This is a genomic window from Holophagales bacterium, from assembly GCA_016699405.1.
Classification (GTDB): Bacteria; Acidobacteriota; Thermoanaerobaculia; order Multivoradales; family JAGPDF01; genus JAAYLR01.
The window spans coordinates 2,606,428-2,661,608 of sequence record CP064972.1 but is presented as its reverse complement, the minus strand read 5'-3'; the positions used below and the strand labels follow the sequence as shown (position 1 = coordinate 2,661,608).

General features: G+C 70.9%; 55 protein-coding genes (2 of these 55 only partly in view). 26 read left to right on the top strand and 29 right to left on the bottom strand.

Annotation, left to right across the window (positions count from 1 at the left end):
• The 6 genes from IPJ17_11080 to IPJ17_11055 all read right to left on the bottom strand — a co-directional run.
• A protein-coding gene (locus tag IPJ17_11080; GenBank protein ID QQR72073.1) for a sigma 54-interacting transcriptional regulator crosses the window boundary here: on the bottom strand, positions 1-2,279 show its 5' portion. It extends 850 nt beyond the left edge of the window; the window shows 2,279 of its 3,129 coding nt (coding positions 1-2,279); it begins with the start codon at positions 2,277-2,279; its stop codon lies off the left edge, out of view.
• Positions 2,276-3,589, bottom strand: a complete 1,314-nt coding sequence (aroA, locus tag IPJ17_11075; protein ID QQR72072.1) for a 3-phosphoshikimate 1-carboxyvinyltransferase — start codon at positions 3,587-3,589, stop codon at positions 2,276-2,278. The genes IPJ17_11080 and aroA overlap by 4 nt, the downstream gene beginning before the upstream one ends.
• On the bottom strand, positions 3,579-4,340 hold the full coding sequence (locus tag IPJ17_11070; protein QQR72071.1) for an MBL fold metallo-hydrolase: 762 nt from the start codon (positions 4,338-4,340) through the stop codon (positions 3,579-3,581). Before IPJ17_11070 ends, aroA begins: the two co-directional genes overlap by 11 nt.
• A 109-nt stretch (positions 4,341-4,449) precedes the next feature.
• Complete coding sequence (locus IPJ17_11065) at positions 4,450-5,130, bottom strand: UDP-2,3-diacylglucosamine diphosphatase (protein QQR72070.1); 681 nt, start codon at positions 5,128-5,130, stop codon at positions 4,450-4,452.
• A 26-nt stretch (positions 5,131-5,156) separates the two neighbouring features.
• Complete coding sequence (locus tag IPJ17_11060) at positions 5,157-6,248, bottom strand: Mrp/NBP35 family ATP-binding protein (protein QQR72069.1); 1,092 nt, start codon at positions 6,246-6,248, stop codon at positions 5,157-5,159.
• A gap of 10 nt (positions 6,249-6,258) precedes the next feature.
• The gene (locus IPJ17_11055) at positions 6,259-7,041 is read right to left on the bottom strand and encodes a 1-acyl-sn-glycerol-3-phosphate acyltransferase (GenBank protein QQR72068.1); all 783 of its coding nucleotides are present in this window, start codon (positions 7,039-7,041) and stop codon (positions 6,259-6,261) included.
• Positions 7,042-7,099: 58 nt separating this feature from the next.
• Between IPJ17_11055 and IPJ17_11050 the strand changes: the two genes are divergently transcribed.
• The 11 genes from IPJ17_11050 to IPJ17_11000 all read left to right on the top strand — a co-directional run bounded on the left by IPJ17_11050 (position 7,100) and on the right by IPJ17_11000 (position 16,481).
• Entirely contained in the window at positions 7,100-7,501 is a 402-nt protein-coding gene (locus IPJ17_11050) for a hypothetical protein (GenBank protein QQR72067.1), read from the top strand.
• Positions 7,498-8,253: an ABC transporter permease gene (locus IPJ17_11045; GenBank protein ID QQR72066.1), complete on the top strand. Its 756-nt coding sequence runs from the start codon at positions 7,498-7,500 to the stop codon at positions 8,251-8,253. Before IPJ17_11050 ends, IPJ17_11045 begins: the two co-directional genes overlap by 4 nt.
• Positions 8,254-8,260: 7 nt before the next feature.
• The gene (locus IPJ17_11040; GenBank protein QQR72065.1) at positions 8,261-9,016 is read left to right on the top strand and encodes an ABC transporter ATP-binding protein; all 756 of its coding nucleotides are present in this window, start codon (positions 8,261-8,263) and stop codon (positions 9,014-9,016) included.
• Positions 9,006-10,205 (top strand): MCE family protein, encoded by a 1,200-nt coding sequence (locus IPJ17_11035; protein ID QQR72064.1) that lies wholly within the window; start codon positions 9,006-9,008, stop codon positions 10,203-10,205. Before IPJ17_11040 ends, IPJ17_11035 begins: the two co-directional genes overlap by 11 nt.
• 35 nt (positions 10,206-10,240) lie before the next feature.
• Positions 10,241-11,191, top strand: coding sequence for a GDP-mannose 4,6-dehydratase (locus IPJ17_11030; protein QQR72063.1), 951 nt, complete (start codon positions 10,241-10,243; stop codon positions 11,189-11,191).
• 28 nt (positions 11,192-11,219) lie between these two features.
• Entirely contained in the window at positions 11,220-12,488 is a 1,269-nt protein-coding gene (locus IPJ17_11025; protein QQR72062.1) for an HD domain-containing protein, read from the top strand.
• A 135-nt stretch (positions 12,489-12,623) separates the two neighbouring features.
• Positions 12,624-13,973, top strand: coding sequence for a UDP-glucose/GDP-mannose dehydrogenase family protein (locus tag IPJ17_11020; GenBank protein QQR72061.1), 1,350 nt, complete (start codon positions 12,624-12,626; stop codon positions 13,971-13,973).
• A complete protein-coding gene (locus IPJ17_11015) occupies positions 13,970-14,917 on the top strand; it encodes an SDR family oxidoreductase (protein QQR72060.1) in 948 nt (315 codons plus the stop codon). Before IPJ17_11020 ends, IPJ17_11015 begins: the two co-directional genes overlap by 4 nt.
• Positions 14,904-15,170 carry a hypothetical protein gene (locus IPJ17_11010; protein ID QQR72059.1) on the top strand — a complete coding sequence of 89 codons (267 nt, stop codon included), beginning with the start codon at positions 14,904-14,906 and terminating at the stop codon, positions 15,168-15,170. The genes IPJ17_11015 and IPJ17_11010 overlap by 14 nt, the downstream gene beginning before the upstream one ends.
• Entirely contained in the window at positions 15,167-15,421 is a 255-nt protein-coding gene (locus IPJ17_11005) for a Fe(2+)-trafficking protein (GenBank protein QQR72058.1), read from the top strand. Before IPJ17_11010 ends, IPJ17_11005 begins: the two co-directional genes overlap by 4 nt.
• A 16-nt stretch (positions 15,422-15,437) precedes the next feature.
• Positions 15,438-16,481 carry a VTT domain-containing protein gene (locus IPJ17_11000; GenBank protein ID QQR72057.1) on the top strand — a complete coding sequence of 348 codons (1,044 nt, stop codon included), beginning with the start codon at positions 15,438-15,440 and terminating at the stop codon, positions 16,479-16,481.
• A gap of 40 nt (positions 16,482-16,521) precedes the next feature.
• Here the strand turns inward: IPJ17_11000 and IPJ17_10995 are convergent, their stop codons facing one another.
• Positions 16,522-17,595 carry an AAA family ATPase gene (locus tag IPJ17_10995; protein ID QQR72056.1) on the bottom strand — a complete coding sequence of 358 codons (1,074 nt, stop codon included), beginning with the start codon at positions 17,593-17,595 and terminating at the stop codon, positions 16,522-16,524.
• A 45-nt stretch (positions 17,596-17,640) separates the two neighbouring features.
• On the opposite strand from IPJ17_10995, the gene IPJ17_10990 reads away from it, so the two are divergent.
• Positions 17,641-18,645, top strand: a complete 1,005-nt coding sequence (locus tag IPJ17_10990) for a hypothetical protein (GenBank protein QQR72055.1) — start codon at positions 17,641-17,643, stop codon at positions 18,643-18,645.
• 93 nt (positions 18,646-18,738) lie between these two features.
• On the opposite strand, the gene IPJ17_10985 is transcribed toward IPJ17_10990, so the two are convergent.
• The 3 genes from IPJ17_10985 to folE are packed head-to-tail and all read right to left on the bottom strand — an operon-like array spanning position 18,739 to position 21,037.
• Entirely contained in the window at positions 18,739-19,812 is a 1,074-nt protein-coding gene (locus IPJ17_10985) for a 3-oxoacyl-ACP synthase (protein QQR72054.1), read from the bottom strand.
• Entirely contained in the window at positions 19,809-20,405 is a 597-nt protein-coding gene (locus IPJ17_10980; GenBank protein ID QQR72053.1) for a GWxTD domain-containing protein, read from the bottom strand. Before IPJ17_10980 ends, IPJ17_10985 begins: the two co-directional genes overlap by 4 nt.
• Positions 20,405-21,037, bottom strand: coding sequence for a GTP cyclohydrolase I FolE (gene folE / locus IPJ17_10975; protein ID QQR72052.1), 633 nt, complete (start codon positions 21,035-21,037; stop codon positions 20,405-20,407). The genes IPJ17_10980 and folE overlap by 1 nt, the downstream gene beginning before the upstream one ends.
• A 112-nt stretch (positions 21,038-21,149) precedes the next feature.
• On the opposite strand from folE, the gene IPJ17_10970 reads away from it, so the two are divergent.
• The 3 genes from IPJ17_10970 (at position 21,150) to IPJ17_10960 (ending at position 23,754) form a co-directional block, all read left to right on the top strand.
• Entirely contained in the window at positions 21,150-22,328 is a 1,179-nt protein-coding gene (locus tag IPJ17_10970; protein QQR72051.1) for a class I SAM-dependent methyltransferase, read from the top strand.
• A 141-nt stretch (positions 22,329-22,469) separates the two neighbouring features.
• Positions 22,470-22,601: an Rdx family protein gene (locus IPJ17_10965; protein ID QQR72050.1), complete on the top strand. Its 132-nt coding sequence runs from the start codon at positions 22,470-22,472 to the stop codon at positions 22,599-22,601.
• 4 nt (positions 22,602-22,605) lie between these two features.
• Complete coding sequence (locus IPJ17_10960) at positions 22,606-23,754, top strand: glycosyltransferase (GenBank protein ID QQR72049.1); 1,149 nt, start codon at positions 22,606-22,608, stop codon at positions 23,752-23,754.
• Here the strand turns inward: IPJ17_10960 and IPJ17_10955 are convergent.
• The 5 genes from IPJ17_10955 to IPJ17_10935 all read right to left on the bottom strand — a co-directional run bounded on the left by IPJ17_10955 (position 23,727) and on the right by IPJ17_10935 (position 28,649).
• Positions 23,727-24,224, bottom strand: coding sequence for a 6-carboxytetrahydropterin synthase (locus IPJ17_10955; GenBank protein QQR72048.1), 498 nt, complete (start codon positions 24,222-24,224; stop codon positions 23,727-23,729). The genes IPJ17_10960 and IPJ17_10955 overlap by 28 nt on opposite strands.
• An 85-nt stretch (positions 24,225-24,309) precedes the next feature.
• Positions 24,310-26,358 (bottom strand): TRAM domain-containing protein, encoded by a 2,049-nt coding sequence (locus IPJ17_10950; protein ID QQR72047.1) that lies wholly within the window; start codon positions 26,356-26,358, stop codon positions 24,310-24,312.
• 19 nt (positions 26,359-26,377) lie between these two features.
• Entirely contained in the window at positions 26,378-27,214 is an 837-nt protein-coding gene (locus IPJ17_10945) for an MBL fold metallo-hydrolase (protein QQR72046.1), read from the bottom strand.
• Positions 27,215-27,257: 43 nt separating this feature from the next.
• On the bottom strand, positions 27,258-28,325 hold the full coding sequence (locus tag IPJ17_10940; GenBank protein ID QQR72045.1) for a hypothetical protein: 1,068 nt from the start codon (positions 28,323-28,325) through the stop codon (positions 27,258-27,260).
• Positions 28,326-28,412: 87 nt separating this feature from the next.
• Complete coding sequence (locus IPJ17_10935; protein QQR72044.1) at positions 28,413-28,649, bottom strand: hypothetical protein; 237 nt, start codon at positions 28,647-28,649, stop codon at positions 28,413-28,415.
• Between IPJ17_10935 and IPJ17_10930 the strand changes: the two genes are divergently transcribed.
• The 3 genes from IPJ17_10930 to IPJ17_10920 all read left to right on the top strand — a co-directional run bounded on the left by IPJ17_10930 (position 28,639) and on the right by IPJ17_10920 (position 32,499).
• A complete protein-coding gene (locus tag IPJ17_10930; protein ID QQR72043.1) occupies positions 28,639-29,661 on the top strand; it encodes a VWA domain-containing protein in 1,023 nt (340 codons plus the stop codon). The genes IPJ17_10935 and IPJ17_10930 overlap by 11 nt on opposite strands.
• A 75-nt stretch (positions 29,662-29,736) precedes the next feature.
• Entirely contained in the window at positions 29,737-30,360 is a 624-nt protein-coding gene (locus tag IPJ17_10925) for an OmpA family protein (GenBank protein QQR72042.1), read from the top strand.
• A 165-nt stretch (positions 30,361-30,525) separates the two neighbouring features.
• Entirely contained in the window at positions 30,526-32,499 is a 1,974-nt protein-coding gene (locus tag IPJ17_10920) for an acyltransferase (GenBank protein ID QQR72041.1), read from the top strand.
• 21 nt (positions 32,500-32,520) lie between these two features.
• Here the strand turns inward: IPJ17_10920 and IPJ17_10915 are convergent, their stop codons facing one another.
• Both IPJ17_10915 and IPJ17_10910 read right to left on the bottom strand, forming a co-directional pair.
• Complete coding sequence (locus IPJ17_10915; protein ID QQR72040.1) at positions 32,521-33,093, bottom strand: TlpA family protein disulfide reductase; 573 nt, start codon at positions 33,091-33,093, stop codon at positions 32,521-32,523.
• A 417-nt stretch (positions 33,094-33,510) separates the two neighbouring features.
• A complete protein-coding gene (locus IPJ17_10910) occupies positions 33,511-36,294 on the bottom strand; it encodes a vitamin B12-dependent ribonucleotide reductase (protein ID QQR72039.1) in 2,784 nt (927 codons plus the stop codon).
• A 242-nt stretch (positions 36,295-36,536) separates the two neighbouring features.
• Here IPJ17_10910 and IPJ17_10905 point away from each other — a divergent pair, with 242 nt between their 5' ends.
• From IPJ17_10905 to IPJ17_10885, 5 genes are all read left to right on the top strand, one after another.
• Positions 36,537-38,135, top strand: a complete 1,599-nt coding sequence (locus IPJ17_10905; protein ID QQR72038.1) for a methylmalonyl-CoA mutase — start codon at positions 36,537-36,539, stop codon at positions 38,133-38,135.
• A gap of 103 nt (positions 38,136-38,238) precedes the next feature.
• Complete coding sequence (locus IPJ17_10900) at positions 38,239-39,015, top strand: hypothetical protein (protein QQR72037.1); 777 nt, start codon at positions 38,239-38,241, stop codon at positions 39,013-39,015.
• Positions 39,016-39,097: 82 nt separating this feature from the next.
• Complete coding sequence (locus IPJ17_10895; protein QQR72036.1) at positions 39,098-39,580, top strand: hypothetical protein; 483 nt, start codon at positions 39,098-39,100, stop codon at positions 39,578-39,580.
• Complete coding sequence (locus IPJ17_10890; GenBank protein QQR72035.1) at positions 39,577-40,248, top strand: tetratricopeptide repeat protein; 672 nt, start codon at positions 39,577-39,579, stop codon at positions 40,246-40,248. Before IPJ17_10895 ends, IPJ17_10890 begins: the two co-directional genes overlap by 4 nt.
• Positions 40,249-42,132: a sulfatase-like hydrolase/transferase gene (locus tag IPJ17_10885; GenBank protein ID QQR72034.1), complete on the top strand. Its 1,884-nt coding sequence runs from the start codon at positions 40,249-40,251 to the stop codon at positions 42,130-42,132.
• Between the two features lie 288 nt (positions 42,133-42,420).
• Here the strand turns inward: IPJ17_10885 and IPJ17_10880 are convergent, their stop codons facing one another.
• The 10 genes from IPJ17_10880 to IPJ17_10835 form a co-directional block, all read right to left on the bottom strand.
• A complete protein-coding gene (locus tag IPJ17_10880) occupies positions 42,421-43,350 on the bottom strand; it encodes a transposase (protein QQR72033.1) in 930 nt (309 codons plus the stop codon).
• Positions 43,351-43,423: 73 nt separating this feature from the next.
• On the bottom strand, positions 43,424-44,248 hold the full coding sequence (locus IPJ17_10875; protein QQR72032.1) for a metal ABC transporter permease: 825 nt from the start codon (positions 44,246-44,248) through the stop codon (positions 43,424-43,426).
• Positions 44,245-45,165, bottom strand: a complete 921-nt coding sequence (locus IPJ17_10870) for a zinc ABC transporter substrate-binding protein (GenBank protein QQR72031.1) — start codon at positions 45,163-45,165, stop codon at positions 44,245-44,247. The genes IPJ17_10875 and IPJ17_10870 overlap by 4 nt, the downstream gene beginning before the upstream one ends.
• A gap of 8 nt (positions 45,166-45,173) precedes the next feature.
• Positions 45,174-46,481, bottom strand: a complete 1,308-nt coding sequence (locus tag IPJ17_10865; GenBank protein ID QQR72030.1) for a hypothetical protein — start codon at positions 46,479-46,481, stop codon at positions 45,174-45,176.
• A 78-nt stretch (positions 46,482-46,559) separates the two neighbouring features.
• Positions 46,560-46,940 (bottom strand): hypothetical protein, encoded by a 381-nt coding sequence (locus IPJ17_10860; GenBank protein ID QQR72029.1) that lies wholly within the window; start codon positions 46,938-46,940, stop codon positions 46,560-46,562.
• A 42-nt stretch (positions 46,941-46,982) separates the two neighbouring features.
• Entirely contained in the window at positions 46,983-48,386 is a 1,404-nt protein-coding gene (locus tag IPJ17_10855; GenBank protein QQR72028.1) for a DUF4340 domain-containing protein, read from the bottom strand.
• Positions 48,387-48,390: 4 nt separating this feature from the next.
• Positions 48,391-49,914, bottom strand: a complete 1,524-nt coding sequence (locus IPJ17_10850) for a GldG family protein (protein QQR76038.1) — start codon at positions 49,912-49,914, stop codon at positions 48,391-48,393.
• 3 nt (positions 49,915-49,917) lie between these two features.
• Positions 49,918-50,658, bottom strand: a complete 741-nt coding sequence (locus IPJ17_10845; protein ID QQR76037.1) for an ABC transporter permease — start codon at positions 50,656-50,658, stop codon at positions 49,918-49,920.
• Positions 50,655-51,680 carry an ATP-binding cassette domain-containing protein gene (locus IPJ17_10840; GenBank protein ID QQR76036.1) on the bottom strand — a complete coding sequence of 342 codons (1,026 nt, stop codon included), beginning with the start codon at positions 51,678-51,680 and terminating at the stop codon, positions 50,655-50,657. The genes IPJ17_10845 and IPJ17_10840 overlap by 4 nt, the downstream gene beginning before the upstream one ends.
• Before the next feature lie 144 nt (positions 51,681-51,824).
• Positions 51,825-52,733, bottom strand: coding sequence for a metalloenzyme (locus tag IPJ17_10835; GenBank protein QQR76035.1), 909 nt, complete (start codon positions 52,731-52,733; stop codon positions 51,825-51,827).
• A 32-nt stretch (positions 52,734-52,765) separates the two neighbouring features.
• On the opposite strand from IPJ17_10835, the gene IPJ17_10830 reads away from it, so the two are divergent.
• Positions 52,766-53,071 (top strand): hypothetical protein, encoded by a 306-nt coding sequence (locus tag IPJ17_10830; protein ID QQR76034.1) that lies wholly within the window; start codon positions 52,766-52,768, stop codon positions 53,069-53,071.
• A 135-nt stretch (positions 53,072-53,206) separates the two neighbouring features.
• On the opposite strand, the gene IPJ17_10825 is transcribed toward IPJ17_10830, so the two are convergent.
• The gene (locus IPJ17_10825) at positions 53,207-53,578 is read right to left on the bottom strand and encodes a metallopeptidase family protein (protein QQR76033.1); all 372 of its coding nucleotides are present in this window, start codon (positions 53,576-53,578) and stop codon (positions 53,207-53,209) included.
• Positions 53,579-53,615: 37 nt separating this feature from the next.
• Here IPJ17_10825 and IPJ17_10820 point away from each other — a divergent pair, with 37 nt between their 5' ends.
• Entirely contained in the window at positions 53,616-54,005 is a 390-nt protein-coding gene (locus IPJ17_10820) for an RNA-binding S4 domain-containing protein (GenBank protein QQR76032.1), read from the top strand.
• A 154-nt stretch (positions 54,006-54,159) separates the two neighbouring features.
• Positions 54,160-54,366 carry a hypothetical protein gene (locus IPJ17_10815; protein QQR76031.1) on the top strand — a complete coding sequence of 69 codons (207 nt, stop codon included), beginning with the start codon at positions 54,160-54,162 and terminating at the stop codon, positions 54,364-54,366.
• A 228-nt stretch (positions 54,367-54,594) separates the two neighbouring features.
• On the opposite strand, the gene IPJ17_10810 is transcribed toward IPJ17_10815, so the two are convergent.
• Positions 54,595-55,181 carry the 3' portion of an SDR family NAD(P)-dependent oxidoreductase gene (locus IPJ17_10810; protein ID QQR76030.1) on the bottom strand. It continues 109 nt past the right edge of the window, so the window shows 587 of its 696 coding nt (coding positions 110-696); its start codon lies beyond the right edge, outside the window — the gene reads right to left on this strand; its stop codon occupies positions 54,595-54,597.

Genomic DNA, 55,181 nt, shown 5'->3' with positions numbered 1-55,181 from the left:
GGCATCTCGCCCGCGGCGAGTCGCTGCAAGCGCTCGCGGGCGGAGAGCAGCGCCGGGCTTTCGCCGAGCAGCGGCGAGGCGCCGGCGGTCTTCGCGACCGGCGGCGCGAAGTCGCGCAATGCCAGGGCGAAGAGCGCCCGTTGCGCCGCGCCGAGGCGTTGCGTGGTCAGCCGCAGGACGCCGTCGCCGCAGGGTGCGGCCAACTCCTCGCCACCGCACTCCCCGCCGAGCAGCGTGACCCTCTCCCCGCGACCTTCCCATTCGAGGCAGCAGCTCACCTCGCCGGCGTCGGCGAAGAGCTGCGGGATCGCCTCGGTCTCCCCGGCCGGACGGCTGGCGAAACGTTCGACCGCCCGCCAGACGGCGACGTCCTCGCGACCGATGCGCTCGGCGAGGCGGTTGGCCCCGACCCGGTGGAGCACGGCCCGCGCCTGGCGTTGCCAGGCCGGGGGCGCACAGTCGGGAGCCAGCCGCTCGCAGTCGAGGACGAGGCGGGCGGCGCGATAGGGATCGAGTTGCTGCAACGCCGTCCAGGCGACCGGCGGCGGTTCGCCGCCGTCGAGCAGCTCGCGCCAGAGCCGTTCGAACGGACCCCCGCGCGCCTCCGCCCAGGCGCGATCGGCGCAGCCGGCGAGCGCCCAGAGCGCCGGACGCTCCTCGGGCTCGAGCGTCTCGCGGATCGCCTCGGCGGTCGTCTCGGCGAGCAGCGCCGCGGCCTCCTCGGCGCGGCCGAGCCAGCCGAGCGCTCGCGCCCCGAGGACGTGGAGCTCGGCGAGACGCCAGCTCTGCCCGGCGGCGCGGAGACGCTCGACGGCGCGCTGCATCCGCACGAACGAGGCTTCGACGCGGCCGCGCACCTGATCGAGCCGCATCGCGAGCTCCTGATCGTGCGCCCAGCCGCGCAGATGACCTTGCCGTACGTTGTCGGCTTCCGACGCCTGGACGATCTGCTCGACGCCGAGCAACCGCCCGCGTCGCAAGCGCACCTCGGCGAGGTTGAAGAGGGCGAGCGTCGTTACCACCGGCCCCTCGCAGCGCCCGAGAAGGCGCGCCGCGTGGGCCAGTGCGCGCTCGGCGCCGGCGAGGTCCCCGAGCTCCCCGCGCGCGTTGCCGAGCCCGACCCAGAGCCGCCCGGCCTCGAACGGCAGCGCCAGGCGCCGTCCGACGCGCAGCGCCTGCATGTAGGACGCCGCCGCGCGGTCGGGGGCTCCCGTGGACTGCTCGAGCTCAGCGGCGACGCGGTGCCACCGCCACGCCGGGTCCGGGGCTTCGAGCGCCGGGCGGGCCGCCTCGAGGTGCTCGGCCATCGCCGCGGGCTCCCCGCGATCGAGCGCGGCCTCGGCCTCGGCGAGCGCCAGGCGCGGTGCGAGCCGCCCCCGCAAGCCCGCGCGGCCGAGCCGCAGCCAGTGATCGACCTCGCCCGGCTCCCCGAGATTGGAGTGGACGACGGTGGCGAGGTCGAGCCCCTCGGCCAGAACCTCGCCGCGCGGCTCGGCGGCGACGAGACGCCGCAGCGACGCACCGCTCGCCGCGAAGCCACCCAGATGGCGATGGCAGGCGGCGCGCAGGAGCTCGGCCTCGCTCGAGGCGTCGGCGGCGGCGAGCTCGTGCAACGCCTGTTCGAACTGTCCGCGACGGTAAAGCTCGCGCGCTTTCGTCAGCACCGGGGCGGACGCCTCCCGCGCCACCGCGGGGAGCCAGAGCGACGCACCCGCCGGCCCGCCGAGCAGCGCGCATGCCGCGTCGTAGGACTCCGTCTCCCCCAGCAGTCGCCGCCGGGCCTCGGGAGGGCCGGCGATCCAGAGGCTCTCGCGACCCCGGTCGTCCCGGCGTCGCGACACCAACGCGCGACGCACCTCGCCCCACGCCACGTCGAGGAGGAAGTCGGCCTCGCTGGCCAGCCGCACGAGCTCGACGTCGAGGACGAGCGGCGTGAGTGCCACCGTCCAGCGCTCGGCGCACGCCCGGGCGACGCGGCGAGCCGGGCCCCGTCCGGCGACCTCTCGCCCGAAGAGCCGCCCCAGCAGGTCGAGCAGGAGCGGAGCGACGGCGTCACGGGCGCGTCCGGCCACCGCGGCGAGTCCGGAGAGCGCGCCTTTCGGGGCGACGTGCCCGTCCCCCCAACCGCCGGCGAGCCGCCAGCCCGCCGCTTCGAGGTGAGCCAGCAGGGCGGTGCCGCCGAACAGCGCGGCGAGGCGTTGTCGATCGGAGAGCCCAGGGTCGCCGAGTGGGCGCCCGCAGGCGGGACCGAGCCCGGCGTGACCGAGCTCGACGATCACGGCGCGCCGAGCCTCACGCCGAGCAGCGCGCCGAGGTCCGACCAGAACCGGGGATACGACTTCTCCACCACCCGCGGCTCGCCGACCGAGAGGCCGGGGCGCCGCAGTCCGACGAGCGCGCAGCTCATGGCGATCCGGTGGTCGTTCCAGCTCGAGGTGCGCACCGGCTGGTGCGGCGGCACGGCGTCGGCCCAGAGCCCAGGGATCACCAGGCCGTCGGCGCGCTCTTCGACGAGTGCGCCGAGCCGCGTGAGCTCGCTCGCCATGGCGCGCAGACGGTCGCTCTCCTTGACGCGCAGGTGAGCGGCGTCGCGCAGTCGCGTCGTGCCGCGGGCGAACGGCGCCAGGGCGGCGAGCGTCGGGACCTGGTCGGGGATGTCGCCGCAGGGCTCGTCGAGGGCGACGAGCTCGCCGCTGCCCTGGACTTCGACGCCGCTCTCGTCCCACGCGACTCGGGCCCCCATCCGGGCGAGCAGGTCGAGCAGACGACGGTCCCCCTGGCGCGAATCGCGGCGCAAGCCGGCGAGATGGACGACCCCGCCGGTCAGCGCGGCGGCGGCTGCGGGGTAGGCGGCCGCCGAGAAGTCGCCCTCCACCTCGAGGCGGCCGCCGGCAAGGCGAACCGGCTCGACCCGGAACGAGGACGCGCTCAGCCGGGTGACCCGCGCCCCCTGACGAGCAAGCAGATCGAGCGTCAGCTCGACGTAAGGCTGCGAGGTCAGGGCGCGAACCTCGATCTCTACCGGGGACTCGGCGCGACAGGCGGCCATCAACAGCGCCGAGAGGAACTGACTCGAGCTGCCGGCGTCGAGCCCGGTCCGGCCGCCGCGGAGCGACGGCCCGTCGACCACCAGCGGAGCGAACCCCTCGCTGCCGAGACAGGTGATCCGCGCTCCGAGTTGCCGCAGCGAGGCGAGCAGCGGCGCGAGCGGCCGCTCGCGCAGGCGTGCGCTGCCGTCGACGGTGAAGCGACCGGGCAGGGTGGTGAGCGCGGCGACGAGGAAGCGCAGCAGCGTCCCCGACTCGCCGCAATCGAGGCTCGCCTCGGCGCGTGGCTCGGACGGCGGGCAGAGAACGATCTCCTCGCCCGGCGCGACACCGGCGGCCTCGCGCACCGCGAAGCCGAGTTGCACGAGGACGTCGCGGAAGCGGCGGATGTCGTCGGAGAGCAGCGGGCGCACCAGCGTCACCGGCTGCCAGGCCACCAGGGCGAGGTTGCACAAGCGGTTGCTGACGCTCTTCGACGGCGGCACGACGAGGGCACCCCGGACCGCGCGACCGTCGGGGATGGCGATCGACTCAGGCCACATCGAGCACCAGCCCGTCGTAGCCGAGCTCGACACCGGCCGGCAGGTCGACCTCGGGGCGGCCCACGTCGACGTCGTGCGCCAGGTGGGTCAACACGGTGCGCCGGGCGCCGACCCGCGCGGCCGCGTCGAGCGCCTCGGCAACGGAGAAATGGGTCGGATGGCGGCGGTAGCGCAAGGCACCGAGCACCAGCACCTCGACGCCGGCCAGGAGGTCGAAGCTCTCGTCGGGGATGCGCGACACGTCGGTGACGTAGGCGAATCGTCCGACGCGGTAGCCGAACACCGGCATGGCGCCGTGCCAGACCGGGATCGGCACGACCTCGGCCCCGAGCAGCGGGAACGGCCCGTCGACCGGCCGCAGCTCAAGCTGCGGCTTGCCCCCGCCGGCCTGCCCGTCCTCCCAGACATAGGCGAAGGCGGCGCGCACGCGGGTGAGCGTTGCGGCCGAGCCGAGACAGGGGATCGGCGACTTCTGGCGGAAGTTGAAGATGCGCACGTCGTCGAGACCGAAGAGATGGTCGGCGTGAGCGTGGGTGAAAAGCACGGCGTCGACCCGCGACACCCGGAAGCGCAGCGCCTGCTCGCGCAGGTCCGGCGGTGTGTCGACCAGCGCGTGACCGGCGGGCAGCTCGAGCCAGAGGCTCGGCCTCGTCCGGCGGTTGCGCGGGTCGGGCGAGGTGCAGACGGCACACTCGCACCCGATGACGGGCACGCCGGTCGAGGTCCCGCTGCCGAGCATGGTGATACGCATCGAGAGGATCCGCGGCGAGTCTACTGCGGGGCACGCCTCAAGCCGGAGCTCCGTCGTCGGAAAGATCCCGGCGCCCTCGCCTCACGACGGCCCGCCCCCCGTCCACGGCCTACCTCGAGCCGAGCCACTCGAGGCGGCGGGTGCGGAACCAGGCCTCGAGCAGCCAGACCTCGCCGCCCGGCACGCTCCAGCGGCGCTCCTCGTGGAAGTGACCGACGAGCAGCGCATCGTGTCCTTCGGCGAGCCGCCGCGTCGCGTAGGTGCGGACGACCTCCTCCGGGATGCGCATCTTGTGCTTGAAGTTGGTCTGCGCCAGCGCCCGCTCGGTGCCGTGGACGATCCGCCGCGCCACCGGCCCGGGGATCGCCCGAGCCGCCAGGCGGCTCGGCCCGCTCTTCGACAGCCGACGCCAGAAGCGGTACTTCCAGTCCTTGTCGTCGAGACCGTCGCCGTGGACCGCGAGGTAGCGCCGGCCCCCTTCGACGAAGGCGTACTCGCCGGCGACGACGTCGAAGGCTCGCGAGTAGCGGCTGCCGGCGAGGAAGAAGTCCCGGTTGCCCTCGACGTACACCACCTCGAGCCCGCGTTGCCGCAAGCGCTCGAGCGCCTCGACGACCGCCACCACGTCGGCGGTCTCGAACTTGCGATGACCGATCCATACCTGGAAGAGGTCCCCAAGCAGCACCAGTCGCTCGGCACGGCCCGGCAGACCGGCGAGCTCGGCCACCAAGGGTGTCGCCGGCCCACCCGGGCCGCCGAGATGGGCGTCGGCGAGAAGCGCGGTGGCCATGGGCGACGCTCGCGTCCGTCCGCCGGTCAGGAGATGTCGATGCGGGGCCGAGCGGCGAGGGTGCGCTCGACCTCGGCGACCACCGCGTCGGCGACCCGGCGGAAGGCCGCGGCGTGGGCACCGCTCGGCTGCGCCACGGCGATCGGCATGCCGGCGTCGCCCCCTTCGACGATCGCCGCGTCGAGCGGAATCGCCCCGAGGAACGGGCAGCCGAGCAGCTCGGCCGTCCGTTCGCCGCCGCCGCGCTTGAAGATGTCGGTCTCCTGGCCGCAGTGGGGGCAGACGAAGGTCGACATGTTCTCGATGATCCCGGCCACCGGCACGTTGACCTTGCGGAACATCGCCAGCCCCTTGCGCGCGTCGATCAGCGCCACGTCCTGCGGCGTCGTCACCACCACCGCGGCGGCGAGAGGCACCTTCTGGGTCATCGTGAGCTGCGCGTCGCCGGTGCCGGGCGGCATGTCGACGACCAGATAGTCGAGCGCCCCCCACTCGACGTCGCCGAGCATCTGCTCGATCGCCTTCATCACCATCGGGCCGCGCCAGATGACCGGCGTGTCGGTCTCGAGAATGAAGCCGAGCGACATCACCTTCACGCCGTAGCGCTCGAACGGGATGATCCGCTCCCCCATCACCACCGGCTTGTCGGTGATGCCGAACATGATCGGCACTGACGGCCCGTAGATGTCGGCGTCGAGGATGCCGACGCGGTGTCCGGCCGCGGCGAGCGTCACCGCCAAGTTGGCGGCGACGGTCGACTTGCCGACGCCGCCCTTGCCGCTCGCCACCGCGACGACGGCACGCACCTCCGGGATCAGGCCGGGATCGGCGGAGATCGCCCGCTGCGCCGCCTCGTCACGCGACGGGGGAACCTGGACCCGCAGGTCGACCGCAACCTCGCGAATGCCCGGGATGCCCATCGCCACCCGCTCCACCTCGGCCTTGATCTGCTCGGCCGCCGCCGGGTTCTGGGTGGCGAGCTGGAGCTCGACGACGGCGCGGCCGGCGTCGACCCGCGCCGCGCGAACGAAACCGAAGGAGACGATGTCCCGGGTCATCCCGGGGAAACGGACGCTCTTCAGAGCGTCCCAGAGGCGCGGTTCGAGTTCAGAGCTCATGGCGGCGATTCTATCCGCCGGCCGCCGCCGCGTCCGCCGGAGCCACGGAGCGCCGCGACTCCTCCGCCGCGACCTCGACCCGGGCGAGCGCGGCAACTTGCTGCCGCACCTCCGCTGCCAGCTCGCCGCCGAGCCGCACCTCGCGCACGCTGCGCCCCGCCGTTTCGACCGGCGCGCCGAAGCGCACCGTCACCGCCCCGGGGCGCACCAGGAAGCTGCCGCGACGCTGCACCGACCGCGTCCCGTCGAGCCCGGCCGGCAGGATCGGCAGTCGGCTCTTGAGCGCCAGCAGGAAGCCGCCGCGTTGGAAGGCGAGCAGACGGCCGTCGAACGAGCGCATCTGTTCTGGAAAGAGGATGACCGAGGTCCCGGCAGCCAGTCGCGCCGTCGCCGCGGCGAACGCCTCCGGCGCCTGCGACGGATTGCGGCGATCGACCGGAATGAACCCGCCGGCGCGCATCGCCCAGCCGAAGATCGGGATGCGGAAGAGCGTCTGCTTGGCCATGAAGCGCGCCTGGCCCGGCCAGACGGCGAGCAGCGCCGGGATGTCGTAGAGGCTCTGGTGGTTCGCCATCAGGACGAACCGCCCGTCCGGGTCGATCGACTGCTCCCAGCTCGCCCGCACGCGGACGAAGCTCGCGGCGAGCAGGCAGCGCGCCCACGCCCGTGCCACCCGGAAGGTCCAGTCGCCGCGCGGCGGAATCGCGCTCGCCACGAGGGCGAGCGCACCGAAGAGGAGGGACCCGGCCACCAGCATCAGGTTGCCGGTGATCGTGGCGACGGCGATGCCCACGGCCCGTCCGGTGCGGCGGATTGGCGAGGGGGCGACGGGGCCTCTAGAATGCTCGACGGTGTCCACTCTCGATCGCGTGACGCGGCGTTTTCGCTGGCTCGGTCTGCTGCGGGCCAGCCTGGTCCTGGGAGCGCTCTACGATGCCGGATTCGCCGGGCTGATGCTCGTCGCGCCGCAGGCCGCCGCGGCGTCGCTCGCCCTGCCGTTGCCCGAACCGGCATTCTACCTGCCCCTGCTCGCCGTGCTGCTGCTGATGCTTGCCGCGCTCTACCTGGTCGCGGCCGACGACCCGGAGCGGGGGGCACGGATCGTCGCGGTGGCGATCGTCGGACGCCTCGGCGGCGCGCTGGTTCTCGGCCTGGCGGCCTGGCACGGGACGCCCGCGCTCGCCCCGCTCGCCGCCGCCGACTTCGCCTTCGCGGTCGCCCACGCCGCCTTCTGGCTGCCCTGGCGCGAATGAGCCGGCTCTTCCGCGCCCTCTCCGAGGCCGGTGCGCTGACCCTGCTGTCGGTCCGCGCCCTGCGGGTCCTGCTGACGCGCCCGTTCGAGCTGCGGCTCGGCCTGCTGCAGATGGAGCGCATCGGGCTCGGCTCCTTCGGCGTCGCCGGCATCACCACGCTCTTCACCGGGATGGTGCTGGCGCTGCAGACCGCCTTCAGCCTGCCGGGGCTCGGCGTGAAGTACTACATCGGCACGGTGGTCGGCAAATCGCTCACCCGCGAGCTCGGTCCGGTGCTCACGGCGCTGATCGTCGGCGGCCGGGTGGGAGCCGGCATCGCCGCCGAGATCGGGTCGATGAAGGTCACCGAGCAGATCGACGCGCTGCGCTCGATGGCCGCCGACCCGGTGCGCAAGCTGGTGGCGCCCCGCCTCGCCGCCTGCCTGCTGATGATCCCGGTGCTGACGCTCTACGGCGACCTGCTCGGCATCTTCGGCGGCATGCTGGTGGCGGTCACGCAGCTCGATCTCGAAGCGGCCTTCTACCTCACCGACGTGATGGACTCGCTGCGCATCGCCGACGTGGCGAGCGGCCTCGGCAAGTCGTTCGTCTTCGCCTACTTCATCGCCATCGTCGCCTGTCATCGCGGGCTGACCGTGCAGGGCGGCGCCGACGGCGTGGGGCGGGCCACCACCGAAACGGTCGTCACCACCTCGATCCTGGTGCTGATCTCCGACTTCTTCCTCACCAAGCTGTTCTACGTGCTCGGCTGACCGGACAATGGGCGAGCCGCTCTTCTCGGTGCGCGGGCTGACCAAGCGGTACGGCGGCCGCGCCGTCCTCGACGGGCTCGACTTCGACGTGGCGCGCGGCGAGTGCTTCGCCGTCCTCGGCCGCTCGGGAAGCGGCAAGAGCGTGACCCTGCGCCAGCTCGTCGGGCTCGAGCGGCCCGACGCCGGCTCGATCCGCTTCGACGGTCGCGAGCTCACCGAGCTCGCCGAGCGCGAGCTCTACCCGGTGCGCCGTCGCGTCGCCATGCTCTTCCAGAGCGGGGCGCTCTTCGACTCGATGACCGTGGGCGAGAACATCGCCTTCCCGCTGCGCGAGGTCGGCGGGCTCCCCGAGGAGGCGATCGCCGAGCGCGTCCAGGACCGGCTCACCCAGGTCGGCCTGCCGGGGATCGAGAGCAGGATGCCCGCCGATCTTTCCGGCGGCATGCGCAAACGCGTCGCGCTGGCGCGCGCCATCGCGCTCGAGCCCGAGGCGGTCCTCTTTGACGAGCCGACCACCGGTCTCGACCCGATGACCTCGGCAACGATCGGCGAGCTGATCCGCCGCGCCACCCGTCACCTGGGAGCCACGGCGGTGGTGGTCACCCACGATCTCGCGCTGGCGCGCCGGGTCGCCGACCGGCTGGCGTTCCTCGACGGCGGCCGTTTCCGCTTCCTCGGCGACTGGGCCGCGCTCGACGACTGCCGCGACGCCTTGGTGCGCCGCTTCTTCGACGCCGAACCGGAGGATGACGATGAACCCTGAACGACGCCGGGAGCTCCGCGTCGGACTCTTCGTGGCGCTCGCCCTGGTCCTGCTTTCCGCCCTGGTGATCGTCCTCGGTCGCGAGCAGAACCTGTTCACGCCGAAGGCGCGCTACATCGTCCACTTCCGCGACGTCAGCGGCTTGCGGGCCGGCTCGAGCGTCCACCTCAACGGCGTCCAGGTCGGCCGGATCGAGACGATCGTGCTGCCGACCGACACCGGCGAACGGCTGCTCGAGGTGCGCATCGCCATCGACCGGCGCTACTCCCAACGCGTCCGTCTCGACTCGCTCGCACGGATCAAGACGCTCGGCCTCCTGGGCGACAAGTTCCTCGAGATCACCTCGGGCTCGCCCGCTTCGGCCGAGGTGCCGATTCGCGGCGAGATCCGCGCCGCCGAGTCGACCAACGTCGACCGGCTGGTGGCCTCCGGCGAGGACGTGATGGACAACGTCGTCACCATTTCCCACTCGCTCGACGCGATCCTCGCCCGCGCCGAGCGCGGCGAGGGGATCCTCGGCCAGCTCCTGCGCACCCCGGCCTCCGGCGTCGACGTCGGCGACGAGGCGGTGGCGACGCTCCGTTCGGTCCGTCAAGCAGCCGACGAGATCGCTTCGGGGAAGGGCGCCCTGCACCGTCTGACGAGCGACCGGCAGCTCGCCGACCGTCTGGCCTCGGCCGTCGAGCGGCTCGATCGGGTGCTGGCCAAGGCCGAAGGGGGCGACGGCCTGGTGCCCGCCCTGCTCGACGACCGCCAGATGCGCGAGCGGCTGGAGACGACCCTGGCCCGCCTCTCCCAGGCCGCCGACGACCTGGCGGCGACGACCGCCGCGCTGCGACAGGGCGACGCCCTGCTGCCGCGGATGGTGCACGACGAGGCCTGGGGGCGCGAGGTGACCGAGGAGCTGCGGCTGCTCGTGCGCACCTTGCGCGAAGTGGCCGAGAAGCTCGATCGCGGCGACGGCACCGCCGCCCGGCTCCTCAACGACCCGAGCGTCGCCGAGGCGCTCGACGACATTCTGGTCGGCGTCAACGAGTCGCGCCTGCTACGTTGGCTGGTGAGAAACCGCCAGAAGGCCGGCATCGCCCAGCGCTTCGCCGCGGAGAAGGCGGCGGCGGACCGCCCGGCCCCCGAGTCGACGCCCGCTCCGCCGCCCGCGACCCCCGCGCCGGACGGCGGCCTGCGATAGGCTCGCTCGCCGGAGAGGACGGAGGCGGTCTCGCGATGCACACCCTCATCACCGGCGGCGCCGGCTTCATCGGCTCGCACCTGACACGGCGACTGCTCGGCCAGGGCGAGCGCGTCACGGTCCTCGACGACTTCAACGACTTCTACGACCCGGCACGCAAACGCCGCAACGTCGCACCGCTGCTCGGACGGGAGGATTACCGCCTGGTCGAGGGGGACATCCGCGACGCGGCGCTGGTCGATCGGATCTTCGCCGCGGGCCGGTTCGACGCCGTCGTCCACCTCGCCGCCCGGGCCGGGGTCCGACCGAGCCTGCGCGAGCCGATCCTCTACGAAGAGGTCAACTGCATCGGCACCTTGCGCCTGCTCGAAGCGGCCCGCCAGCACGGCCCGGCGACCTTCGTCTTCGCGTCGTCCTCGTCGGTCTACGGCATCAACGAAAAGGTGCCCTTCGCCGAGGAGGATCCGGTCGAGCGGCCGATCTCGCCCTACGCGACGACCAAGCGCGCCGGCGAGCTGCTCTGCTTCAACTACCACCACCTCTACGGCCTGAAGACCGCCTGCCTGCGCTTCTTCACCGTCTACGGTCCGGCGCAGCGCCCGGAGATGGCGATCGCCAAGTTCACCGATCTGCTGGCGCGCGGTGCGGCGGTGCCGCTCTACGGCAACGGCAGCACGCGGCGCGACTACACCTACATCGACGACATCGTCGACGGGATCGTCGCGTCGCGCGACCTGGCGCCGGGCTTCGAGATCTTCAACCTCGGCGGCTCGGAGACGACGCGCCTCATCGACCTCGTCCACTGGATCGCCGGCGAGCTCGAGGTCGAGCCGCGCGTCGAGCTGCTCGCCGAACAGCCCGGCGACGTGCCGATCACCTTTGCCGACGTCTCGAAGGCCAAGCGGCTGCTCGGCTACTCTCCCCGCGTGCCGATCCGCGAGGGGCTGCGCCGCTACGTCGCCTGGTACCGCGAGAGCGGCTCCTGACCTCGGCGAGGAGAGGACGGTCCACCGCTTGGCCAGATCGCTCCGCCGCTTCTCGCTCTTCTCGCAGCCGCTCGACCGGGCGGTCTACCTCGCCTATTTCCTGGGCGCCGTCGTCCCGCTCATGGCGCTCGCTTGGGTCGGCCAGCGCTTCGTCTCCCCGGACGACGTCGACGCCCGGCTGGCGCCGCTCGCCGCGTTCGTCGGCCTCGGGATCCTGTCGCTCGCCTCCTTCCTCGCCCTGCGTCGCACGACGAATCAGGCGCTCGCCCGGCTCGATCGCGACAACCGACGGCTCGCCTCGTTGCTTGCCGCCGCCCAGGGGCTGCAGTCGACCGAGCACGACCAGCAGGCGATCCAGGGGGCCCTCGAGGCGGCCGTCCGGCTCGTCGGGGGCGGCTGGGCCGTCTACCTCGAGGCAGGAGGACGCGAAGCCGAGCCGCAGCCGCGGGGTCAGGCCGGCGCCGGCGTCGAGGCGATCCTCGCCCGGTCCCTGCCGGAGCTCCAGCGCCTCGCCCGCGCCGCGAGCGAGGAGGCTCGTGCCGTCCACGAGGCGCTCCCCGGCAGCGCCCTCTGGCACGGCCGGGCGGTCTGGGCGACGGCCGTCCGCTGCGGCGACGAGACGCATCCGCGCACCCTCCTCGCCCTGCACGCCGGCGACGGCGCCGACGAGCAGGCAATCGTCGGACCGCTCGACACCCTCGCTTCGATGCTCGGCGCCACGCTGCGCGGGCTCGAGCTCGAAGAGGTGCAACGCAACTTCTACACCCACGCCACCCACCTGCTGGTGGCGGCGCTCGACGCGCACCTCGACTACATGGGCGAGCATTCGGCCGACGTGGCCCGCTACTCCCTGCGGCTGGGGCGAGCGCTCGATCTCGACGAGGACCAGATCAAGCGGCTGCACGCCGCGGCGCTGCTCCACGACCTCGGCATGCTGCACATCGACCGGGCGACCACCGACCTCGCCGTGTTGCGCCAGCACCCGGGGCTCGGCGCCGAGATGCTGCGGCCGGTCCGTCTCTGGGAAGACCTCGCGCCGATCGTCCGCCACCATCACGAGTGGTGGAACGGCGGCGGCTACCCCGACGGCCTCGCCGGCGAAGCGATCCCGCTCGAATCCCGCCTCATCGGGCTGGTCGAGGCCTACGACAGCATGACGAGCGCCACCAGCTATCAGCGCTCCTGTCCGCCGGACGAGGCCTGCGAACGGATCGCCGCCGCCTCGGGCACCCAGTTCGACCCCCGCCTCGCCGCCCTCTTCGTCGCCATGGTCCGCCGCGGCGAGATGCGCCTCTGACCCCCGCGTTTGGGGACGGCACCCGCTTCACGGTAGGCTAAGCCGTCCGGCGCGTTCCAGAATCGGGCGCGCATCCCCTCTCGGACTCTCCCGGCCGATCACCCGCCGGGAGTCCCCCAAGCGGAGAGGTCAAATATGAAGATTTGCGTGGTGGGAAGCGGCTACGTCGGCCTGGTCACCGGAGCGTGCCTGGCGGACTTCGGAATGGACGTCACCGGGATCGACAAGGACGAGGCGAAGATCGCCGCCCTGAAGCGCGGCGAGATCCCAATCTACGAGCCCGGCCTCGAGGAGGTGGTGGCCCGCAACGTCGAGGCCGGTCGGCTCAAGTTCTCGACCGACCTCGGGCCGGCGATCGAGGAGGCCAAGGCGGTATTCATCGCCGTCGGCACCCCGCCGCTGCCCGACGGCTCGGCCGACCTCTCGTTCGTGCGCCAGGTCGCCGAGTCGATCGCCCAGCACCTCAACGGCTTCAAGGTCATCGTCACGAAGAGCACCGTGCCGGTGGGAACCGGCCAGATGATCGAGCAGCTGGTCGCCGAACAGACCGGCGGCAAGGGCGACTTCGCGGTCTGCTCCAACCCCGAGTTCCTGCGCGAGGGCTGCGCCGTCGACGACTTCCTGCGCCCCGACCGGGTGGTGATCGGCGCCCGCGATCCCCGCGCCGTCGAGGTGATGCTCGAGGTCTACTCGCCGCTGCGCGTCGCCGACGTGCCGTTCGTCATCGCCAACGTCGAGAGCGCCGAGATGATCAAGTACGCCTCGAACGGCTTCCTTGCCACCAAGATCACCTTCATCAACGAGGTGGCCGAGCTCTGCGAAGCGGTCGGCGCGGACGTCGAAGTGGTCGCCAAGGGGATGGGCCTCGACAACCGGATCAACCCGAAGTTCCTCCACCCCGGACCGGGCTACGGCGGTTCCTGCTTCCCGAAGGACACGCGGGCCGTGGCGCGCATCGCCCACGAGCAGGGCAAGCGCTTCGAGATCATCGAGGCGGTGCTCTCGGCCAACGAACGCACCCAGCGTCGCATGGTCGGCAAGGTTGCCGAGGCCTTCGGCGGGGTCGCCGGCAAGACGGTGGCCGTGCTCGGGCTCTCCTTCAAGCCCGACACCGACGACATGCGCGAGTCGCCGGCCATCGTCGTGATCGAGGGGCTCATCGCCGCCGGAGCACGCGTCAAGGCCTACGACCCGGCGGCGATGGACGCCGCCAAGCCGCTGCTGTCGGCCGGCGTCGAATACTGCCCGGGCCCCTACGAGACCTGCGAAGGCGCCGACGGTCTGGTGATCGCCACCGAGTGGAACCGCTTCCGCAAGCTCGAGACCGACAAGCTCCAGAAGCTGCTCAAGCGCCCGCTGGTCGTCGACCTGCGCAACATCTACGAGCCGGCCAAGATGGCCGCGGCGGGCTTCGAGTACGTTTCGGTGGGTCGCCCCTCGGTGGCTGCGGGCAAGATGACTGCGAAGGTGGGAGCGGCGGGATGAAGACCGCGGTCGTCACCGGCGGGGCCGGATTCCTCGGTTCTCACCTCTGCGAGAAGCTCCTCGCCGAGGGGAATCGGGTCATCTGCGTGGACAACCTGATCACCGGGAGGCGCGAGAACATCGCCCACCTGGAAGGCCGCGACGATTTCCGATTCGTCCTGCACGACGTCTCGACGCCGTTCCATCTGGACGGCCCGATCGACTACGTCCTGCACTTCGCGTCGCCGGCCTCGCCGATCGACTACCTCGAGCTGCCGATCCAGACCCTCAAGGTCGGCTCGCTCGGCACCCACAACAGTCTGGGGCTCGCCAAGTCGAAGCGATCCCGCTTCCTGCTCGCCTCGACCTCCGAGGTCTACGGCGACCCGCTGGTCCACCCGCAGCCGGAGACCTACTGGGGCAACGTCAACCCGGTCGGCCCGCGCGGCGTCTACGACGAGGCCAAGCGCTTCGCCGAGGCGATGGTGATGGCCTATCACCGCGTGCACGGCCTCGAGACGCGCATCGTCCGCATCTTCAACACCTACGGCCCGCGCATGCGACCGCGCGACGGCCGCGTCGTGCCGGCCTTCGTGCAGCAGGCGCTCACCGGGGCGCCGATGACGGTCTTCGGCGACGGTTCGCAGACGCGTTCGTTCTGCTACGTCGACGACCTGGTCGACGGTATCCACCGCCTGCTGCTCTCCGACCGCAGCGATCCGGTCAACATCGGCAACCCGCACGAGATGACCATCCTGCAGTTCGCCGAGACCATTCGCGCGGCGGTGGGCAGCAGCTCGCCGATCGAGCACCAGCCGCTGCCGGTCGACGATCCGAAGACGCGCCAGCCGGACATCAGCGTCGCCCGCCGCGTCCTCGGCTGGGAGCCGCGCGTGTCGCTCGAGCAGGGGCTGGTCAAGACCGTCGCCTACTTCCGGGAGGTCGTCGCCCGTGGAGCGGCCTGAGGAGATCCTCGCCTTCGCCCTGGCGAAGTATCCGCAGCGCGTCGAGGTGATGCCGATCGCCGAGCTCGCCACCGACCTCGCGCGGCGCAACGAGCGCCGCGCCGCCTACGTCACCCTGGCGGTCCCTGACGAGGCGGTCAAGCAGCTCAAGGGACCGGCCGACTCGCGCGATCACTGGCTGCTCGTCCATGTTCCACGCGAGGTCGGCGATCGCGCCGAGTCGCGGATCGTTCTGCCCGGGGAGGTCCGATGAGCTCCACCGTCGTCTGTTCCCGCTGTGGGCGCCCCGACGCCCCGGCGCTCGCTCGCCCGCCGTTGCGCGGTCCCCTCGGCGCCGAGATCCAGGGGAAGGCCTGCGCCGACTGCTGGACCGAGTGGCAGCGTGCCGAAGTCATGGTGATCAACGAGCTGCGGCTCAACTTCATGGACCCCGGGGCGCAAGCCGTGCTCGACGCCCACCTGCGCCAGTTCCTCGCTCTCGATTCTCCGGCCAAGGCCGGCTGACGCCGGGACGATCCCGATGGATCCGGCCGTCCTCCCCGGCCTGCGAGCCTTCGACTCCCAGGATTTCGCCGCAGCGATCGCCGCGTGGGAGAGTGCACGGTCCGCCCACGCCGGCCGACCGGCGGAGACGGCCCTGCTCACCGGCCTCGTCGCGCTCGGCCGCGCTGCCCAGGCGGCAGAGCGGGGAGACGCGGCCGCCGCGAAACGGGAGCTCTCCGCCTGCCGCGCGGCGGTGCGGCATCTGCCCCGGCGGGTGCTCGGCGTCGACGTCGTCCGGCTGCGCGACGAGCTCGCCGGCGAGCCGTCGACCGCTCCGCGTCCGCACGCGGCACACACCACCCATGCGGGGACCTGGATCAAGGCCGGCTTGCTCGTCGCCCTGCTCGGCGGCACCTTCGCGGCGCTGCGCTGGACACCGCTCGGTCGCCTGATCGAGCCCGAGCGCTTCTCGGCGATGCTCGAGGCGGCGCGCGGCCACTGGTGGAGCCCGCTCGTCCTGCTGGCGCTCTACGGCCTGCTCTGTCCGCTCGGCATTCCGGCGACACCGCTGCTCTTCGCCGGCGGAGCGATCTTCGGTTCGGCGCTCGGCAGCGCGGTGAACGTCGCCGGCACCCTGCTCGGCGCCGCGACCACCTTCGCCCTTGCCCGCTATCTCGGGCGAGAAGCCGTCGAAAAGTTCGGCGGCAACCGGCTCGCCAAGGCCGAGCGGATGCTGCACCGGCACGGCTTCTGGGCCCTGGTCAGCACCCGCTTCCTGCCGCTGCCCTTCCCCCTGGTCAACGCCGCTGCGGCCGTGGCCGGCGTGCGCTTCTCCCAGTTCATGGCAAGCTCGGTGATCGGCCTCGCGCCGGCGGTCGTCGTCTGGACCTACTTCTCTTCGGCGATCGTGCGCGCCGCGGCGGCCGACCGGGCACGCATCGCGCGCGACCTCGCCGTGGCGCTCGCTCTGCTCGTCGCGCTGGTGATGATTCCGACGGCGACGCGTTTCCATCGCCGACGGATGCGGGCCAAGCGGATCCGCCTGGCGCGGGCCAAGCGGCTCGCCGCCGAAGCACGTTGAGCGGCTCGGTCGCCGCGGCGCCCGACGCCCGCCGACGCTCTCAGCCGCCGGCGAGCCCGGCCTCGACCTCGCGCAGGTCGAGCAGCAGCGCTCCTCCTGCCGCGTGTCGCTCGGGCTCGAACTCGTAGTCGCGGATCACTCGGCGGAAGACCTCCTTGAGCGCCCGCGCGCCAAGCCGCGGCTGGCGGGCCGCCTCGCGCGCGATCCGCCGGACCGCGTCCGGCGACAGGGCGAGATGGATGCCGCGGCTGGCGAAGTACTCGCGCGCCACCTGGTAGCCCGAGTCGGGCGTCTCGAGGAAGATGCGAACGAGCTCGTCTTCGCCGAGGTCGGAGAGCAGCACCACGGCGTCGAAGCGGGAGAGGAACTGCGGGCTCATGCCGTAGTCGAACAGATCCTCGTTGCGCAACCAGTCGCGCAGGTGGAACTGCAGCTCCTCGCGCACCGTGCCGCCTTCGACCACCGTCACCGGCTTGAGCGCTCCCCGGTCGCGCCCGACCGTCACCCGGTCGAACACCGCGTCGTAGAGCCCTTCGAACGCCCCGCCGCAAACGAAGAGCAGGCTGCTCGAATCGACGGTCACCGGGCCGCCGCCCGCCCAGGCCGGGAGCTCGAAGGGGATCGCCTCGTTCTCGATCAGGGTGAGCAGCGCTTCCTGCGCCCGGATGCCGCGCACGTTCGGCTGGCCACCGACGTGGGAGCGGATCTTGTCCACCTCGTCGACGAAGACCAGTCCGCGCACCGCTCGCGCCAAGAGGTCCGGCAGGGGCGCGGTCGAGCCGAGCTGCTCGCGGGCGCGCTCGAGCAGGCGGCGCAGCACCGCCTCGCCCGGCCGCCCGCGTTCGGCCTCCTCCCCGAGGACGTTGGCGTGCAGGCGCACGACCGTCGAGCGTTCGGCGAGCGCCGGTTCGGCGGCGAGGAAGCTCTCCACCGCCCGCATCAGCGTCGTCTTGCCGGTGCCCGACGAGCCGATCATCAGGATGTTGCCGACCCGCAGGCCCGCGACCTTCTTGGCCAGGGCGATCGCCATCTCGCGAACCGCCTCGTCCTGACCGAGAACGCGGCGGCCGAGCGCCCCGGCGATCATCGTGGGGGGAGGGGCCTGGAAACTCACGGCGCGATCATAGCGTCGCCGCGTGAGCCTCGATAGATTCAGCCCATGGGATCTCGTGCCGCCTCCTGCCTGCTGCTCGCCGGCCTCGCCGGCTTCGTCCCTCCGGTCGCCGCCGCATCCACTCCCAGCACGCCGGCCGAGGACGCCGCGATCCTCACCCGCGTGGAGGCGATGCTCACCGAGGGCGACGCCGCCGGGGCAAAGGCGGCGATCGCGCCGCTGCTCGCCCACCGGCCGCGCGAGCCGCGCGCCCTCTACCTGCGCGGCAGCGCCCGCTGCATGGCCGGGGAGCTCGCCGCTTGCCGCGTCGACCTCGAGCAGGCCGTGGCCGTCGATCCGACGCTGCGCCCGGCCTGGCTCGGACTCGCCGGGCTGGCGGTCGCCGACAAGCGCTGGGACGACGCGCTCGCCGCGTTCACCCGCGCGGAGGCGCTCGACCCGACCGCCGCCGACAACGACCTCAACCTCGGCGCGACGCTGCTCCTCGCCGGTCGCCTGCAAGAGGCCGCGCCGCGCTTCGAGCGCTACGCGGCCCGCGATCCGCGATCGGCCGAGGCACGTTTCCGCATCGCCAAGAACTACGCTCTGGCCGGCTACGCGGCATTCGCCGCGCGCGAGCTCGAACGGGCGATCGCCCTCGACGAGACCTCGCGCGTCCGCGCCCGCTTCGACGCCAACTTCGCCGAGCTGCTCGCCCATCCGGCATTCGCGCCGCTGCTCGAGGTCGACCGGTACCAGATTCCGGCCGGCTATCGGCTCGACCGGCGGAGCTTCGATCGTCCCTACGACGGCCCCTCGGGCAAGCTCCTCGCCGCGGTGCGCGACGCCGTCCTGTTGTCGGGCAGCCGCTTCGACCCGCGCGTCGACGCGACGGCGAACTGGGCGATCCTCTGGTCGACCTTTCGCATCAAGGTGGCCACTGCGACCGACGGTCGCGGGGTCGTCGAGCTGAGCGCTCCCCCCGAGGCGTTCACCGCGGTGGAGTGGCAGCAGGCGACCCGGCGCTTCTACGCCGAGGTGGCGCGCCAGCTCCTGCTGTCGCAGAAGTAGCGACCGGCGCGGGCGCGTCGCCCGGCAGCGGAGCCGTGGCGCCTCGGCCGGGACGACGTCCGTCCACGCCGCCCCGCGTTTCGTCTTCCTGGATCAGAGGCGCAGCAGCACGGCGCCCCAGTGCAGCCCGGCACCGAGCGCGGCGAAGGCCACGAGCGACCCGGGCTTGGCCTTGCCGTGCTCCCGCGCTTCGTGGAAGCAGAGCGGCAGCGTCGCCGAGGTGGTGTTGCCGTAGCGCTGGATGTTGTTGTGCACCTTCTCGTCGGGCAGCCCCAGGACCTTCTGGGCCGCCTCGTTGATCCGCAGATTGGCCTGGTGCATCACCAGCAGGTCGAGGTCGGCGGTGCTGTAGCCGTGGCGCTGCAGAAGGCGAAGCGTCGCCTCCGGCATCCGCGTCACCGCCAGCTTGAAGACCTGGCGCCCCTCCATCACCGGCACGGCGTCTCCCGCCGCCAGTTGCTCGGCGGAGACGAAGGGGCGACGGGCCGAGCCGACTCCCGGGACGTAGAGGATCCCCTGGTGCGCACCGTCGCCGTGCAACTCGGCACCGAGGATGCCGCGACCGTCTCCCGAGCCGTCGGCCCGGAAGACCATCGCGCCGGCCGCGTCACCGAAGAGGACGACGAGGTGGCGGAAGCGCGAGTTCCAGGCGAGCTCCTCGGGCGAGAGCGGGCCGTCGTCACGGCCGAGCAGGACGTCCCAGGTACGCCGCGAGAACGGCATCAACGAGGTGTGCACGTCGGTGCCGACGAGCAGGACGCAGCGCGCCACGCCACTGGCGATGAGCGCCTGCACCACCTGGAGCCCGTAGGCGAAGCCGGCGCACTGCTGGCGCAGGTCGAGCGCCGGCACGGTCGCCGCGCCGAGCCGCTGTTGGATGAGGGTGCCGCAACCCGGGAAGTAGTGGTCGGGCGTCATCGTCGCGCAGACGATGTAGTCGATCTCGCCCGCCGCGATCCCCGCGTCGTCGAGCGCCGCCTGAGCCGCCTGAGCGCCGAGCTCCGCGGCGCCGACGCCCTCTTCGACGAAGTGCCGGGTCACGATGCCGCTGCGCTCGCGGACCCATTCGTCGGTGGTCTCGAGCACGCGAGCCATCGTGGCGTTGTCGATGGTGAGCGGCGGCACGGCGACGCCGCAGCCGGCCAGCACGGCAGACGGGAGAGTCATGCGGATCTCCGCGGCTCGGCCGCGTCGGCAAGGCCGGGGCGGCCGCCCGACGAGCGGGGGCGATAGGTCTCGGTGAGATCGCCGCGATGGATGAAGCGATACGAGAGTCTGGCCTGCTGCCCACCGATCCCGACGGTGCCGGGGTCGTAGAACCAGACCTCGATCGGCGGATCGCGCGGATCCGGGCTCATCTCGAAGTCGACCTTCTTCGGCGGGCCGAAGAGGATCAGCACCGCACCGCGGTCGGTGCGCCGGCCACGGAATCCCGACTCGCTGAGCAGCCGGTCGGCCTCGAGCGAGCGGCTCTCGAAGAGCTGCAGCGCCTCGTTCTCCGGTGTCGCCGGCTTGGGGTCGCGCTGCGCCCAGAACTGGGTGACGAACCGCTCGGCCTCGGCGTCGGAGCCCAGCGCGAGGAAGCGCCGTGCCTCCTCCGGCGTGGCGAGCCGCGAGATCGCCCCGACCAGCCACTGGGCGTACTCCGGGCCGAGGGCGGGGTTGGTGAGGTCGGCGACCTGGCGGCCGCGCGGCGAGGGCGCCGCGCAGCCTGCGGCCAGGAGGAGAACCACCCAAGGGAGCTGGCGACGCGGCGACATCAGCCCAACCGCAACAGGTCGAGGAACTCTTCGCGCACCGGCTTCTGGTGGAAGGCCCCGCGAATCGCCGAAGTCACCGTTACCGCGCCGGGCTTCTTGACGCCGCGCATCTCGACGCAGAGATGCCGCGCCTCGACCACCACCATCACGCCGAGCGGCGAGAGCGAGGACTCGAGGAAATCGGCGACCTGCTCGGTCAGCCGCTCCTGCAACTGCGGCCGCTTGGCGTAGAACTCGAGGATGCGGGCGAACTTCGAGAGCCCGAGGATGCGGTCGCGCGGGATGTAGGCCATGTGCGCATGGCCGTAGAACGGCACGAGATGATGCGAACAGAGCGAGAAGAAGGGGATCTTCTTCTCCATCACCATCGCCCGGTAGCCTTCGTCGTTCGGGAAGCTGGTGACCTTCGGCTCGGCCCCTTCCGACAGGCCGTGGAACATCTCGAGGTAGAGGCGCGCCACGCGGCGATCGGTCTCGCGCAGGTTGGCCTCCTGCAGATCGAGCCCGAGCTCCTCGAGGATGCCCCGGACATGGGCAGCGATGCGCTCGAGCTTGCCGGCCTCGCTGTCGCGCGCGTCCCTGCCGGAGGGGCCGCTCGTCAAGGGAACCGGATCGTGGGGGAGGTCGCTCATGAGGTGATCTGCGATCCTACCGCAGCCCACGGCACCGGCGCGGTGAGCGACGCCATCGCTTTTTCTGCATTGGGCAGCCTCTTCGCCTTGCCGGGCCTTAGAATCCGATTTCATGACGACGTTCGCTCCGGCTCCGCGCCACCCCGCCCTTGCTGACGCCCTCGGCGAGCTTCCCACCGAGCCGTTCACCGAGCCGTTCCATCGCTCGGTCGAGCTGGTCGAGCGCTACGGCGGCGACTGGGCGCTCGAGCTCGCCGCTCGCCTCGGTCTCGCCGACGGGCTCGCCTCTCCCGCCGACGCGGCGGAGCTGGCCGCCCGGAGGGGATTCGCCCCCTCGTTCGTGCCGGCGCTCGACTGGATTCTCCGGCGCCTCGCCGCCGACCGAGCGGTCGCCGTCACCCCCGATGGCCGCTACCACGCTGCGGGCGAGCTGCCCGCCCCCTCGCTCGCCGAGTTGCGCTCGCTCGGCCTCGCCGAGGACCCGGCGATCCGCCCGACACTCGACCTGCTCGACCTCGCGGGAGGCTTGTATCCGGCGCTGGCGCAGGGCGAGGCGCACGGCGAGCGCGCCCTCTTCGGCACCGGCAACATCGCCCTCTGGTGCGACTACTTCGACAACCGCAACCCGGTCTACGCGATCAACAATCGGGTCACCGCCGTTGCCGTCTCGCATCGGTTGCCCGGCGAGGGCCCGAGCTCGGTGCTCGAGGTCGGTGCCGGTGCCGGCAGCGCCACCGCCGCCCTGCTCGAAGAGCTCGAACGCGCCGGTCGCCTGGGCGTGATCGGACGCTACGAGGTCACCGAGCCGAGCGCTTTCTTCCGCCGTCGCGGCGAACGGAATTCGCGCGCCCGCTTCCCCGGCGTGCCGCTGCGCTACGACACGCTCGACATCAACCCGCCCCTCGCGGGCGAAGCGCTCGCCGGCGACGGATTCGACCTGATCTTCGGGGTCAACGTCCTGCACGTCGCGCGCGACCTGCCGGCCACCCTCGCCGCTCTCGTCGGCCGCCTCAAGCCGGGAGGATGGCTGGTGGCCGGAGAGTGCATCCGCCTCTTCCCCGGTCAGCCGGTCGCCGCCGAGCTGGTGTTCCTCGCCCTCGAGGGCTTCGTCAACGTCGAGCTCGACCGCGAGCGCCGACCCAACCCCGGCTTCCTCACCCCGGAACAGTGGCTGCGCCTGTTCGCCGAGGCCGGTCTCTCGCCGGTCGAGATCGTTCCCGACCTCACCCGGGTCCGCGACCTCTACCCGCGGTTCCACACCGGCGCCATCTGCGGCCGCCGCGTCCGCTGACGGAGTCTTCGTATAATCGTGGGGAAGAGGAGCGCCCCCATGTCCCGGATCACCATCGAGTACTGCGTCGTTTGAAACTACCTGCCGCGCGCCGCCGGTCAGGCGGCCGAGATCGAACGCGAGCTGGGCATCCTCCCCGAGTTGATCCGGGGTCGCAACGGCGTCTTCGACGTGCGCCTCGACGGCCAGATCGTCTACTCGAAGTGGGAAACCGCACGCTTCCCCCAGCCCGGCGAAGTGGTCGCCAGTCTGCGCGACCGCCTGGGAACCTGAACGCTTGCTGATCGCCGCCGCGCTCCTCGCGGCGGGCCTGCTGGCATTCGCCGCCCTCGTCGCCTTCGAGCGACACCGTGCCCCGGCGCTCGCTCCGGCCGAGACCGAGTCGAACGGCGGGCCGCCGCTCGTCACCGTCCTGCTGCCGGTGCGCGACGAAGAGGCCGACGTCGTCGCCTGTGTCGAAACGCTCCTCGGCCAGACCGCTCGTCCCCGCGTGCGGGTCATCGACGACAGCTCGAGCGACCGGACCGTCGAGCGGGTGGAAGGGTTGATCGCCTCGCTGCCGGCCGCCGGACGACGGCTGGAGGTGGTCTCCGCCGGCGACCTGCCCGAAGGCTGGCGCGGCAAGGTGCATGCGCTCGACCGCGGCCTCGACGGGGTCGATTCGCCCTGGATTCTCACCACCGACGCGGACACGCGCCACGCCTCCACGGTCCTCGCTCGCGCCCTCGCCACGGCGCAGCGCGACGGTCTCGATCTCCTCTCGCTCGCCGGACACCAGAAGGTGGCGGGCCTCGGCGAGGCCCTGCTGACGCCGCCGGTCTTCGCCCTGCTCGACCGGACACTCGGCGACTGGCGTCCCCAGGCCCGCGGCACGGCCGCCTCCCCGCTCGCCAACGGCCAGTTCCTGCTGATGCGACGCGAGGCGCTCGGCGCGGCTGGGGGTTTCGCCGCCATTCGCCAGGCGGCGCTCGACGACGTGGCGCTGGCGCGTGCGTTCCAGTCGGCGGGACGGCGCACCGGCTTCGTGCGCGCCCTCGACCTGCTCGACGTGCGCATGTACCGCGGGCTCGTCGCCACGTGGCGCGGCTGGCGGCGCAATCTGGCCTTGATCTTCGGCCATCGGCCAGGGCGGCTCTGGGCCATCGTCCTGGCGCTCGCCGCGCCGGGGACCCTCGCGCTCGCGGCGCTCGCCGGCGGCGCGTGGCGACCGGCCGCCATCCTCTGGGCCGGCGGCGTGGCGGCCTCGGCCATCCTGCGAGCGACCAGCTCGCACCCGCTGCGGCACGCCTGGCTCTGGCCTTGGGACAGCTTCGCGCTGGCCCTGCTGCTCGCCGTCGCCCGCCGCGACGTTCGCCGAGGCCGACTCGCCTCCTGGAAGGGGCGGCCGATCGTGCCCGATCAGTCCGGGGAGAGCGACGCCTCGTAGCGACCGCGCTGGCCCGCGGTCTCCTCGACCGCAACCGCCAGCGAATCGAGCGGCAGGCCGGCGAGGTCGCGCGACAGGATCCCCCAGAGATGTCGGGCCAGGAGCTCGACCGAGGTGTTGACGCAGGGCAGCAGCACGACCTCCGACTCCGGGAAGACGTAGCGACGACCGGCGTAGCGCACCTCCACCTCACCCCCGGCGATGGCGATCGCGAGCCAGTCCGACCCGGTCGGCACGAGGATCCGGTCGTCGAGCGCCGCGCAGCAGTCGCGCACCGCCCGCTTCAGGCGATCGAAATCCACCAACAGCCCGCGTTCGTCGAGCGACGGGCCGGACACGGCGATCGAGACGCGATAGTTGTGGCCGTGCAACCGCTCGGCCGCCTCCGGCCCGAAGAGCGTGAAATGCGCCGCGGAGAACTTGAAGTCCTCCTTGGCGAGCTCGATGCGGTAGCCGGAAGGGGCACTCATGGCGGCATTGTAGCCCGCCGACGGCGGCCCCTCCGCGGCCCTGTCGCGCGCCGACGGCCGACCGACGACGGGCGACGAACGGTGATCAGCTCTCCGGCGGCTCCTCGCCGTCCTTCGGGCGGCGACGGAACCCCGGTCGCGAGCCACCTGCCGGTCGGCGCGGACCCGACGCGCCCCCGGGCCCGGCCGGACGAGGCGGACGACCGCCGCGGGGCGGACCGCCAGGGCCATCCCGACGCGGCGGGCGATCGCCCGAGGGCGGTCGACGATCGGATCGCGGCGGGACGTCGCTGCGGGACTCGCGGCGCGGCTTGAACGGACGATCCGGGCGCGAGCCACCGCCCGAGGGAGACCGTCCCTCGCGACGCGGCGGGCGATCCCCCGACGGCGGAGCACCCTCGCGACGCGGCGGACCGTCGATCACGAACTCGCGGCGCGGCTTGAACGGGCGCTCCGGGCGCGAGCCGCCACCCGAGGGAGGCCGTCCCTCGCGACGCGGCGGGCGATCCCCCGACGGCGGAGCACCCTCGCGACGCGGCGGACCGTCGATCACGAACTCGCGACGCGGCTTGAACGGACGCTCCGGGCGCGAGCCGGCACCCGAGGGAGGCCGTCCCTCGCGACGCGGCCGGCGATCCCCCGACGGCGGAGCGCCCTCGCGACGCGGCGGACCGTCGATCACGAACTCGCGACGCGGTTTGAACGGACGCTCCGGGCGCGAGCCGAACGCCGGCGCGCGATCCCTCCCTCGCCCGGGGGCCCCCATCCGCCGTTCGCGCGCGGCGCGACGGGCCTCGATCTCGCGCTGCTGCTTGGCGGCGCGTTCGATCGCCAGGAACGACTCGCCGACCTCCGGCGTCCGCGTCGCATCCGGCTCGACCTCGACGCGCTCGGGCGACGGTCGATCGCTCTCGACGAGCTGAACCAGCAGCTCGAGATGGCCGGTCTGCGGGAAGAGGTCGATGAAGGCCAGCTGCTCGACGTCGTAGACGGAGAGCAGGCGGCGAAGATCGCGGGCCAGTGTCGCCGAGTGGCAGGAGAGGTAGGTCAGACGTTTCGGTCGACGGGCCAGCAGGGTGTCGAGCACCGCACCCGACAGGCCGGCGCGCGGCGGATCGACGACGACGCGGTCGGCGCCGGCGGGCAGGCCGTCGCCGATCCACGATTCCACCGCCTGCGCCACGACCTCGCCCTGCGGCAGGAAGGGCAGGCCCGCACCGCTGCCCGCCGCGCGGCGATCGGCGCGGAAGTTCAGGCGGGCGAAACGCGCGGCGATCCGGTCGCCCTCGACCAGCACGACGTCGCGGTAGCGTCGCGATAGCGGCAGCGCGAAGAGTCCGACACCGCCGTAGAGGTCGTAGGCGCGCTCACCGGTCCAGGATCCGACCACCCGTTCGACCAGCTCGCCGAGCAGACCGCGATGTCCCTGGAAGAAGCAGCGGGCGTCGAAGCGGTAGTCGAAGCCGCCGACGCGCAGCGAGATGTCGCCGTGCGGCAGTCCGGCGAGCACCGGCGCCACGGTGATCTGCCCGGGCTCACCCGCCGCGAGGTCGATCCGTCGCGGCGCGCCGCCCGGCGGCAGCCGCCGGCCGAGCGTCGCCAGCTCGGCCTCGAGCTCCGGCACCAGCACCGGGCAGCGGTCGATCGCAACCAGCTCGCGACTGCGACGCGCGAAGTAGCCGACGACGGCACCGCCCGCGCTCTCCTCGACGTGCAGCTGACAGCGCAGGCGCCAGCCCCAGGGATCGCCGGCGACGATGTCGACGCCGGAAGCCGGCAGCTCGAAGCCGGCGATCCGCTTCAGTGTCTCGGCCACCGCCAGCACCTTGAGCCGCACCTGCAGGCGGTCGTCGAGATGCTGCAGATCGCAACCGCCGCAGCGTTCGAAATGCGGACAGGGCGGCTCGCGGCGCCCCGGACCCGGAGCGATCAGCTCGAGCAGCTCGGCACGCGCGTAGTCCGGCCGGCGCTCCACCAGTCGCACGCGCACGCGATCGCCGGGCGCCGTGCGCGGCACGAAGACAGGGATCCCCTCGAAGCGCCCCAGACCCTCGCCCCCGGCGACCAACTGGTCGATCGAGAGCTCGAGCTCCTCGAGCTCGGCGAGCCGCTGCGCGACGGTGCTCTCGCTCATCGCCGTCCCCTTCCCGCATTCATGGTTCGGCGAGCAGGATGCGGATCCGTCCGGCGAGTCTCGGCAGACAACGAGCGACCTCCCTTTCGAGCTCCTCGCGCCGATGCCGGCGACTGAGGTGATAGAGCACCACGACCTCGTTGGCGAACCGCTCCTGTCGCTCGACGAGGTCCTCGAGGTGCAGGTGACCGAACTCCCCCGCCCGCTCGCGGTGCCGCGCGGCGAGGAAGGTGCACTCGACCATCAGCACGCGGCTCTCGTAGAGCTCCGGCTGCCGGTCGAAAACCTGCGGTCCGGTGTCGCCGCAGTAGGAGAGCCAGCGCTCTTCGGCCAGCTCTTCGACGGCCACGCCGCGCCGCTTGAGCTCGACCAGCTCCTCGGCGGCGAGGTCGCGGTAGGCCTCGCCGAGGTGCCGGCGACGGCGCAACAGATGGTAGCCCAGGCCCGGCACGACGTGGGCAGAGGCGAACGCCTCGACGGCCAGGTCGCGCCCCACCTCGACCCGGTCCCCCGGCGCGAGCGGCAGCAGCTCGAACGGATACGAGGTCCGCTCGAGCCGCTCGGCCGCGGCGATCAAGCCGCGCAGATCGTCGGCGATCTCCGCCGGACAGTAGACGCGCCGCCCCTCCGGATGCTCGAGGGCGCGCCGCGACAGCAGGTAGGGCACGCCGAGCGCGTGGTCGAGGTGACCGTGGGTGAGGAAGATCTGGCGCACCCCGGCGAGCGCCAGGGGCCCGCGGCCGGCATCGAAGGCGAGCCCCGGCGGCGAGACGCGGAACCAGGTCTCCTCGCCGGCGCGCGAGCTCCCCTCGATCGCCAGCTCGCCGAGCTGCAGTCTGTTGGCGCGCGTGCTCATCGCGGAAGTCCTGCCGCCGGCGGGACGCCCGCGCGGCGCGGCGTCAGATCTCGTGATAGAGCCAGCGCTTCGTCCATTCGAGGCGATGCTCGACGCTCTTCCAGTCCGGCTCGATCAGCCAGAGCGCCGCGGCGATCGACGAGAGCAGCGAGTTGCCGTCCTGGGGGGTGAAACAGAAGCCGTAAAGGTCGCGGTTCTTGCGCACGGCGAGCGTCGGGGTGACCAGCACGGTCTGCGACAGGATGCGGCCGTAGTAGCCGTGGTCGCGACCGAAGCTGAAGATCTCGTTGGCGTTGCGCTTGTCGGTCAGCGCCACCAGCGGGTTGGCACTCAGACGGTCGATCATCTCCTGCTTGGTGATGTCGCGGTCGAAGCGCAGGTTGAACCAGATCTGGTGCATGTACTGCGTGTTGAGCTTGACGGAGCTCGAGAAGAGATCGAAATCGAGGTGCAGCGTCTCGAAGACGCGATGCGCGTCGTGGGCGTGGTGCGTGCCGAAGCCCGGATCGTCGTGCTTGCCGGCCTGTGGCGCCGGGCTGAAGTCCTTGGTCTGCGAGATATCGTTCGAGCGGCGCATGCAGACGAAGGTGCCGCGCTCGAGCGAGTAGCGCCCGTCCTGCTCGAGGGCGAGCGTCTTGATGAGCGTCGTGATGTTGTGGGTGTTGCAGGAGACGATCTGGATGAAGCGGTCCTCACCCGGAATCAGCGCCTCGTCGTTGACTCCCGTGGCGTAGGGCTTGCCGAATCCCGCTTCGCTGCCCTGGGCGAGGAACCCCTTGGGACCGACGACGTGGTCGTAGAACTTCGACTTCATGTCGTTGCCGGCCGGCGTGCAGTCGATCACCACGGTGGCGCGGGCAAGCGCCTCGTCGGCTTCGTAGGACACCTCGTGGCCCATCCGCTCGAAGGCGTCGCGCTGGTCGCTGTCGACCGCCAGCTTGGCGCCTCGGGCCATCAAGTGCTTGATCTTCGCCCGGTCCGAAGAAAGGGGCGTGCGCTTGTGGAAGGTGACCTCGTCGACTCCGAGATAGTGCTTGAAATCGGTGAACAGCCCGATAAGCGGCTCGCCGATCGTGCCCGTGCCCACGACGTGGATAATCGTCTTCTTCATGATTCCCTCCCAGGCGGGTATTCGAGCGTCGCGCCGAAGGCGCGAGGGTGGAAAAAGGTTAGCACAGGGCCCGCCGGCCCTCGATCTTCAACCCTCTCCGCCGCCCGCTCCCACGGCCCCGCCTCTCCACTCCGGATCGCGCCGCGCGAACTCGTCGATCTCGCGTGGCAGCTCGATCAGGGTGCGGGTCACCGCCGGATCGCAGCGGTCGTTCTCGCACTCGTAGGTGTAGATGTTCCAGGCGTCGCGCCGGCCGAATCCGACCAGCGTCTGGTAGGTATTACAATTCCCGCACTTCACCGAAATGTCCCGGATGTCGACCATCGTCTCTCCTTCGCGCCCCGAGGCTGCCGGCCAGTCTAGCTTCTGGTCGGGTCGCCGCACCGGGCTCGTTCGGCTGGGGGTCGTGATGGCCGCCGGCGTCCTCCTCGCTGCGGCCGCACCGCCCACCGCTCCCGTCCCGCCACCTGCCAAGCTCCCGGTGTTCGCCGAGGAGGTGTCGGTCGGTTGGGTGCTGGTGCCGGTCGTGGTGCGAGGTCGAGGTGGCTACGTGCGCGATCTCGAGGCCGGGGACTTCCGACTCCAGGTCGATGGTCGGCCGGTGAAGATCCGCGAGCTCGAGCGCCGCTCCGAGGCCCCGTGGAGCATCGTCGTGCTGCAGGACGTCTCCGGCAGCATGGCGGAAGCCGACAAGCTCGAGGCGAGCCGCCAGGCGCTCGGCCTCTTCCTCGATCGCGCCATCCCGGGCGACGAGCTCGCCGTGGCCTCGTTCGCCGGCGGCGCGACCCGGGTGGAGGTCCCGTTCACCGAGGACCTCGGAGCGGTGCGCGAGGCGATGGACGCCTGGGAGGCCTACGGCACCACCGCCCTGCACGACGCCATCGCTCGTCTGCCCGAGATCGCCAGCGCGGCACGCCATCCGAAGCGGGCGGCGCTGTTGATCACCGACGGCGTCGACAACGCCAGCCTGCTTTCAGCCACTCAGGCCCGCGAGGTGGTCCGCCAGGCCGAGCTCCCGGTCTATGTGCTCGGGTTGTCGACCGGCGACCCCTTCCAGCTCGACCCGAGCGGCGCCAAGCTCTTCCGCTACGCCGATGCGTTGAATCTGCTTGCCAGCCTGACCGGAGGCCGCTACCATGCGATCACCGGGCCCGACGCGATGAAGGAGGCCTGCGCGGCCATCGCCGACGACTTGCGGTATCAGTACGTGCTGAGCTTTCCGACCGCACCTTCCGGCAAGATGGTCTTTCACCGTCTCACGGTCGACGTCCCGGGCCGCAAGAACCTCCGGGTCCTCACCCGGGCGGGGTACGACGGAACATCTCCGACTCCCTGAGCCGGAGGTCGGCGGCGGCGAGTGGCCGAGTCGACGCCGGCGGACCCCACGACCGCGCCGAGTAAAGGAGAATCGATGCGCCACCAGACCCTTGCCTTCTCGACCTTGACGCTGCTCGCCCTCGGAACCGTCGGCTGCGCCACCAAGGAATACGTCTCCGGCGAAGTCCAGACCGTCAATCGCCGGGTCGACACCGTCCAGACGCAGGTCGAGGACGCCCAGACCCAGCTCAAGCAGCACGACGAACGGCTCTCGGCCAACGCCCAGGAGACGCAGAAGGCCTCGAAGACCGCCCAGGAGGCGCTCGATCGCGCTCTGGCCGCCGGCAAGCTTGCCGAAGGCAAGTTCCTCTACGAGACCGTCCTGTCCGACGACAAGATCCGCTTCGGCTTCAACAAGACCGAGCTCGCCGACGCGGCCAAGGTCGCACTCGACGAGCTGGCCGCCAAGCTCAAGGGCGAGAACAAGCCGGTCTACGTCGAGATCCAGGGTCACACCGACTCGATCGGCAGCGACGACTACAATTACAAGCTGGGTGAGTCGCGGGCCGAGGCGGTACGCCGCTATCTCAGTCTCAAGGGGATGCCGTTGCACCGCATGTCGGTGATCTCCTACGGCGAGACCTCGCCGGTGGCCGACAACAAGACGCGTGAGGGGCGCGATCAGAACCGCCGCGTCGTGCTGGTGGTCCTGCAGTAGCCCGGCCGTCGATCCGGTGCGCGCCAGCCGGCAGGGCCCCTCGCCCGCTCGGGCTTCGGCGACGCGCGCGACGCCCGAGGGTCACGTCCCGGGCCCGCGCGGTGGATTGTCCCGCCGGGTTGGACGGTCGAACCGCCAACCCGGCCCCTCCTTCGACCCCCGCTGATGGGTCGTGACGATCCCGGACGTCGCCGCGACATCGACGGAATGCGGGCCCTGGCGATCACCCTGGTGATCGCCTATCACCTGGCACCCCGGGGGTTGCGCGGCGGCTTCATCGGCGTCGACGTCTTCTTCGTGCTCTCGGGCTACCTGATCACGCAGATCCTGGTGGCCGACGGCGAGCCGGGACGGTTTCGCCGCTTCTACGAGCTGCGCATCCGACGACTGGCGCCGGCCCTGGTCGTCGTCCTGGCGACGACCCTGCTCGCGGGTCGCTGGCTGCTGCTTGCCGGCGAGCTGCGCGAGCTGGCGAGCCACACCCTCGCGGCGACACTCTTCGTCGCCAACATCGCCTTCTGGTTCGGCAGCGGCTACTTCGACAGCCGGGCGATCGAGAAACCGCTGCTCCACCTCTGGTCGCTCGGCATCGAAGAGCAGTTCTATCTGCTCTGGCCCGTCCTGCTCTGGTGGCTGGTGCGCCGTCCGCGGCGCGTCTTGCCGACGACGCTCTGCCTGGCGCTGGCCTCCTTCGCCGCGACCGTCGCCGTCTCGGCCTCCTCGCCCGATGCGGCCTTCTACCTCCCGTGGTTTCGCTTCTGGGAGCTCCTCGCCGGCGCCTGCCTGGCCCACCTCCAACCGACCGCACCCGTCACCCGGGCGGCCTGGCGCACCGAGCTCGCGGCATGGGTCGGCGGCGGACTGATCCTCGGCGGAGCTGTCGCCATCGACCCGGCAGCGCCTTTCCCGTCGTGGTCGGCGCTCGCCCCGGTCGTCGGTACCGCCCTGCTGTTGCGCGCCGCTCCCGGCACCTGGCTCGGGCGGCGGGTGCTGTCGCATCCGCTCGCCGTCGGCCTGGGGATGGTGAGCTACCCGCTCTACCTCTGGCACTGGCCGCTCTTGTCGTTCCAGGAGGTGGCGACCCCGCAAGCCTCCCTGGCGCTGCGCTCCGCGGCGATGATCCTGGCGCTGATCCTGGCGACGGCCACCTATCGCTGGGTCGAGATGCCGGTCCGCACGCTCTACTCCCGGTGGCCGCGACCCACCGTGCTGGCGTTGAGCGCAGCGCTCCTCGCGGTCGCGGGGTCCGCCGCGATCCTGCGCTCCGTTCCGCTTCGCCCGCTCGTCGAGCCCTCGCCGATGGCCGAGTTGCTGCAGCAGGAGCTCTTCCGCGACGGCGAGCTGCGAGCGCAGATCGCCGCGTTCCCCTGCCCCTGGCCGGAGCCGTTGCCGGCGTCGGGGCGACGGTACTGCAGCAGCAGCGGCGGAACGGGGAGCGCGACGCGGATCGTGATGTGGGGCGACAGCACCGCCGAGTCCTGGGGACCACTCGCTCACGCCGTGGCCAGACGACGGGGCGGCGAGGCCGAGGTCCTCTCGATCTCGGGTTGCCCACCGTTGCTCGCCGTGCGGACGCCGCTTCATCCGGGATGCGAGCTCGACGACTCGACCTGGAAGCTGGCGTTTCTCGAGTCCGCCCGGCCGACGCTGATCGTCCTCACGGCGCGTTGGGGCGCCTACGTCAACGAACCGGTGCCGGGCGAACGCGGGCCGGGACACCTCGTGACGACGTCCCCGCGCGATCTGCCGTCGCTTGCTTCGAGTCGCGAGGCGATGACGTCCCGGCTGCCGGAGACGATCGCCCGGCTCGCCCGAATCGCACCGGTGGTCGTCATCGCCTCGGTTCCCGACCTGGCGCGATCGCCGGTCGGCGCGCTGCAGCGCGGGCTCGAATTCCGGGTCAGCCGCGCGGATCACGAAGCGCGGCAACGTTCGGTCGTCGCGCAGCTGACCGAGATCGCCGCGCACGAGCCCCGCGTGAAGGTCCTCGATCCCGCGGTGAGGCTCTGTGCCAGCGGAAGCTGCGAGGCCGTGATCGACGGCACCCTGTTCTATACCGACGAGACCCACGTCTCGGCGCAGGGCGCGCTCGCCTTCGAGGCGGAGCTCACCGCCCTCCTGCCGCCGCCGGCGCCGTAGGCGGGTGGCGCGCCGCGCTCTCTAGCTCGAAGCGGCAGCGGCAAGCGCCTTCTCGATCGTCGCGGCGTCCGTCAGCCCGGACTCCTTGAGAACGACGCGGCCGTGGCGGTCGAGGACGACGATCGTCGGCAACGCCATCACTTCGAACGAGTCGGCGACCCGGCTTCCCGGATCGAGCAGCACCGGATACTCGAACGGGTTCTCCTGGGCGAACTGGCGTACCGTGGCCTCTTCCTCGCCGACGCTCACGGCAAGGAACTGCACGGGGCGACCGTGCTGCGTTCGATGGAGCCCGGCGAGCACCTCGGCCTGCATGCGGCATGGCCCGCACCAGGTCGCCCAGAAGTCGACGAGGACCACCTGGCCGGCGAAGTCGGCGGGACCGAGCTGGCGACCGTCGAGCGAGGCGAGCCGGAAGGCGGGCGCCGCCGGGGCCCCGCCGCCGGTCTCCACCCCGGTCAGCGGGGCGGCGCGGCGCTGAAGCGTCGAGAAGAGGCCCGCCGCAGCGATCGCGGCGAGCGCCAGGCCCAGGGCGATCGGCCATGGCACGCGCGGCCGGCTGGGAGGGGGCACCATCGAGGTGGGGTCGCTCATCGGGCGGCGAGCTTACCGTGTCGGGAGAGGACAAAAAAAGAGCCGCGACCGCGCGGGTCGATCGCGACCCGCGGGCACGGCTCGACAGTGCAGCGACAGCGAGGCTTACTTCTTGGCGGTCTTCTTGGCCGCCTTCTTCGCGGGCTTCTTCGCAGCCTTCTTCGCAGCCTTCTTGGTCGCCATCTCCTGGCCTCCCTGCCCCCGCGCCGCGGGAGCGGCCGGTCCACCGCGGACCGGCTCTAGACGGAGCGCTCCATTGCGCCCCGGACTCCGGCGGACGCCGAGGCATCCGCCAACGCAAGAGGCCGGAGAGGCACCTGCCCCCCCGGCCTCGACGCTCCAGTCGACCGGCCGGCCGCGCGCTGCGCGACCCCCGCTGCTCCGGCGTTCACTCGCCCCGTCCGCACCGTCTCCGTCTCAGCTGCACCCGCTCGTCGAGCCGCAGTTGAGGCACTTGTAGCAGGTCCCGTTGCGCACCATGATCGACCCGCACTCGTGGCACGACGGAGCGTCCTGCTGGTAGAGGAAGCTCACCTTCGCCTGCTCGACCATCGGCTCGGGGCGAGCCGTTGCCGGCTTGGCCTCGACCGCCGGCAGCAGGGGCTCGTCGCGCATCACCACCCCGGCCTGCTGCTTCTGTTCCGCGTTGAGGAACTTCGACGCCAAGTAACGGAAGATGTAGTCGGTGATCGACTTGGCGATCGGGATCTCCGGGTTCTTGGTGAATCCGGACGGCTCGAACCGGGTATGGGTGAACTTGTCGACCAGCGTCTTGAGCGGCACGCCGTACTGCAGCGCGATCGAGACCGAGGTGGCGAGCGCATCCATCAGGCCCGAGATCGTCGAGCCCTCCTTGGCCATCACGAGGAAGATCTCGCCCGGCTGGCCGTCCTCGTAGAGACCGACCGTCAAGTAGCCTTCGTGCTCGTTGATCGAGAACTTGTGGGTGATCGCCCGCCGCTCGTCCGGCAGCTTGCGCCGGCGCGGGCGGTTGTCCACCGCCGGAGCGGCGGCGGCCACGGCGGCGGTCGACGGAGCCGTCGCCCCCTCCCGCTTGGTCGACAGCGGCTGCGTGCGCTTGCTGCCGTCGCGATAGATGGCGATCGCCTTGAGCCCCATCCGCCACCCTTCGACGTAGGCCTGCAGCACCTCGTCGGCCGTGCAGTCCTCCGGCATGTTGATCGTCTTGCTGATCGCCCCGGAGATGTAGGGCTGCACCGCGGCGAGCATCTTGAGATGCCCCATGTAGTGGATCGAGCGCGTGCCCTTCGCGGCCTTGAAAGCGCAGTCGAAGACCGGCAGGTGCTCCTCGTGGAGGAAGGGCGCGCCCTCGATCGTGTCGTTCTCGTCGATGAACTCGACGATGGCGCGGATCTCCTCCTTGTCGTACCCGAGCCGCTTGAGGGCTGCCGGTACCGTCTGGTTGACGATCTTGATCAGCCCGCCGCCGACGAGCTTCTTGTACTTGACGAGCGCGATGTCGGGCTCGACGCCGGTGGTGTCGCAGTCCATCATGAAGGCGATCGTGCCGGTCGGCGCCAGCACCGAGATCTGGCTGTTGCGCAGGCCGTGCGACTCGGCGTGCTCGACCACCTCGTCCCAGGTCCGCTTGGCCGCCTGCAGCAGCTCGAGCGGCGCGTGGGCCGGGTCGATCCGCTTGACCGCGTCGCGGTGCTTGCGCATCACGCGCGCCATCGAGTCACGATTGCCGACGGAGCCGGCGAACGCACCGAGCCGTTCGGCGATCCGGCCGGACTGGGCATAGGACGCGCCGGACATCAGCGCCGTGATCGCGGCGGCATAGTCGCGCCCCGATTCGGAGTCGTACGGCAGGCCACGCGCCATCAGCAGCGCGCCGAGGTTCGCGTAGCCGATGCCGAGCGGCCGGTACTCGTGCGAGTTCTTGGCGATGGCCGGCGTCGGGTAGCTCGCCGGATCGACGACGATTTCTTGCGCCGTGATCACCACCTCGCAGGCATGGACGAAGCTCTCGACGTCGAAGCCGCGCTCGGCATCGAAGAACTTGAGCAGGTTGAGCGACGCCAGATTGCAGGCGGTGTCGTCGAGGAACATGTACTCCGAGCAGGGGTTCGAGGCGTTGATGCGCGCCGTGCCGGAGCAGGTGTGCCAGTCGTTGATCGTGGTGTCGAACTGCATCCCCGGATCGCCACACACCCAGGTGGCGTCGGCGATCATCTTCATCAGGTCACGCGCCTTGTAGGTGTCCATCGGCCGGCCGTCGGTGACGGCGCGCGTCGACCAGGTGCGATCCTCCACCACGGCCCGCATGAACTCGTCGGTGACGCGCACCGAGTGGTTGGCATTCTGGTAGGCGATCGAGTCGTAGGCGCCGCCCGGAACGTTGAATCCGCCGTCGTATCCGGCGTCGATGAGCGCCCAGGCCTTGCGCTCCTCGACCTCCTTGCAACGGATGAAGTCGACGACGTCGGGGTGCTGGACGTCGAGGATCACCATCTTGGCGGCGCGCCGCGTCTTGCCGCCGCTCTTGATCACTCCGGCGAAGGCGTCGAACCCCTTCATGAAGGAAACCGGGCCCGAGGCCGTCCCGCCGCCGGCGAGCGACTCGCGCGACGAGCGCAGCGTCGACAGGTTGCTTCCCGTGCCCGAGCCGTACTTGAAGAGCATCCCTTCGGTCTTGGCCAGCCCGAGGATCGACTGCATCGTGTCCTGCACCGAGTTGATGAAGCAGGCCGAGCACTGCGGGTGCTCCTCGATCCCGACGTTGAACCAGACCGGCGAGTTGAAGCAGGCCAGCTGATTGACCAGGATGTGCTTGAGCTCGTCGGCGAAGATGCCGGCGTCCTCCTCGGAGGCGAAGTAGCCGCCGCGCCGCCCCCACCCGGTCATCGTGTCGACGATGCGGCCGATCAGTTGCCGGACGCTGGTCTCGCGCCCGGGCGTGCCGAGCTGGCCGCGGAAGTACTTGCTGACCACGACGTTGGTAGCCGTCTGCGACCAGGCCTTGGGGACTTCCACCCCCTTCTGCTCGAAGACTTTCTCGCCGCGCTCGTTGCCGATGACCGCGTCGCGGATCTCCCACTCGAGGGCGTCGAACGGATCGACGCCGGCGGTGGTGAAGTAACGCCGGAAGGGGAGGCCCGTCGCCCCCCGCTCGGCGGAGGAGGTTTCGACCCGGGGCTGCTCGCCGTCCGTGCGCTCGGGGTGTGCCGTCGACTGCATTGCCTGCGCTCCTTCAGTTTCGCGCGTTTTGAAGAAACCACCGGCGACGCTCCGGGCGGGCGGAAGGGGCCGTGTGGCTCATATTGAAGCTGGCAGAACGTACGCCACCCCGCCGGGGCTGTCAAGGGGAAACCGCAACATCTAGTGGCCCGGAGTGGAGGCCGCCACAATCGCTAGGAGTCTACGCCTCCCCTGCCTTTCCGGGCGGCGGCGCTGGCCCGGACGATTCCTATAATTCGGGCATGAGCAAGTCCGCCGATCCCCATCGGGCCGCTCCGGCGCCCCGTCGCACCCCTTCCGGCATCGAGCTCGCCCCGTCCTACGGACCCGACAACCTCGCGAGCATCCCCGCCGAGCGCCCCGGCCGCTTCCCGTTCACCCGCGGCCTCTACCCCGACATGTACCGCAGCCGTCTCTGGACGATGCGCCAGTACGCCGGCTACGCCAGCGCCGAGGAGTCCAACCGGCGCTATCGCTACCTGCTCCAGAGCGGGACCACCGGTCTCTCCGTCGCCTTCGACCTGCCGACCCAGATCGGCTTCGATTCCGACCACGCGATGGCGCGCGGCGAAGTCGGCCGGGTGGGCGTCGCCGTCGATTCGATCGCCGACATGCGCCGCCTGTTCGAGGGGATCCCGCTCGACCGCGTCTCGACCTCGATGACGATCAACGCCACCGCCTCCACCCTGCTCGCCATGTACCTGGTCATCGCCGAGGAGCAGGGCGTGCCCTGGGAGAAGGTCGCGGGCACGGTGCAGAACGACATCCTCAAGGAGTACGCGGCTCGCGGGACCTACATCTACCCGCCGAAGCCCTCGCTCCGCCTGGTGGCCGACATCATCGAGTTCTGCGCCGACTCGGTGCCGAAGTGGAACCCGATCTCGATCTCCGGCTACCACATCCGCGAGGCCGGCTCGACCGCCGTGCAGGAGGTCGCCTTCACGCTCGCCAACGGGCTCTGCTACGTCTCGCAGGTGCTTGCCCGCGGCATCTCGATCGATCACTTCGCACCGCAGCTCTCCTTTTTCTTCAACGCGCACAACCACTTCTTCGAGGAGGTCGCCAAGTACCGGGCGGCTCGCCGGCTGTGGGCCGAGCTGGTGCGCGAACGCTTCGCGCCGCAGGACGAGCGCTCGTGCTGGTTGCGCTTCCACACTCAGACGGCCGGTTCGACGCTCACCGCCCAGCAGCCGGAGAACAACGTCGTCCGCGTAGCGCTCCAGGCCTTCGCCGCCGCCTGCGGCGGCACCCAGTCGCTGCACACCAACTCGCGCGACGAAGCGCTCGGTCTGCCCACCGAGGCGGCGGCGACGGTGGCCGTCCGCACCCAGCAGATCGTCGGCTTCGAGAGCGGCGCCGCCGACGTCGCCGACCCGCTTGGCGGCTCCTACCTCGTCGAGTCGCTGACCGACGCGATCGTCGCCGGCGCGCGCGACTACATCCGCCGGATCGACGAGATGGGGGGCGCGCTCGCTGCCGTCGAGCAGGGCTTCGTCCAGAAGGAGATCGCCGACTCGGCCTACGCCTGGCAGCGCGCGGTGGAGGCGGGAGACCGCAAAGTCGTCGGTGTCAACTGCTTCGAGACCGACCACGAGCCGGTGCCGGAGATCCTCACCATCGACCCCGCCGCCGAGCAGGCGCAAGCCGAGCGGACGCGCGCTTTCCGCGACGCGCGGCACCGGGAGCGGGCCGAAACCGCACGTGCAGCCCTCGCGCGCGCCGCCAGCGAGGACGGCAACCTGATGCCGACGATCCTCGCCGCGGTGCGCGCCGAGCTGACACTGGGCGAGATCGCCGACACCTTGCGGGGAATCTATGGCGAGCATCGCGAGAGCGACTGAGTCGACTCCGGCTCCGCTCACCGCGTCGCGAGAAGACGATTTGGTCTGTCGTTTTGTTGCTAGAATTAGCGAATCTAATTCTCTTCCAGGAGGCCGCCACCCGATGCGAAACACGATCCAAGCCACAACCCTCGCCGTCCTGATCCTGGCTGCCCAAGCGGTCTCCGCCGCACCCCGCCGCCCATTCCCGAGAAATCACACTCCGGGACGAGGAACGTGGCACCCGATCGCGCACGCGGGCGACGGCACCGGGCTCGCCCCGACGACCTGGGGCTTCGTCTCCCACTATTCGGGCGCGCTTTACGGAACCGGCTACTACCCGTTCAAGGTCGACTACAGCTACGCCGGCACGAACTCGATGTACGGCAACACCTACAACTATCCATCCGCCGGCTTCGTCAACGAGATCCGGGCGATCTACGCCTTCGACGTCTCGGCGCTCGCCGGCAAGCCGTCGCCCGTCTGGTCGGCCTTCATGCTCGACACGCGGGAGCGCCCAGCCCCCGGCAACGACGCGTCGAGCGGATTCGCCGAGATCAACCTCGTCTCGAACGGGAACACCCACACGCTCGAAGGGCTCGCCCTCTTCTTCGACAACGGCGCCACCCACCTCGACGTCTACGACGCCGAGGACTTCGAGAACGGCGCACCGTTCGACCATCCCGAGCGCGCCTTCGACGGCAACGAGACCCTCATCGGCACGATCCCGGTGAGCACCGGGGTCATCCTCCCGATCAGCCTCGATGTTTCGGCGGCGGTGATCAATGACCTCGGGCTGAGCGTGATCGAGGTCCCGACGCTCAACCTCGCCGGCCTGGCCGCCCTCGCTCTCCTCCTCGCTTCCGGCGGCGCCCTGCTGCTGCGGCGGAGACGGGCCTGACGGGCGAAGCAAGTCCGACGAATCCGCCGGGCGGGTCGGTGCCGAGCCACGACCCGCCCGACCGGTTCCGCGGTGGTTCGAGATGACAGGCCTCGCTGCACTTGCCGTTTCGGTGGCTCTCCTGGCCGGCAGCGAAACGACGCCGGTTGCTCCTCGAGAGGCGACTCCCCTCCAGAATTGGTGGAAGCGCGACGCCTTCTGCACGGAGCTCGGACTGAGCCCCGCCCTTCGGCAGGAGCTCTCCTCCGCGCTCGACTCGCTGCAGACCGGCTATCAGCTTGCCCAGACGCGCCTGAGCGACGCGCGCGAGCGGCAGACCCGGATGATGTTCGACCCTGCCGTCTCGCGCGAGGCGTTGGTCGCTTTCAACCGCGACGAGATCGCCCCGCTGACCCAGAAGATGCAGCAGGCCAACCTCGAGGCCCGCCTCTTGGTTCGCGGTCGCCTGACCGCAGCGCAGATCCAGACGCTCCAGCGCTCCCACCCCGGATTCTTCACTGCCCGCTGGTTCCGCTTCTCGCCGGTACCGGTCCGCGAGGGGCACGTCGTGGTCCAAGAGGAATGACCTTCGTTCCCCTCCTCCTGCTGCTCGCCAGCGGACCGCCCTACTACTCGCGGCCGATCGACCCGGTCGTCGATGGCGACCGGCTCCGCCACGAAATCGCCGCCGGCCAGGTCGAGGCGGAGAGGTGGAGCGCGACCCTGCGGCTCTACCTCGAGCTCGGCGAGTTGCAGAAGGCTCCCGAGCTCGTCGAGCTGCTGGCGGCGAGATTCCCCGACCAACCGACGTTCCAGGAAGCGCGCATGATCCTGCTGAGCTTCGCCGGCCGACACGACGAGGCGATCGCCGTCGGCGAAGGGATCCTGGCGCGCCATCCGGGGTACCCCACCATCCGGGCCAACCTCGGCCGTGTCTACCTCGAGGCGAAACAACGCGCGCGCGGCGTGAATCTCCTGCTGGCAGCGCTCGAGCAGGGCCCCCTTCGCGGGGAGGACTGGAAGCTCCTGCTCGACGGCCTCGGAATGAACGGGCCCCGACCCGAACAGGTCGTCTCGACCCTTCGGCTGAAGATGGCCGAACGGCCGGATCTGGCAAGCCTGCGCTACGTCATGGTCGTGGTGCTGACGCGGCTCGGCCGCTACTCGGAGGCGCGCGACGAGCTCACCCGCTCGCCGAGCCTGGCCGAGAACCCCGACCTGCGGCGATTCGTCGCCCACACCGCGGCGGACTGAGTGACCGAGGCCGTGCGGCATCGCGTCGGCGTCGCGACGCTCTCCCTTGCCGGGCTGTGGCTCGCGGGCTGCAGGCCGCCAGCCGCCCGCACTTTCGACAACGTCATCCTCGTCACCCTCGACACGACCCGTGCCGACGCGCTGGGTGCCTATGGCAATCGCCGCGTCCAGACGCCGGCGCTCGACGCGATGGCCCGCCGTGGTCACCTGTTCGAAAACGCCTACTCCCACGCCCCGATCACGCTGCCGAGCCACAGCAGCATCCTGAGCGGAGTCGTCCCGACCCAGCACGGGGTGCGCAACAACATCGCCTACTCCCTGCCGCCCGAAGCGCGCACCCTGGCCGAGCGACTCCACGACGCCGGTCTCGCTACCGGGGCGTTCGTCAGCTCGTTCATCCTCGACCGCCGCTTCGGCCTCGACGCCGGGTTCGACGTCTACGAGGACAAGATCGTTCACTATGACCCCGACGCGTCGAAGCGCGACATCGTCACGCGACGCGCCGCCACCACGACCGACCTCTTCCTCGCCTGGCTCTCCGAACGGAGGGGCCGATTCTTCGGCTGGGTCCACTTCTACGACGCGCACTATCCCTACGACCCGCCGTTGCCGTTTCGCGATGCCTACGCCGACGACCCGTACCTGGGCGAGATCGCCTCGATGGACCTCGAGATCGGTCGCATCGTCCGCTACCTCGAAGCACACGGGCTGGCCGAGCGGACGCTGGTCGTCGTCACCGCCGACCACGGCGAGTCGTTCCGCGAACACGGCGAACACACGCACGGCTTCTTCTGCTACGCCGCCACGACGCACGTTCCGCTGATCCTGTCGCATCCGATCTACGGCAGGCCGGGCCGTCGCTACTCGCACGTGGTCCAGAGCATCGACCTGGCACCCACCATCCTCGAAGCGCTCGGCCTGCCAGCAGACCCCTCCCTGCCAGGCCTTTCCCTTGCCCGGACGGACCGACGCACGGTCTATTCCGAGGCAATGATTCCGTACGAGGACTTCTACCTATCGCCCGTGCACGCCCTGCGCGACGGCAACTACAGCTTCTACCTGAGCTCTGACCGGGAGCTCTACGACCTGCGTCGCGACCCGGGAGAGACGCGGAACCTCGTCGACGACGAGCCGGAGCGCGCCCAGGCCTTCGAGGTCGACCTGCGCGGCCGCCTCGCTGCGGCGGCCGCACGGGCGGCGAGCAGCGTCCACCTCGACCAGGAGAGCATCCGGCTGCTCGCCAGCCTCGGCTACATCGCCGATGGCGGCTCGCTCGGCGCTCGCGACCTCGATCCGTTCCGTTTCCCCTCGCCGCTGCGCTCGATCCAGGTCTACCGCGAGCTCCAGCGGCTGCGACAGTTCGAGGGCACGTTCCCCTTCAAGGCGATCGAGGGACTACGCCGTCTGCTCGTCGAGAACCGACACCAAGTGGTTCTCTACCGCGATCTCGGCCGACTGAGCGCCTTTGCCGGCGAACAGACGGAGGCGCTGGAGAACCTGTCGAAGGCTGCCGCGCTCAAGCCCGAGGATCCGCGGTTGCACGTCTTCTACGCGCTCGGCCTCTTCCGCTTCGGGAAGCTCGACGAAAGCGTCGCCGAGCTCGAGGTCGCGCTGAAGCTCGATGCGAAGAACGCTCCGGCCTGGTACAACCTCGGCCTGGCGGAGATGAGTCGCAACCGGGTCGATGCCGCGCTGGCCGCCTTCGAGAAGGCGGTCGAGCTCAACAGCCGCGACATCCTGGCGCTGAACAACCTCGCCTACGTGCACCTGACCCGCAGACACGATCCCGAGCGGGCCTGGAGCTACATCCTGCGGGCCGAGGCGATCAACCCCACGCAGCCTCTCGTGCAGGCCAACAAGCGCCTGATCGCCGCCGCCCGCTAACCCCGCCAAGGTGCCACGCGATTTTCCTCCTGGCGTCGCGAAACGCCATGCGCATCCGTCCGCCTGACGGCCCGACTCCCAACAGGAGATCAGCCCACCACACTCACCCTCCTCGATCCGCCCCCGACCGAACCGCTTCGAGTGCCCGTCAAGCGCCTCTGCGAATCACAGGGAATCGACAGCGACGCCCATCCAAGCGGCGGGCCCGCAGCCATCCGCACCGTGGTGTCCACGGTTGCGGTCCCGACCTGTCGATCGCGCTGGAGGGCTCCCGTCCCCCTCGACCCCTCAGGCCGGCGCGGGACGGACGAACGGTCTTGCCGGCGGAAAGCTGCCGACAGGGAAGCTCGGAGCACCGCCAATGGACCGCAAGAGATCCGCGGCTCGTCGATAGGCGCTGACGAAGCAGCGATATGCCGCGCGAATCGCAGCTCGCGCTTCGCCGCTTGCCGCGTGGACGAGTGGAGCTGGCCCTCTCCGAGTCTCGGCCGGAATGTCCCAGGGATCGAGTCGCTCGACCCCCTCAGGCCCCACTGCTTTCCGGCCTGTCGACTGGATTCGCGACGCAGCCTCCGACCTTGTGAGCTCGAGGAGGTCCTCGAGCCGGCGCCTGCGCTCCCCCTCGGCCAAGTGCGCCCAAGCCGGCAACGGAGAGAGACGGACTACCTCCTTCGACACAAACCGCTGCCGGCAGGGGCCGGCCTCCCGCCTGCGCGCAAGACACTCCGCCGTCCGGTCGAACCACGTTCCGGTGAGCGAGCGCCCATCGAGCATCGCCGGGAGGCTGGTCGCTCCGGGCCACTCGAGCGGGTCCGAAACAAGGCCCTCCTTGATCCCTTGTCGAAAGAGGTAGTGCACTCTCTCGATCTGCGCGGCGGGCTCGTCGCTCACCAGGACCGGCTGGTATCGCCTACCCCAGACCTTCTCTCGCCATCCATGCAGTCGCCCGATCTCGCGAGCGAGATTCGAGTTGAGAAAGCCGACGAAGCGGGCGAGTTGCTCGGCATCGCGCACCCAGACCAGCAGGTGGTAGTGATTCGAGAGGAAGACGAACGCGACGATCGCCACCTCGTATCGGCGCTGAGCACGGCCGAGAACGCCGAGGGTGATTTCCCGCAGCCCGGCCGAAGGCCGCAACAGGAACCGCGACTGAATCGTGCGGGAGGTGACCTCGACGAGGGCACCCCCCGGCGGAATGAACCGGAGACGTCGTCCCATGCTCCCTAGGACGTCAGGCGTGCCCGCCGATCTTTCACCAATCGGCTGGCACCTTCGGGGCACCTTCGGGGAATCAGCGTGCTCGGCGCGTCAGCGCCCGCAACCCCGCCGTCACCATCAGCGCCAACCCGAACGTGGCGACGATCGTCGCCCCCGTCGGCAGGTCCAGCACGAACGAGAACGCCACGCCGCCCGCCGACACCAGCGCCCCCATCGTCCAGCCGATCGCCAACCGCGGCCCGAGCCGCTCCGCGAACAGCATCGCCGTCACCGACGGCACGATCAGGAAGCAGAACACCAGCAGCACCCCGGCAATCGCCACCGACGACGTCACCACGAAGCCGAACGACACGTAGAACAGGAAATCCCAGAACCGCACGTTCCACCCCAGCCGCTCCGCCTCCGCCTCGTTCATCGAGATGAGCAGGAACCGACGCCGAAAGACGTAGTGGAACAGCCCCACCAGCGCGTACAGCACCGCCGTCTTTCCCAACTCCCCCCAGGTCACCGAGAGGATGTTGCCGACCAGCATCTCCTTGAGATGCTCCGTCTCCGCCGTCGCCTTCGACATCACCAGGATCGCCACCGCCGCCGACACCGCGTACGCGATGCCGATCACCGCCTCCTGCGGGATGCGCGTGTCGTGATGTGGCCGGGTGAAGGCGAACACCGCCGCGCCGAGAAAGGTGAAACCGAGCGAGAAGAGCCAGGCCGGCAGCGAATGGAGGTCATGGCCGAACAGGTACGCGACCGTCGTTCCCAGCGCGGCGATCTGGGCGAGCGACAGGTCGACGAAGATCACCCCGCGCTCGACCACGTGCACACCGAGGTAGGCGTGGATGCCGGTCAGGATGAGGCTGGCGACGAAGGCCGGCAACAACAGCTCGAAGATGGTCATTTCCCCCCCCCGAGGGCCTGGGCCAGAGCCTCGACGTTGTAGTCGAACAGCGCCAGATAGTCGCCGATCTCCGGTCGACCACCGACCGACGGATAGAGCGTCAGCACGGTCGCGCCCGTCTGCTCGGCGATCGCCTTCGGCGTCTTGGTGTCGAAGTACGGCTCGACGAGGATGAGCGGCACCTTCTTCGCGCGGATCAGGTTGACGATCTCGAGCGTGTGCGTCGGCGACGGCGGAATCCCCGGCTTCGGCTCCACGTGTCCGACGATCGTCAGGCCGAAGCGCCGCGCGAAGTTCGGCCACGAGTCGTGGAACGTCACGACGTCCGTGCCCGAGAACGGCGCGAGCCGTTCCCTCCAGGCCTTCTCCTTCATGTCGAGCTTCGTCTCGAACGTCGCGAGGTTCCGACGGTAGGTCTCGGCCCCGCCCGGGTCGAGCGCCGAGAGCTTCGCGGCGATGGCGCGCGCCATGATCCGCCCGTTCTCCGGATCGGTCCAGTAGTGCGGATTGCCGTAGGGGTGGACGTCGCCCATCGCGCGGCTCACCGCCGCGGTCGGACGCCCGAGGATCTCGCACCCCACCGAGGCGTCCAAAAACCCGCTGCCTCCTGGCTGGAGCTTCGCATTCCGGCTCTGGTCGACGAGCGCCGGCAGGTAACCGATCTCGAGCTCGAGTCCCGCGACCACCAGGAGATCGGCACGCGAGAGCTGCAGCACGAACGACGGCTTGGCGTCGACGAAGTGCGGGTCCTGGTAGCCCCTGGCGAGCGCCAGCACCTCGACCCGGTCGCCTCCCACCTCGGTGGCGAGGGCCGCCAGGTCCTGGAGCGAGGTGACGACATGGAGCTTGGCTTCGACGACGGTTGGAACGGCGAGCAGGAGGAGAAGAACGAGCGTCAGACGGATTGGCGATTTCATGACGAACCTCAGAACGCGTGGGCGCCGTGGGCGCCGATCAGGAACTGCATCTGGACGAAGAGCTCGTCGGCCGTGATCTCCTCGGCATAGCGGCGACGGCGCAGCTCGGCCCGAAGGAGTTGGAATTCGCTGGGGCGGAAGGTGAGCAGCAGGGCGGCGCCGTCGTCGCGCTGGCTCGCCTCGAGGGCCCGCTCGGAGCTCTCGAGCCGTCCACCGATCGTCCAGCGTCGCGCGAGCTGCCAGTCGCCGGAGAGGTACCAGCCGGTGGCGCGCACCGTCCCGTCCGGCTGCTCCCGGCGGCTCTGCACCAGCTCGCCGCGCACCAACAGGCTGCGCGACGTCGCTGTCCGGAGCGGCTTCCAGCGCCAACTGACGTCGACGCCGGCGAGCGTCGTGTCGAACCCGGTCGCACTGCCGTTGGCGCCCCGGGCCCACGAGAGGCCGAGGTCGACGTTGCTGGCGTCGGACAGGTCGCGGAAGAGCCGGAAGTGCACGTTGCTCGCCAGATCGCGCTTGCGCTCCGCTGCGAAGAGCCCCTCCGCCCGTCCACGCAGCAACGAGACGGAGAGCTCCGAGAAGGTGTCACCCAACGGGATGAGTCGCGAGAGCGTGACGCCGTCGTCCTTCCACCCCTCCTCGCCACCCACCAGGCTCTGCATCGGCAGCGGCGCGTCGACCCAAGAGAGCGCGTGCGAGTGGAGCGTGTTGACCTTGCCGAACGGCACGCGCTGGCGCCCCACCTTCGCCAGCCATTGGCCGGGCAGGGCGGTGAACGTTGCGTACCCCTCCTCCACCGACACGCCCTCCTCGCTGAAGCCGAGAAAGAAGTCGGCGCGGGCGTACGGATCGATCGCCGCCGAGAGACTCAACTCCGACTCGCGCAAGCTCACGCTCGGCGAGTCTTCCATCGGGTTGCTGCCGCCGCTGCCGACGACGTTGGCGATCATCGCCATGGCGGGGTTGAAGTAGTTTGCAGGACCGCTCGCGGCAGGAGCGGCTGCCGGTACTGGCGCCGGCATCGCGGCAGCCGCCGGCGCGCTCTCGAGCGCGGCGAGCCGCGCCTCGAGCGCCGCCAGTCGTGCTTCGTAATCTCGGCGCAGTGCGGCCATTTCGTCGCGCAGCGCCTGAACCGTCGCCGGGTCGGTCGAGGGCGGAACGGTCTCGGCAAGGGCGGCAGCGTTGCCACACACCGCGAGGAGCGCCGCAGCGAGAAGAGCACCGGCGACCTCGCGGGCGACGGACCGGAAGCGAGACGACGAATCGAGGCGGCCGCCGGAGCCATGTCCGGGGCTCGCCACCAAGGGCGGAAAGGTCATCGAAGTCCTCCTGGGAAAACGCAGTGGCCGGGGCTCGGCAGCGCGACGACCGCGCCACGAGCCGGAGTCAGCGACGCGTCAGGAGAAGGGGGGAGCGCGACCGGGCCGCGAAGGGACCTGAGCGCTCGGCGCGCGTTCAGCCAGAAATAGCGGCCGCTCGGCCAGCCGGACGGCCCCCGCCGGAGTCCACGAGGCGACCGGCCGGCAGCCGAGGCCGCGTCGTTCCTGCTCGCACGCAGCGCAGTAGGGGTCGTGCTCCGCCGCACGCGACGGTTCGAGGTGCAGGGGAGCCGAGGGATGCGCCGCCGCCGCGTCGGGCGAAGGCCCCACATGGCAGGTCGACTCGTCGACCTCGATCCGCTCGACGTGTCCGACGAACGTCCCGCGGCCGCCGAGCCAGACGGCGAGCAGCGCCGCGACGAGCGGCAGGGCCCGGCTCCGCTGCCAGAATCGGTTCATCGGCGGCGCACTGTAGCAGATCGGCCGGGACGCCGCCGTGGCCTAGGGCTTGGCTGCGTTGGCCGTGGCCGCGGGCGTCGCATTGGCGATCGGCTGAGCCGCTCGCACGGCGGCGACCTTGGCCCGCAAGTCGTCGACGCCCGCCTTCGGCAGGAGCAACGTCACCTCACGACCGCTGACCCGCGCCGGCACGAGGCCGGCATGCTCGGCCCAGAGACTCAGCGTCTCCCGTCGCTGGCCGCTCCCGGTCAGCTCGAGCGTCAGCGAAGGCGCCCCGCCCGGCGGCGCCACCCCGCCGAACTGCTCGGCCTTGAGCCCGGACACGGCGTAGAGCAGGTCGCCGATCGGCGTGTACGGGATCGTCTGGGGTCCGCGTCTCCAGTCGCCGTCATGACGGGTGAGCTCGAGCGCACCGGCCACCTCCTGCACCTTGACCGCGTCGATGCTCCAGGTGTCGAGCGACGACCAGCCGCGCGAGCGCCAGCCCTCGGGGGCACGGCCCACCGCCTCGTCGAGACGCCGCGAGATCTCGACGAGAGCTCCATCGACGCGCGCCGCGACGCGTGTGGGCTCCGTCGCGGCGGCGCCGAGCTCGATGCGGACCGGTTCACTCCTCCCGGCGAGCGTCACCTCCACGCTCGCACGCGGCGGCGCGAGCCCGAGCGCTGCGGTATTGCCGCCGTCGACGAACTTCTCGGCCCGCAAACCGGTCAGATCGGCGAGCAGCGAGCTCGCGGCATCGTGGTCCGCCCGGTCGGCGAAGGGGCTCTCCACCCAGAGCTCGCCGGCGCGTTGCGCCAGCACCACACGTCCGGCGGCCCCGACGAGCGTCAGCCGCTCGATCTGCTCTCGTCGACCCGGGAAGAGATCGCGCGCCCGCCAGTCGCCTGGAGGCTTCGCCGCCTCGCTCCAGAAGGACTTCGACGCGATCCCCACGTCGGCGCCTCCGTCGACCGCGACTGCGACGTTGCCCGACGCGGGAACGTCGGCACCGACCTCGAGACGTCGCTCACCCTTCGCCGTGCGGAGCGCCACGATCGCCCGAGGCGGCGCGAGCCCCATCGCCTTGCGGTCGGCCCCGGCCACCGTGCGCTCGCGCGCCAGCCCGGCGAGCGAGGCGACGAACGCGTCGACGGCGGCGCCATCGGCGCGTGCGGCGAGCGGAGCGACGAGGTGCCACCCGGACGGTGCGGCGGCCTCGTCGGCCGCGGCGCCCGAGTCCGCCTCCGACCTCTCGCCCGACACCGCGTCGCGCTCGAGGACGATCTTCACGCCCTCGCGTTCGATCGTCAGCCCGACGACCTCCTTCGCCTCGAGGCCGGCGAAGACCCGCTTGGCCCGTTCGGCCCGTTCGTCGGTCGACGGCAGGTCACGATCGACGAACCAGATGAATGCCCCGAGGGACGCAACCAACGCAACCAGCACGAGAAGCGTCTTCGGCTTCACCGCTCTACCTCCGGCGCCGCAGGTGCATCCAGAGACCTGCGGCCACCGCCAGCCCGGGCAGTCCGAGCAGCACCCAGAGCGTGACCCAGCGCAACTGGGATGCGCTCAGGTTGAGCCGGACCTGCTCCGGCGCCTTCGGCCCGATGCCGAGCAACTTCTGCCGCTCGACCATCCAGTTGAGCGTGTTGGCGAGCAGCGTCGGGTTGCCGACGTTGGCCAACTGCGCGTTGGTGGCGAAGTCGGCATCGCCCACGACGACGAGTCGCCACGGCACCGGCGCCACCGCCGGCGCTGCCTTGGCGTTGGCCTGCGGGTCCTCGTCGTCCTCCGCGACCGCCGGCGGCTTGGCTGCGGCCGGACCTGCCGCGATCGCCACCGAGACCGGCCCGGCGAGATCCGCCGGACCCTTGGCGACGGCGCGCAGGTTGGCCAGATCGATCTCGCCCCAGCCCTCCGCCGAGGTGCGCAGCAGCTCGTTCACTTCGGCGCCCGCCGGTGGCGTGCCGCGGCTCACCGAACGCGCCAGCGGCAGGATCACCGGCAGCTTGGCCTGTTCGAGCGCCCGCACCACCGGATGCGTCCCTTCGGCGTTGACGAAGATCGTCTCGGCGCCGTAGAACGGCAGCGGATTCGACGGGTCGACGACGATGTCGTCGCCGAGCTTCACCCCGTAGTTGGCGAGCCACGCACCGAGGCCGGTGTCGACGAGTCCGCCGCCGCCGGGCGCAAGCGTCGGGTCGATCAGCACCAGCATCCTTCCGCCGCCGGCGAGGTAGCGGCCGAGCGCCGCGAGCTCCGGTTCGGCGAAGCGGGCGCGCGGCCCGGCGACGACGACGAGGTCGGTGCCGGCGGGGACCTCGGCCTGACCGAGCGACGCCCACGCCTTCATCTCGAAGTTCTCCTTGCCGAGAAGAGCCTGCGCCTGCGAGAGGCCGGATTCCGAGACGTCGTCGAGCGAGAGCTCTCCGTGCCCGCTGGTGAAGAGGATCTTCGGCTTGCGCTGCTCGGCAAGCTCGAGCAACGCCCCGGAGAACGCCTCCTCGCCCTTGAAGCCGGTCATCTGAGGGCCGGCGCCGAACTGCATGCCGGAGTAGTCGAAGTCGGCGAGATCGGCCTCTTCGATCACGCGGCGGTCGTCGCCGCTGTCGAAGACCACCACGGAAAGGCTGCTGACCTTGTACTTGTCGACCAGCTGCTGCGCTTCGACGAGGTTCTTCTCCGGGTCGACGACTCGCACCTTGACGTGCGGCGACTTGGCGGCATACCGCTCGAGAAGCTCGCGCACCGGCTCGAAGAGCTCGCCGCCCGGGCGCATGAAGACCACCACGTCGACGTCCTTCTTCAGGCCGTCGAGCACGCCGAGGCTCTTCTCGGAGAGCGTGTAGAGCTTCCCGTGGGTCCAGTCGAAACGGTGGTAGTACTTGAACCCGAAGTAGTTGACGATCGCGAGCAGGGCCGCGACGAGGATCACCCCGACCGACAGCGTGCCGCCGGCGAGGAGCTGTTGTCTGGTTTCAGGACGCGCCACGGCTCATCTCCACTTCTTCGCCTCGAGGGCGCGGCTCGTCAGGAAGAGAAAGAAGGCGGTCACCGACAGGTAGTAGACCAGTCGCCGCGTGTCGACGATCCCCCGGCTGAGCTCGTCCATGTGCTGCCAGAGGTTGAGATACCCGAACACCTTGCGCGCCGTCTCGCCGGCCACCAGGTTCTCCAGCAGGCCGAAGGTGAAGAAGAAGACGAGCATGGCGAAGGCGACGATCGCCGCGACGATCTGGTTCTTGGCGAGCGACGACGCGAAGAGGCCGGCGGCGAGGAAGAGCGCCCCGATCCCCGCCACGCCGAGATAGCCCGCCGCCACCGGTCCCGGATCGACCGAACCGTAGTGGGCGACGACCGCGACATAGCCGAGCGTCGGCAGCCAGAGGAAAAGGTAGTAGCCGAGCGCCGCGAAGTACTTGCCGAGCACGACCTGCGTCTCGGTGACCGGCGCGGTCATCAGCATCTCGATCGTGCCGGTCTTGCGCTCCTCGCCGATCAGCCGCATCGTGAGGATCGGCGTGACGAAGAGCAGCACCAGCCAGAAGAAGATCGTCTGTCCGAAGAAGAGCTCGAGCGGCGCTCCGGCACGCGAGCGCGGGTCGTTCAGGTAGCTCAGGATGAACCAGAAGACGTAGCCGTTGACCAGCAGGAAGAACGTGAGCACGACGTAGGCGAGCGGCGAGAAGAAGTAGGCGCGCAGCTCGCGGAAGAACGTGGCGAGAAGGCCCTTCACGACGCCACCTCCGCGCTCCCGGCAGCCGCGTCGCCCGACGCGGCGGGAGGCATGGACCCGACCTCGCCAGCCGCGGTGCCGAGGGCGCCGCTCACCGCATCGTGGGTCGTCAGTCGGACGAAGACGTCCTCGAGCGAGGCCTTCTCGAGCGCCAGCTCGACGAGCGTCCAGCCCCTCGCGACGGCCAGCCGGAAGGTCTCGGCGCGCGGGTCGGCGCCCTTTTCGCAATCGAGCAGCCAACCCCCGGCGCCGAGCGGGCGCACCCGCGAGACGCCGGCGAGCGAGGTGAGGGCCTCGCTCACCTCCGCCGGAGCGGCCGGGTCGGCGAAACCGACGCGCACCTGTGCCGCGCCGAGCGACCGCTCGCGCAGGCTCTCCGGAGTGCCTTCGGCGACGATCCGCCCGCGGTCGATGATCACCACTCGCTGGCAGAGCAGCTCGACCTCCGGGAGGATGTGCGTCGACAGCAGCAGCGTGTGGCTCCGACCGAGGTCGCGGATCAGCTCGCGGATGGCGATGATCTGCTTCGGGTCGAGCCCCACCGTCGGCTCGTCGAGCACCAGGACGCGCGGCTCGTGGAGGATCGCCGCGGCAAGCCCGACGCGCTGCCGGTAGCCCTTCGACAGCGTGCCGATCACCTGCGCGCGCACGTCGCCGAGCAGACAACGACCGATCGTCTCGGCGATCGCCCGCCGCGCCGCGACGCGATCCATCCCTTCGAGCTGGGCGCGATAGGCGAGGTACTCCTCCACCCGCATCTCGGGGTAGAGCGCCACGTTCTCCGGCAGGTAGCCGATCTCGCGGCGCGCCGCCACCGGATCGGCGACGAGGTCGCGACCGGCGACGGTCACCCGGCCGCTGGTCGGCGGAAGGAATCCGGTCATCATGCGGAGCGTCGTCGTCTTGCCGGCCCCGTTCGGCCCGAGCATCCCGACGATCTCCCCTTCGGGCACCGCGAACGAGATTCCGGCGACCGCGGTGAAATCCCCGTACTTGCGGGTCAGGTCGTGCGCTTCGATCAAGCCTGGTCTCCTCTGGCGTCGTCGGCCCTTGCCGACGGCTCTACCGGCGGGTCTAGCAATTCGGATGCCGTGCGCAGGCCCTCACTCCGCGCCAAGATCGGCACGGTCGGACCTCGCCGAGGGGGGCACACGCGCCCCGGCGCGTCAGGATGGCCGGTCGGCAAGCGCCGCGAGGATGGCCGGGGTCACCTGATCGAGCGCCGTGAGCGCGGCGAAACGGCCCGCGAGCGGACCGAAGGCGAGGAGGGGCACGGGGTTCCGCGTGTGCCGGCGGTGCTCCGCTTCTTCGAGATTGCCGTGGTCGCTCGTCAGCAGGACGGTGAGGTCGGCCGCTCGGGCCCGGACGACGCCGCCGAGAAGCCCGTCGAGCCGGCCGAGCGCCTCGGCTGCCGTCCAACCCCAGCGGCCGTGCCCGGCCAGATCGGTCATGAACGTCTCCCAGAGGGTGAAGTCGTAGCTCGCCGCGAGCGCCGCGAGGCGTCGGCCGGCCTCTTCCGGCGCCACCGGCGCCACGCACACCCCGGCACGCTCGGCGAGAAACTCGCCCGTGACATCCCAGGTCGCCGCCCGACCGGCCAGCAGGTCGTCGACCCCGAGCACCGCCCCCTCCGCGGCGAGCGCCGCGAGCGTCGTCGCCGAGTGGCGCCGCGTGCCGCGCTCCACCTCGGCGAAGTAGCCGGGGGTCAACGCATTGGCGAAGAGGGCGCGCCCGCCGAGCGCCTCGACCCGGCGCAGCACGCTGTGCTCGGCGAGCAGGGCGCCCAGGCGCGGCCCCGGGAAGGCCGCGACGTGACGCTCGAGCGCCGCCGGCGCGTTCACCCCGGTAAGCAGCGCCGTCTGTCCGGTGGCGCTCTGCGGCAGACCCGCCACGCCCAGGGTCGCGTCGATCGGCCGCAGCACGATCTCCGGCGCCTCGCGACAGCTTTCGAGGGTGAGCGGACCGCCGAGCAGCCGCACCAGCTCCGGCATCGGAACGGTCGAGAACGGGTTGCCCTCGCCGCCCGGCGCGAGGCCGATGCCGTCGACGAAGAGGAGGAGGAGGCGCGCGGTCATGGAAACGGCTCCGAACAGCGTAGGATCAGATCATGAGCGGAAAGGACCGTGCCTCCGGAATGAAGTCGGCCTACGAGCTCGCCCTCGAGCGGCTCGAGTCGCAGGGGATCGAGCGGCCGCGCGAGGACTCGATGACCGCGGAGACCCGGGAGAAGATCGCCGAGGTCCGCCGACAGGCCGAGGCCAAGATCGCCGAGCTCGAGATCCTGCACCGCGACAAGCTGCAGAAGCTCACCGACCCGACGAAGATCGACGAGCAGGAAGAGTACTACCTGCTCGAGCGCCAGCGAATCTCCGAAGACGCCGATCGGAAGGTCGCAAAGCTCCGCGGAGAGTAGGCGCCAACGCCCGGAAACCCACGCTGTCGTCCTGGGCGCAGCGAAGGACCCGGGAGGGGGAAGGCCCTGCGCGGCGGAGGCGGCGGTTGATCGGAGGGGATCCTTCGCTTCGCTCAGGATGACGCGCTGCGCGCGTCAGAACGGCAGCTCGTCTTCTTCCAGCCCGTAATAGTGCCCGAGCTCGTGCAACACCGTGTCGCGGATCTCGCGAATCGCTTCGCGTCGGCCTTCACAGCAGCGCAGGATCGGACCGCGATAGATCAGCACCCGATCGGGAAGCGCCGAGTACGAGCTGCCGCGCTCGGGCAGCGGCACGCCCTGGTAGAGGCCGAAGAGCTCGTCGCGATCCGGATCCGCCGGGTCGATCCCGACCTCTTCGAGATCCTCGTCGCTCGGCTCCTCCTCGACCATCACCGCGACGTTGTCGAGCATCGACTTGAACTCGTCGGGCAGGCCTTCGACCGCCTGGGCGACGAGGTCCTCGAATTCCTCGCGGGAGACACGCATCGCCGGGAAGTCTACGCGGATTGGTAGAGTTGCGGCGATGAGCGTGCGAATCGACAAGTGGCTGCACGTGGCCCGCGTCTACAAGACGCGGACCCAGGCGACGCACGCCTGCGACCTCTCGCGGGTGCGGGTCAACGGCGTCGCCGTCAAACCGCACCGGGCACTCGCCGTCGGCGATCGCGTCGAGGCCGAGGTGACGCCGGAGTGGACGCGCGTCCTCGTCGTGCACGAGCTCGCCGACCGGACGCTCCCCAAGGCCGAGGTGCCGCGTCTCTTCGAGGACCTGTCGCCGCCGCGACCGACGCGCGATTCGCTCGAACACCTGCTCACCCGCCCGATCGTCCGCCGCGACGCCGGTGCCGGCCGGCCGACGAAGAAGGAGCGGCGCGAGATCGACTCCTGGTGGGACGGGCAGGTCGACGACTGATCACGGAGCGCGGGCGCCGCGCTAGACTCGTCGCATGAGCGCGATCGACTTCTTCTACTCCCGCCCCAGTTGAACGAGCTGCGAGCGCACCCGGGAGGTGCTCACCGCCAGCAAGTCCAGTGTCCGAGAGGAACGCTCCACCCGCAAGGCCCCGATGAGCGACGACGAGGCCGCCGCGCTGCTCGCCAGCGTCGAGACCGTCGTGCTCGCCCGGGGGAAGAAGGCCGAGACCCGTCCGGCGCACGAATTGAGCGTCGCCGACCTCAAGGGCCCGACCGGCAACATCCGCGCACCGCTCGTCCGCCGCGGCACGCGGCTGCTCGTCGGCTTCCATCCGGAGAGCCTGCAGGCGCTGCTCTAGCCCGCATTTCTCACCCCGCTCCTGCTGCGGCGCCGCATCTGGCCGCGTCTGCAGCGTTGCGCTGAGCCTGCTGTGATCGCAGGCTCAGCACGGGCGCTCGGTCGGCCGGCTCGACGTACTGCCCAGTACGCCTGCGCCGGCCTCGGTCGCGGCGCCTTGCAGCCACAGCCATCTGCGCCGCCTCACGACGGAACGGGGTGAGAAATCCGGGCTAGGTAGCCGCGCGATTCACCAGGGAATCAGGCCGCCGCTGCCGAGGTCGTGGAAGCCGCACGGCGCGTCGCGGTCGACCGCCTGCACCCACGCGGCGAACGCGCGGGCGGCGTCGGCCGGGTCGGTGTCGGCATCGACGGCACCCAGCGGTGTGCGCAGGGCTCCCGGGTGCAGGGCGAAGACCCGGATCCCCTCGCTCGCGAGCTCGCGATCGAGGCAGGCCGTGAGCATGTTCTGCGCCGCTTTGGCGACCGGATAGGAGTAGATCCCGCGCCACTCCCCCGCCGCGGTGCGGGTGATCGACCCGAAGCGCGACGAAACGTTGACCACCGTGGCACGCGGCGCCCGCCGGAGCCAGGGCAGTGCCGCGCGGGTGCAGCGCAGCACTCCCACACAGTGCACACCGAAGAGCTCGTCGAGATCCTCGGGCATCGTCACGGCGAGCCCGCGCAGCTTCTTGATGCCGCCGGCGTTGTTGACCAGGAGGTCGAGGGCGACATCGTGTGCCCGCAGGGCCGCGGCGATCGCCTCCTCGACCGGTGGCGTCGTGACGTCACCCACCACGGGGTGGCAACGCTCCCGCTCGGCGAGCGGCTCGGCGT

What these genes read in the sequence shown, in the direction of transcription:
- aroA (QQR72072.1), bottom strand. Translation starts at nt 3,589, where the DNA reads ATGTGGCCTGAGTCGATCGCCATCCCCGACGGTCGCGCGGTCCGGGGT.
- IPJ17_11070 (QQR72071.1), bottom strand. Translation starts at nt 4,340, where the DNA reads ATGCGTATCACCATGCTCGGCAGCGGGACCTCGACCGGCGTGCCCGTC.
- IPJ17_11065 (QQR72070.1), bottom strand. Translation starts at nt 5,130, where the DNA reads ATGGCCACCGCGCTTCTCGCCGACGCCCATCTCGGCGGCCCGGGTGGG.
- IPJ17_11060 (QQR72069.1), bottom strand. Translation starts at nt 6,248, where the DNA reads ATGAGCTCTGAACTCGAACCGCGCCTCTGGGACGCTCTGAAGAGCGTC.
- IPJ17_11045 (QQR72066.1), top strand. Translation starts at nt 7,498, where the DNA reads ATGAGCCGGCTCTTCCGCGCCCTCTCCGAGGCCGGTGCGCTGACCCTG.
- IPJ17_11040 (QQR72065.1), top strand. Translation starts at nt 8,261, where the DNA reads ATGGGCGAGCCGCTCTTCTCGGTGCGCGGGCTGACCAAGCGGTACGGC.
- IPJ17_11035 (QQR72064.1), top strand. Translation starts at nt 9,006, where the DNA reads ATGAACCCTGAACGACGCCGGGAGCTCCGCGTCGGACTCTTCGTGGCG.
- IPJ17_11030 (QQR72063.1), top strand. Translation starts at nt 10,241, where the DNA reads ATGCACACCCTCATCACCGGCGGCGCCGGCTTCATCGGCTCGCACCTG.
- IPJ17_11020 (QQR72061.1), top strand. Translation starts at nt 12,624, where the DNA reads ATGAAGATTTGCGTGGTGGGAAGCGGCTACGTCGGCCTGGTCACCGGA.
- IPJ17_11015 (QQR72060.1), top strand. Translation starts at nt 13,970, where the DNA reads ATGAAGACCGCGGTCGTCACCGGCGGGGCCGGATTCCTCGGTTCTCAC.
- IPJ17_11005 (QQR72058.1), top strand. Translation starts at nt 15,167, where the DNA reads ATGAGCTCCACCGTCGTCTGTTCCCGCTGTGGGCGCCCCGACGCCCCG.
- IPJ17_11000 (QQR72057.1), top strand. Translation starts at nt 15,438, where the DNA reads ATGGATCCGGCCGTCCTCCCCGGCCTGCGAGCCTTCGACTCCCAGGAT.
- IPJ17_10990 (QQR72055.1), top strand. Translation starts at nt 17,641, where the DNA reads ATGGGATCTCGTGCCGCCTCCTGCCTGCTGCTCGCCGGCCTCGCCGGC.
- IPJ17_10985 (QQR72054.1), bottom strand. Translation starts at nt 19,812, where the DNA reads ATGACTCTCCCGTCTGCCGTGCTGGCCGGCTGCGGCGTCGCCGTGCCG.
- IPJ17_10980 (QQR72053.1), bottom strand. Translation starts at nt 20,405, where the DNA reads ATGTCGCCGCGTCGCCAGCTCCCTTGGGTGGTTCTCCTCCTGGCCGCA.
- folE (QQR72052.1), bottom strand. Translation starts at nt 21,037, where the DNA reads ATGAGCGACCTCCCCCACGATCCGGTTCCCTTGACGAGCGGCCCCTCC.
- IPJ17_10970 (QQR72051.1), top strand. Translation starts at nt 21,150, where the DNA reads ATGACGACGTTCGCTCCGGCTCCGCGCCACCCCGCCCTTGCTGACGCC.
- IPJ17_10955 (QQR72048.1), bottom strand. Translation starts at nt 24,224, where the DNA reads ATGAGTGCCCCTTCCGGCTACCGCATCGAGCTCGCCAAGGAGGACTTC.
- IPJ17_10950 (QQR72047.1), bottom strand. Translation starts at nt 26,358, where the DNA reads ATGAGCGAGAGCACCGTCGCGCAGCGGCTCGCCGAGCTCGAGGAGCTC.
- IPJ17_10945 (QQR72046.1), bottom strand. Translation starts at nt 27,214, where the DNA reads ATGAGCACGCGCGCCAACAGACTGCAGCTCGGCGAGCTGGCGATCGAG.
- IPJ17_10940 (QQR72045.1), bottom strand. Translation starts at nt 28,325, where the DNA reads ATGAAGAAGACGATTATCCACGTCGTGGGCACGGGCACGATCGGCGAG.
- IPJ17_10930 (QQR72043.1), top strand. Translation starts at nt 28,639, where the DNA reads ATGTCGACCATCGTCTCTCCTTCGCGCCCCGAGGCTGCCGGCCAGTCT.
- IPJ17_10935 (QQR72044.1), bottom strand. Translation starts at nt 28,649, where the DNA reads ATGGTCGACATCCGGGACATTTCGGTGAAGTGCGGGAATTGTAATACC.
- IPJ17_10925 (QQR72042.1), top strand. Translation starts at nt 29,737, where the DNA reads ATGCGCCACCAGACCCTTGCCTTCTCGACCTTGACGCTGCTCGCCCTC.
- IPJ17_10920 (QQR72041.1), top strand. Translation starts at nt 30,526, where the DNA reads ATGGGTCGTGACGATCCCGGACGTCGCCGCGACATCGACGGAATGCGG.
- IPJ17_10915 (QQR72040.1), bottom strand. Translation starts at nt 33,093, where the DNA reads ATGAGCGACCCCACCTCGATGGTGCCCCCTCCCAGCCGGCCGCGCGTG.
- IPJ17_10910 (QQR72039.1), bottom strand. Translation starts at nt 36,294, where the DNA reads ATGCAGTCGACGGCACACCCCGAGCGCACGGACGGCGAGCAGCCCCGG.
- IPJ17_10905 (QQR72038.1), top strand. Translation starts at nt 36,537, where the DNA reads ATGAGCAAGTCCGCCGATCCCCATCGGGCCGCTCCGGCGCCCCGTCGC.
- IPJ17_10900 (QQR72037.1), top strand. Translation starts at nt 38,239, where the DNA reads ATGCGAAACACGATCCAAGCCACAACCCTCGCCGTCCTGATCCTGGCT.
- IPJ17_10895 (QQR72036.1), top strand. Translation starts at nt 39,098, where the DNA reads ATGACAGGCCTCGCTGCACTTGCCGTTTCGGTGGCTCTCCTGGCCGGC.
- IPJ17_10890 (QQR72035.1), top strand. Translation starts at nt 39,577, where the DNA reads ATGACCTTCGTTCCCCTCCTCCTGCTGCTCGCCAGCGGACCGCCCTAC.
- IPJ17_10880 (QQR72033.1), bottom strand. Translation starts at nt 43,350, where the DNA reads ATGGGACGACGTCTCCGGTTCATTCCGCCGGGGGGTGCCCTCGTCGAG.
- IPJ17_10875 (QQR72032.1), bottom strand. Translation starts at nt 44,248, where the DNA reads ATGACCATCTTCGAGCTGTTGTTGCCGGCCTTCGTCGCCAGCCTCATC.
- IPJ17_10870 (QQR72031.1), bottom strand. Translation starts at nt 45,165, where the DNA reads ATGAAATCGCCAATCCGTCTGACGCTCGTTCTTCTCCTCCTGCTCGCC.
- IPJ17_10865 (QQR72030.1), bottom strand. Translation starts at nt 46,481, where the DNA reads ATGACCTTTCCGCCCTTGGTGGCGAGCCCCGGACATGGCTCCGGCGGC.
- IPJ17_10860 (QQR72029.1), bottom strand. Translation starts at nt 46,940, where the DNA reads ATGAACCGATTCTGGCAGCGGAGCCGGGCCCTGCCGCTCGTCGCGGCG.
- IPJ17_10835 (QQR76035.1), bottom strand. Translation starts at nt 52,733, where the DNA reads ATGACCGCGCGCCTCCTCCTCCTCTTCGTCGACGGCATCGGCCTCGCG.
- IPJ17_10830 (QQR76034.1), top strand. Translation starts at nt 52,766, where the DNA reads ATGAGCGGAAAGGACCGTGCCTCCGGAATGAAGTCGGCCTACGAGCTC.
- IPJ17_10825 (QQR76033.1), bottom strand. Translation starts at nt 53,578, where the DNA reads ATGCGTGTCTCCCGCGAGGAATTCGAGGACCTCGTCGCCCAGGCGGTC.
- IPJ17_10820 (QQR76032.1), top strand. Translation starts at nt 53,616, where the DNA reads ATGAGCGTGCGAATCGACAAGTGGCTGCACGTGGCCCGCGTCTACAAG.
- IPJ17_10815 (QQR76031.1), top strand. Translation starts at nt 54,160, where the DNA reads ATGAGCGACGACGAGGCCGCCGCGCTGCTCGCCAGCGTCGAGACCGTC.